Origin of the sequence: Lacrimispora sp. (genome assembly GCF_036758025.1) — a bacterium.
In the GTDB taxonomy this organism is placed as follows: Bacteria; Bacillota; Clostridia; order Lachnospirales; family Lachnospiraceae; genus Lacrimispora.
This window is the reverse complement of the sequence record NZ_DAIOXM010000007.1, coordinates 56,839-114,509: the sequence shown is the minus strand read 5'-3', so window position 1 is coordinate 114,509 and position 57,671 is coordinate 56,839. Positions and strand designations below refer to the sequence as shown.

53 protein-coding genes (2 of these 53 only partly in view) are annotated in these 57,671 nt (G+C 41.2%); 4 read left to right on the top strand and 49 right to left on the bottom strand.

The annotated features are described in order from the left end of the window. The 18 genes from V7M78_RS08345 to V7M78_RS08265 form a co-directional block, all read right to left on the bottom strand. Positions 1-1,026, bottom strand: the 5' portion of a protein-coding gene (locus V7M78_RS08345; RefSeq protein WP_333648350.1) for a glycine-rich domain-containing protein. The gene continues 363 nt to the left of window position 1, outside the view; 1,026 of the gene's 1,389 nt are visible here — the first part of the coding sequence; the start codon lies at positions 1,024-1,026; its stop codon lies off the left edge, out of view. Continuing rightward, positions 1,026-1,646, bottom strand: coding sequence for a hypothetical protein (locus V7M78_RS08340; RefSeq protein ID WP_333648348.1), 621 nt, complete (start codon positions 1,644-1,646; stop codon positions 1,026-1,028). The genes V7M78_RS08345 and V7M78_RS08340 overlap by 1 nt, the downstream gene beginning before the upstream one ends. A gap of 17 nt (positions 1,647-1,663) precedes the next feature. Beyond that, positions 1,664-3,148 carry a DUF5048 domain-containing protein gene (locus tag V7M78_RS08335; protein ID WP_333648346.1) on the bottom strand — a complete coding sequence of 495 codons (1,485 nt, stop codon included), beginning with the start codon at positions 3,146-3,148 and terminating at the stop codon, positions 1,664-1,666. 7 nt (positions 3,149-3,155) lie between these two features. After that, positions 3,156-4,046: a hypothetical protein gene (locus tag V7M78_RS08330; protein ID WP_333648344.1), complete on the bottom strand. Its 891-nt coding sequence runs from the start codon at positions 4,044-4,046 to the stop codon at positions 3,156-3,158. Beyond that, the gene (locus tag V7M78_RS08325) at positions 4,046-5,110 is read right to left on the bottom strand and encodes a hypothetical protein (RefSeq protein ID WP_333648342.1); all 1,065 of its coding nucleotides are present in this window, start codon (positions 5,108-5,110) and stop codon (positions 4,046-4,048) included. Before V7M78_RS08325 ends, V7M78_RS08330 begins: the two co-directional genes overlap by 1 nt. 23 nt (positions 5,111-5,133) lie before the next feature. Beyond that, positions 5,134-5,610 carry a hypothetical protein gene (locus V7M78_RS08320; protein WP_333648340.1) on the bottom strand — a complete coding sequence of 159 codons (477 nt, stop codon included), beginning with the start codon at positions 5,608-5,610 and terminating at the stop codon, positions 5,134-5,136. 50 nt (positions 5,611-5,660) lie between these two features. Further along, positions 5,661-10,754 (bottom strand): hypothetical protein, encoded by a 5,094-nt coding sequence (locus tag V7M78_RS08315; protein ID WP_333648338.1) that lies wholly within the window; start codon positions 10,752-10,754, stop codon positions 5,661-5,663. A 192-nt stretch (positions 10,755-10,946) separates the two neighbouring features. Then, positions 10,947-11,162, bottom strand: coding sequence for a phage antirepressor KilAC domain-containing protein (locus V7M78_RS21615; RefSeq protein WP_442914635.1), 216 nt, complete (start codon positions 11,160-11,162; stop codon positions 10,947-10,949). A 604-nt stretch (positions 11,163-11,766) separates the two neighbouring features. Continuing rightward, the gene (locus V7M78_RS08310) at positions 11,767-13,362 is read right to left on the bottom strand and encodes a phage tail tape measure protein (protein WP_333648336.1); all 1,596 of its coding nucleotides are present in this window, start codon (positions 13,360-13,362) and stop codon (positions 11,767-11,769) included. 18 nt (positions 13,363-13,380) lie between these two features. After that, entirely contained in the window at positions 13,381-13,590 is a 210-nt protein-coding gene (locus tag V7M78_RS08305; RefSeq protein WP_333648334.1) for a hypothetical protein, read from the bottom strand. A gap of 55 nt (positions 13,591-13,645) precedes the next feature. Then, positions 13,646-14,155 (bottom strand): hypothetical protein, encoded by a 510-nt coding sequence (locus V7M78_RS08300; RefSeq protein WP_333648332.1) that lies wholly within the window; start codon positions 14,153-14,155, stop codon positions 13,646-13,648. Positions 14,156-14,176: 21 nt separating this feature from the next. Next, on the bottom strand, positions 14,177-14,566 hold the full coding sequence (locus tag V7M78_RS08295; protein WP_333648330.1) for a hypothetical protein: 390 nt from the start codon (positions 14,564-14,566) through the stop codon (positions 14,177-14,179). Positions 14,567-15,008: 442 nt separating this feature from the next. After that, positions 15,009-15,809, bottom strand: a complete 801-nt coding sequence (locus V7M78_RS08290; RefSeq protein WP_333648329.1) for a hypothetical protein — start codon at positions 15,807-15,809, stop codon at positions 15,009-15,011. 52 nt (positions 15,810-15,861) lie between these two features. Further along, positions 15,862-16,659, bottom strand: a complete 798-nt coding sequence (locus tag V7M78_RS08285; RefSeq protein WP_333648328.1) for a hypothetical protein — start codon at positions 16,657-16,659, stop codon at positions 15,862-15,864. Positions 16,660-17,033: 374 nt separating this feature from the next. Continuing rightward, positions 17,034-17,903, bottom strand: a complete 870-nt coding sequence (locus V7M78_RS08280; RefSeq protein ID WP_333648327.1) for a peptidoglycan recognition protein family protein — start codon at positions 17,901-17,903, stop codon at positions 17,034-17,036. A 212-nt stretch (positions 17,904-18,115) separates the two neighbouring features. After that, positions 18,116-21,076: a hypothetical protein gene (locus V7M78_RS08275; protein ID WP_333648325.1), complete on the bottom strand. Its 2,961-nt coding sequence runs from the start codon at positions 21,074-21,076 to the stop codon at positions 18,116-18,118. Positions 21,077-21,110: 34 nt separating this feature from the next. After that, positions 21,111-21,458, bottom strand: a complete 348-nt coding sequence (locus tag V7M78_RS08270) for a hypothetical protein (RefSeq protein WP_333648323.1) — start codon at positions 21,456-21,458, stop codon at positions 21,111-21,113. Next, the gene (locus V7M78_RS08265; RefSeq protein WP_333648321.1) at positions 21,451-21,669 is read right to left on the bottom strand and encodes a hypothetical protein; all 219 of its coding nucleotides are present in this window, start codon (positions 21,667-21,669) and stop codon (positions 21,451-21,453) included. Before V7M78_RS08265 ends, V7M78_RS08270 begins: the two co-directional genes overlap by 8 nt. A 579-nt stretch (positions 21,670-22,248) precedes the next feature. Between V7M78_RS08265 and V7M78_RS08260 the strand changes: the two genes are divergently transcribed. After that, positions 22,249-24,360: a sigma factor gene (locus tag V7M78_RS08260; RefSeq protein WP_333648319.1), complete on the top strand. Its 2,112-nt coding sequence runs from the start codon at positions 22,249-22,251 to the stop codon at positions 24,358-24,360. 87 nt (positions 24,361-24,447) lie between these two features. Here the strand turns inward: V7M78_RS08260 and V7M78_RS08255 are convergent, their stop codons facing one another. From V7M78_RS08255 to srtB, 30 genes are all read right to left on the bottom strand, one after another. Then, the gene (locus tag V7M78_RS08255) at positions 24,448-24,969 is read right to left on the bottom strand and encodes a nitroreductase family protein (RefSeq protein WP_333648317.1); all 522 of its coding nucleotides are present in this window, start codon (positions 24,967-24,969) and stop codon (positions 24,448-24,450) included. Positions 24,970-24,971: 2 nt separating this feature from the next. Continuing rightward, on the bottom strand, positions 24,972-25,343 hold the full coding sequence (locus V7M78_RS08250) for an MmcQ/YjbR family DNA-binding protein (protein ID WP_333648315.1): 372 nt from the start codon (positions 25,341-25,343) through the stop codon (positions 24,972-24,974). Then, entirely contained in the window at positions 25,340-25,546 is a 207-nt protein-coding gene (locus V7M78_RS08245) for a hypothetical protein (RefSeq protein ID WP_333648313.1), read from the bottom strand. The genes V7M78_RS08250 and V7M78_RS08245 overlap by 4 nt, the downstream gene beginning before the upstream one ends. A gap of 10 nt (positions 25,547-25,556) precedes the next feature. Next, positions 25,557-26,081, bottom strand: coding sequence for a DUF1456 family protein (locus V7M78_RS08240; protein WP_333648311.1), 525 nt, complete (start codon positions 26,079-26,081; stop codon positions 25,557-25,559). A 54-nt stretch (positions 26,082-26,135) separates the two neighbouring features. Further along, a complete protein-coding gene (locus tag V7M78_RS08235; RefSeq protein WP_333648309.1) occupies positions 26,136-27,539 on the bottom strand; it encodes a DEAD/DEAH box helicase in 1,404 nt (467 codons plus the stop codon). Between the two features lie 269 nt (positions 27,540-27,808). Beyond that, entirely contained in the window at positions 27,809-29,140 is a 1,332-nt protein-coding gene (locus V7M78_RS08230) for a 6-phospho-alpha-glucosidase (protein WP_333648307.1), read from the bottom strand. A gap of 23 nt (positions 29,141-29,163) precedes the next feature. After that, positions 29,164-30,759, bottom strand: a complete 1,596-nt coding sequence (locus V7M78_RS08225) for a PTS transporter subunit EIIC (protein WP_333648305.1) — start codon at positions 30,757-30,759, stop codon at positions 29,164-29,166. A gap of 165 nt (positions 30,760-30,924) precedes the next feature. Then, the gene (locus tag V7M78_RS08220) at positions 30,925-31,653 is read right to left on the bottom strand and encodes a MurR/RpiR family transcriptional regulator (protein WP_333648303.1); all 729 of its coding nucleotides are present in this window, start codon (positions 31,651-31,653) and stop codon (positions 30,925-30,927) included. Between the two features lie 209 nt (positions 31,654-31,862). Next, positions 31,863-34,004, bottom strand: a complete 2,142-nt coding sequence (locus tag V7M78_RS08215) for a DUF2339 domain-containing protein (RefSeq protein WP_333648301.1) — start codon at positions 34,002-34,004, stop codon at positions 31,863-31,865. Positions 34,005-34,170: 166 nt separating this feature from the next. Beyond that, the gene (locus V7M78_RS08210; protein ID WP_333648299.1) at positions 34,171-34,710 is read right to left on the bottom strand and encodes a DUF1697 domain-containing protein; all 540 of its coding nucleotides are present in this window, start codon (positions 34,708-34,710) and stop codon (positions 34,171-34,173) included. 89 nt (positions 34,711-34,799) lie between these two features. Next, entirely contained in the window at positions 34,800-35,342 is a 543-nt protein-coding gene (locus V7M78_RS08205; protein WP_333648297.1) for a DUF4256 domain-containing protein, read from the bottom strand. Positions 35,343-35,392: 50 nt separating this feature from the next. Beyond that, positions 35,393-36,271, bottom strand: coding sequence for a VOC family protein (locus V7M78_RS08200; protein ID WP_333648295.1), 879 nt, complete (start codon positions 36,269-36,271; stop codon positions 35,393-35,395). Between the two features lie 140 nt (positions 36,272-36,411). Then, positions 36,412-37,002: an imidazoleglycerol-phosphate dehydratase HisB gene (gene hisB / locus V7M78_RS08195; protein WP_333648293.1), complete on the bottom strand. Its 591-nt coding sequence runs from the start codon at positions 37,000-37,002 to the stop codon at positions 36,412-36,414. 135 nt (positions 37,003-37,137) lie between these two features. Beyond that, a complete protein-coding gene (leuA, locus tag V7M78_RS08190) occupies positions 37,138-38,802 on the bottom strand; it encodes a 2-isopropylmalate synthase (protein WP_333648291.1) in 1,665 nt (554 codons plus the stop codon). Positions 38,803-39,100: 298 nt separating this feature from the next. Continuing rightward, entirely contained in the window at positions 39,101-39,856 is a 756-nt protein-coding gene (locus tag V7M78_RS08185; RefSeq protein WP_333648289.1) for a LamB/YcsF family protein, read from the bottom strand. Positions 39,857-39,866: 10 nt separating this feature from the next. Further along, complete coding sequence (locus V7M78_RS08180) at positions 39,867-40,676, bottom strand: putative hydro-lyase (RefSeq protein ID WP_333648287.1); 810 nt, start codon at positions 40,674-40,676, stop codon at positions 39,867-39,869. Positions 40,677-40,697: 21 nt separating this feature from the next. Continuing rightward, positions 40,698-41,735 (bottom strand): biotin-dependent carboxyltransferase family protein, encoded by a 1,038-nt coding sequence (locus V7M78_RS08175; RefSeq protein ID WP_333648285.1) that lies wholly within the window; start codon positions 41,733-41,735, stop codon positions 40,698-40,700. Between the two features lie 4 nt (positions 41,736-41,739). Further along, the gene (gene pxpB, locus V7M78_RS08170) at positions 41,740-42,429 is read right to left on the bottom strand and encodes a 5-oxoprolinase subunit PxpB (RefSeq protein WP_333648283.1); all 690 of its coding nucleotides are present in this window, start codon (positions 42,427-42,429) and stop codon (positions 41,740-41,742) included. Further along, positions 42,417-43,508: a DUF4392 domain-containing protein gene (locus V7M78_RS08165; protein ID WP_333648281.1), complete on the bottom strand. Its 1,092-nt coding sequence runs from the start codon at positions 43,506-43,508 to the stop codon at positions 42,417-42,419. The genes pxpB and V7M78_RS08165 overlap by 13 nt, the downstream gene beginning before the upstream one ends. Positions 43,509-43,514: 6 nt before the next feature. Continuing rightward, positions 43,515-44,372: an aminotransferase class IV gene (locus V7M78_RS08160; RefSeq protein ID WP_333648279.1), complete on the bottom strand. Its 858-nt coding sequence runs from the start codon at positions 44,370-44,372 to the stop codon at positions 43,515-43,517. Then, positions 44,369-45,031 (bottom strand): cytidylate kinase-like family protein, encoded by a 663-nt coding sequence (locus tag V7M78_RS08155; RefSeq protein WP_333648277.1) that lies wholly within the window; start codon positions 45,029-45,031, stop codon positions 44,369-44,371. The genes V7M78_RS08160 and V7M78_RS08155 overlap by 4 nt, the downstream gene beginning before the upstream one ends. Before the next feature lie 12 nt (positions 45,032-45,043). Then, positions 45,044-45,742 carry an ABC transporter ATP-binding protein gene (locus V7M78_RS08150; protein WP_333648275.1) on the bottom strand — a complete coding sequence of 233 codons (699 nt, stop codon included), beginning with the start codon at positions 45,740-45,742 and terminating at the stop codon, positions 45,044-45,046. After that, positions 45,735-46,520 carry an ABC transporter ATP-binding protein gene (locus V7M78_RS08145; RefSeq protein WP_333648440.1) on the bottom strand — a complete coding sequence of 262 codons (786 nt, stop codon included), beginning with the start codon at positions 46,518-46,520 and terminating at the stop codon, positions 45,735-45,737. Before V7M78_RS08145 ends, V7M78_RS08150 begins: the two co-directional genes overlap by 8 nt. Positions 46,521-46,543: 23 nt before the next feature. Then, positions 46,544-47,560, bottom strand: coding sequence for a branched-chain amino acid ABC transporter permease (locus tag V7M78_RS08140; RefSeq protein WP_333648273.1), 1,017 nt, complete (start codon positions 47,558-47,560; stop codon positions 46,544-46,546). A gap of 11 nt (positions 47,561-47,571) precedes the next feature. Beyond that, positions 47,572-48,462 (bottom strand): branched-chain amino acid ABC transporter permease, encoded by an 891-nt coding sequence (locus V7M78_RS08135; RefSeq protein WP_333648271.1) that lies wholly within the window; start codon positions 48,460-48,462, stop codon positions 47,572-47,574. A 95-nt stretch (positions 48,463-48,557) separates the two neighbouring features. Next, positions 48,558-49,778 (bottom strand): ABC transporter substrate-binding protein, encoded by a 1,221-nt coding sequence (locus tag V7M78_RS08130; RefSeq protein ID WP_333648269.1) that lies wholly within the window; start codon positions 49,776-49,778, stop codon positions 48,558-48,560. A 321-nt stretch (positions 49,779-50,099) separates the two neighbouring features. Then, positions 50,100-51,245 carry a toxic anion resistance protein gene (locus V7M78_RS08125; protein WP_333648267.1) on the bottom strand — a complete coding sequence of 382 codons (1,146 nt, stop codon included), beginning with the start codon at positions 51,243-51,245 and terminating at the stop codon, positions 50,100-50,102. Beyond that, the gene (locus V7M78_RS08120) at positions 51,238-52,434 is read right to left on the bottom strand and encodes a 5-bromo-4-chloroindolyl phosphate hydrolysis family protein (RefSeq protein WP_333648265.1); all 1,197 of its coding nucleotides are present in this window, start codon (positions 52,432-52,434) and stop codon (positions 51,238-51,240) included. Before V7M78_RS08120 ends, V7M78_RS08125 begins: the two co-directional genes overlap by 8 nt. A gap of 145 nt (positions 52,435-52,579) precedes the next feature. Beyond that, a complete protein-coding gene (gene glmM, locus V7M78_RS08115) occupies positions 52,580-53,935 on the bottom strand; it encodes a phosphoglucosamine mutase (protein WP_333648263.1) in 1,356 nt (451 codons plus the stop codon). A 148-nt stretch (positions 53,936-54,083) separates the two neighbouring features. After that, on the bottom strand, positions 54,084-54,863 hold the full coding sequence (gene srtB, locus V7M78_RS08110) for a class B sortase (protein WP_333648261.1): 780 nt from the start codon (positions 54,861-54,863) through the stop codon (positions 54,084-54,086). 146 nt (positions 54,864-55,009) lie between these two features. Between srtB and V7M78_RS08105 the strand changes: the two genes are divergently transcribed. Both V7M78_RS08105 and V7M78_RS08100 read left to right on the top strand, forming a co-directional pair. Beyond that, positions 55,010-56,257, top strand: a complete 1,248-nt coding sequence (locus V7M78_RS08105) for a BTAD domain-containing putative transcriptional regulator (protein ID WP_333648259.1) — start codon at positions 55,010-55,012, stop codon at positions 56,255-56,257. Next, positions 56,244-56,717, top strand: coding sequence for a methylglyoxal synthase (locus V7M78_RS08100; protein ID WP_333648257.1), 474 nt, complete (start codon positions 56,244-56,246; stop codon positions 56,715-56,717). The genes V7M78_RS08105 and V7M78_RS08100 overlap by 14 nt, the downstream gene beginning before the upstream one ends. A 79-nt stretch (positions 56,718-56,796) precedes the next feature. Here the strand turns inward: V7M78_RS08100 and V7M78_RS08095 are convergent, their stop codons facing one another. Then, a complete protein-coding gene (locus V7M78_RS08095; RefSeq protein ID WP_333648255.1) occupies positions 56,797-57,327 on the bottom strand; it encodes an HD domain-containing protein in 531 nt (176 codons plus the stop codon). A 186-nt stretch (positions 57,328-57,513) separates the two neighbouring features. Between V7M78_RS08095 and V7M78_RS08090 the strand changes: the two genes are divergently transcribed. Continuing rightward, positions 57,514-57,671, top strand: partial view of a hypothetical protein gene (locus tag V7M78_RS08090; protein WP_333648253.1) — the start only. 571 nt of this gene lie beyond the right edge of the window; 158 of the gene's 729 nt are visible here — the first part of the coding sequence; it begins with the start codon at positions 57,514-57,516; the stop codon falls past the right edge of the window.

Here is a 57,671-nt window from a genome sequence, read left to right as displayed (position 1 = left end):
AGGATGTCCCCCTCCTGAGCCACCTCTTCCAGCAGCTGATGAATAGGAATCACCTCCACCATAGCCTCCTTGCGCCAAACATTTTTGAGAACCATTAAGCGTAAAATAACTACTGCCCGATTGGCCTGAGTAGCTAGACACACCAGAGGAAGAACCAATAGTTACTTGTAACACGTTACCAGGAATTACACTTACCGCCTTTTCCGTGGTCGTATACCCACCACCGCCACCACCACCTGTATAATGGCTAGTGCCAGACTCGGTTTTTCTACCCCCATTACCTCCAGCACCGACAGCAAATAGGTCAATACTCCTCACATTGGCTGGGACTGTAAATGTGCCAGATGATGTAAATACCTGTTGTCCTTTTGTGGTTGCTGCTGTTGCAGTATAAGTAGTTGCATGTATCCACTCCGCGCCATCTTTAATTGCGTAGGAAAATACCCGAAAATAATAAGTTGTACCTCCTGTAAAGCTCGTCACAGTAGCACTCGAGGTTCCGGAAGTGGCTGTGTTATTTCCAGTTCCTTTGTAGTACCTTGTACTATCTGATATACTCGTCGGATAAGACCCTGTTTTTCCCACAATGATAACTCCGGAAAACGGCCCCTTGGCTGGATTTTGCCAAGTGAACGTAATCGCCGTGGACGAGTACACGGCTGCACTAAAAGACAGGATACTTTGTACTGCCATAGTCCCTGTTCCTTTAATCCCATTTCTCCAGTATGTATCTCCACTCATAACACGATTGTCTGTTGCTGTAGCGGGGGTCTGACTTGCCAAACTATTGGCATTTACATTAAAACTTTGTGCATGGAACCCCTCTTTAACTAAAAAAGAACCACCCGCATTTAAGTTTTGATTTGCTGTGGTCCCGTTATTAATCATTACACCAGCACCTTTTTCATCATCTGTATCAGCTCCAACATATTCCAATCCGCTTAAAACATAATCTTTGGTGACAGTAAGCTCATCAGAACCGATTCCGCCACCGCCACCAATATTAGTAATTCCGCATTTAGCCATTATTTTCTCACCACCTCTACATAATCAATATTCAAATTACTTTTAGGAAGTTTATTTGCTTTTAAGACAAAGTTTCCTTCACCAGTGTTACTCTTGACATAAATAAACGCCTTTGAAGCATTCAGTTTACTATCATCAGCGAAATATATTAAGACTCTGTCATCTCCTAAAATATCACTTGAATGATAAGTAAACTCTAAATTACTGTCCCAGTCTTCCAATGATATTGTAATATTATCCGCAATCGTAACTCCTGTTAAAAATTCTGTTTTTTCAGCAGAATAAGCATTTGTTTTCTTTTCCTCACCAAGAGCAGTATCATCAATTCCAATGGTATGCTGTGCAACTTCAGTGATCATTGCATCAACTCTCTCTTTAAAAAACTTCTGTGTAGCTTTCGTTTCATCTAAAACAACATTAAATTTATCAGCATTAAAAAGAGATTTCTCTAAGTTTGGATAATGAGACTTCAGTTGTGCCATTTTATCAACATCATTATTTAACCATGCCTCGTTATATTGTTCAACAACAGGGCGCAATGTGGCAGAGACATCCTGCATATTTGGAAGCCTACATATTTCCTCTGGAAAATTACTGCGTGGATATTCTGGATAACTCATTTAATTATCTCCCTTCTTTATTTGTTTTTGCGATTATAAACATAAGAAAAACTCTCCAGGAACTTATAGAGAGTTACATTCATAACGCCTTCGCCAGTAGACCAATTTATATTTTTAACAATATATTGTCCCTGTATTTTATTGTATCTGGGTGTATAATCAACTTTTGTATTTACCTCTAACCATGGTACAACCAAGGTGGTTAAATTAATTGTATCCATCATAGCTGTTGACTTATATGTTAAAAATTCAGCCTGGTTATAACAAGCTGCATCATCTGATAAATTATCATAATCAATTGACCTTATAATCTCATAACCTATATTGGTCACTGAAAAAGGACACTCAACAGATTCTTCAACATATCTCCCATAGCATTGGAATTGTCCCAATAAAAAAAGAGCATTTTGCTCTGCATTTATTCGCCTATATCTAAAGATATAGATATTGTTTGCTTTTAAGTTTTCAGGTTGTAATGGATTGCCATTTCCATCACATATAGGGATGGGAGCGAAATTGTTAATCGTAAATTTGGGTGCATTTAAATTATTACTTGATACCTTAAAGGCAATCTGCGTAAGATTATCCACATCCTGCCATGATGTAAAACTATCAAGGGTAATACGATAAGTATTATCGGTGTATGCTGAAGTATCGGCATATCTGTCTGACTGATCTAATTCCAATACTTTCCCCCATACTTCCGTAACATTGTAAATATCAGAGAATTTCATATCAGCATTTTCATCTTTAACGATGCTTTGCATCAAGTTATCATCTAAAGTTACCGGCTCATGTAATCCAGTTGGGACTTGTCTCCAAATAAAAGTGCCGTCTGCATCAAAATAAAACTCCCATGAATCATATAAATCTCTAATTTTCGTCCAAACATCTGAATAAACTGCACCGGTTGAAAAGGTTAAATCATATGGAATTGGTTTGCCTATATCTTCCACAATATACTTATTTATTCCGGCTGCCTTTAAAGTCCCTATAATTGCCAATCTTATATCTTCACCGGCAGGAATTAATAGATTTTTAACTGCGTAATCAGGTGCATTGGGTATGGAACCTTTTCCATGCAGCTGCCCATTTAACGTTCCGTCATAAAGTGACATCAAATCCCCACAAGTCAAAGAGAGAGTACGGTCAGTTCCAGTACTTGTATATTTCATACTTATATAACAAAAAACTCCTAGTTGATACCAAATAATCTTATTTTCCCTAATTGATTTTACTCCATAAAAAACTCTAATTCTTTTGTCAAACCATATTTTTTTATCTTTTCCAATAATAAAAGTTGAATTCATAACTTTTAGATCGCAACTATAGCTTCGTCTTTGTAAAGACTCTGAATCTTGGGAGTATCTGTCGTTTAAAACATAACCTTCCAATGAGTCGAGAATTTTAAAATTTTCATTGAGTAATTCAACTTTTAAATGTATCTCCTGTTCACCCTGGCGCAATATACTTAAATCTGTTTGTGTCACCTCATAAGCCATATTTCACCTACCTGTCTAAATCAGTATCGATAAATCCATTGTCATATAAATCACCAATCGAAGAAGTCTCTCCGCACTCAACTACTGAAAATTTACTTTTTACATGTTCATGGTGGTCCGAATCTTCCGATATTCCACTTGTAATTGCGATCATCCATGAGTTGCCCTCAAAATCTTTCAATATTTTGGGTCTGCCATTTGTTAAAAATTGATATATCTGATTTCGATATTCCCATGAAGAATCTATAAGCCATTGGCAATCACGATTTTCTATAAATGTGCATTCCATATCTCCCGAATAGTAATTAGTAATACCACCCTTAATTACAACCGGTTTTAAACGATTGGGTAACTCCACGACACCTACAAGATGATTAAGCTGTTTCTTGAAAGCGGTGTCTAAAATTATAGGATAGGAAACATCTTTTTCACAAATAAAGTATGATTCAAATTTTGATTCAACTCCATTGCTGATATAATTGCCTTCGCCCCCTGAAATAACGGGAACGTAGGCATATTCTATGTTTCCAATCGGTTCCGTGTAGTCTAATAAAATTATTTCAAAATCTTCATTTTTATTAATAGGTTTTTCATATATTGTTTTAAATGTCGGCTCGTTTTTAAGTCTCCTTTTTATTCTGATAAATTCAACTACATCAGTAGAAAAGCCAACGTTACCCCCATGTAAATCACCCATAAATTCAGCGTGCAAAAGCGTGTTAAAACCCCAGTCTGATGGGATAGAAGCATCAAAATTTGTAATGTCTATTAAATTATTACTCACATATATTTCATCTAAAACAGCTGACTTTACAGCTAATTGTTGTATATTCTTTGCTTCAACGGCAGATGAAATCAATGTTTCTTTTGAAGAAGCAAAACTGTTACCTAGAAACATTAAGGTTCACCCCTTTCTATAATAACCACCTTTAAATCATAGTAAGTTCCTTTACGATTTACACATAGAGCGAATTGCTGGTATTCAGACGGTATGTCCGTATAATTGCTGCAGCATATATAATTAATACCACAAGAATTTACAACCAATTCAAAATACGCTTTTTCACCATTTGAATCCGAATAGTTTCCTATCCGGTAATAGATATTGGCGTCTAAACCGTTTCCATCACTAAATGAAATAATAGAATTATTTCTTTTGGGTTCATAAAAAATAAAGGCTTGTGTAAAGTCACCCTTTACTAAAAAGCCTTCATTATAAGTCACCTTATTGTCCCGTAAATCAACATACTCATTCCCTATATAAATCACATCTTTTTCTGGCACTCCAATAGCAGAAATTATATTGCTTTTAAGTTCAATTGCGCCCGATTCCGGCTTATTATTCAGTTCAAGGGTATTAAAAACTTGTGCAATCGTATACGAAACAGTAATAAGAATAAAACCAGTATCTAATGTTATTCCATGCAGCGTTTTTCCCGTAACCCTAAGATAATATTGTTTTGCATTTTCCAGTCCCGAAATAATATAAGATAAATCTGTTGTATCATAGATATCTCCGGAAGAGGAAATTAATGTTTTTTGGTATGTATACAAAAAAACAGAAAAAGAATTTAATGGTTCGTTTTGGGATTGTAAATAATCTATATCAATTTTACATGCTGAGGTCTGAATGATTCCGCCATCAGAAATGGAGGACTTAAAAATGGGTTTAGAGAAACAGTAAAATGGTGTGCCAATTTCCTGTAAACCGGATTCATTGTTGTTTACATCAAATACTGTAATATAGGCGACATAATATACTCCATTAATTAGTTGGCTGTCAGGCAAAACGGTATAAGACTGCTTCATCGTATTTTCTGTTTGATCATATACAATCGCACCGGTTTCATTATTTTTCACGACACATCTGACCTTGTATATCTGATTACCCCGCCAGGTAAATTTAATTTCTGTGCCCAGAGAAGAGTCAAATGGCTCTATTGGATGAATGATCGCATACATATAAGCACCTCCCTTCGTATTTTTTATTTTATGTATTTGCTGTCAGATACTTCTTCGCCCAAGATAGAATCCTTTTTATTAATTGCCTCTTGCTGCGTCTGAGATACCGGTTTACTATTGTCTGAGGTATGATCAACATTCCCCAATGCAATGTTATCAGGTGAAATGTTTACATAGCCTAATTTGTAAAAAACTTCAGCAGAGCCTTTTACTTCATTGACTGTTGAAATAATATCCTCCGATTGATATGTCTGTTGTATATACAATTCATTCCAATTATTTCTTGGAGCACACACCCAGACCGCATCTCCAATTTTTACGTTCCAGCCACATGATGCCGGATATCCCTTATTTTTATACAAAATTGTATATTTATTTGTGGATATTTGATCTACTATTTTAGCACGAAAAGTTTTATCATAACTCATATTTCTTGTTTTTTCTGTTACCATTCTTTCAATATCTTTATATATCTGGTAACAGGCGTTCATTGCCTTCATTGCTTACCTCCAATCTAATAAGAGGGTTATTTAAAACCCTCTTACAATTATCATCGTCTGCCTAAGCCCTGATTAATAGCCATTGTTAATCCACCATTTAAAATTTCAGATGCTAAATCGTCACTATTATTACATTCCTGTATATTAATTCCTCCATTAAAGGTTATAACAGGAGTTGTTGTCCTATCAGCTATATTAATATTTTTGAGTATACTGCTATAATCAGGAATATTTACATTGGGCACAAATCTCTGAGTGGATGCAAAATTCTCCAGCAGTTTATATTGCTGTTCCCGATTCAATACTGCTTCCCCCTCATGGGCAAGAATCGGGACTTGTCCTGGTTTTAATTCATTTGTAGCCAGGTATCTGATCATTTTCCCCCGTTCATTGTCAGACGAAGAACCAACCAGACCATTTTTAATTCCATCAGCGTATATACCAGGGCCATTATTCACATCACCGGTTAACCAGCCTTTGCCTCTGGATTTATCATATGGCTCGTCATCGTAATCATCGTTATCGTAATCATCTTCTAACGCATCTCTGACTTCTCTTAACACATCCAGCATCTTTTCAACGTTACTTGTAAGTTTCTGCCAGCTAGAGGTGTGTTCAGATATGATTCCAGCGTTCTTATTGTACTGTTCCATTGACTTCAACAGTTCGGTGGCCGTGTCTTTCAGCCCGCTTTGGATTCCTTTTAAAACGGAATCTGCATTTGCTGATGTATCGTTTACAATACCTAAATAATCAAAGAGGTTCTGTAAATTTCCAGTAGCTGACATATTCTGATTAAGTTGAGAAAGAAGGGTGTTGATACCCCTTACAGCTTCGGAATATGTAATCTCACCGGCCTTATAGGAAGCCACATAATCCTCTAATAGAGACTGAATGTTATTAGTGGAGTCTATTTGGTCTTGATACTTTTTAAGCTGTTCAGCGGTGTTTTGATACATTTTGGAGAAAGTATTAAATAAGGCTGTATCATTGCCGGAGAGTACCTGGCCTTTCCAATTATTGCCGAGGATAGAAGAAGTTTTTGCTTCGTTTTGAGCTGTCTGAACCTTTTCAGAAATTTCAGACCAACGATTTGATATGATCTCTAATTTTTCAATTTGGGAATCATATAATTCATTTTGTTTCTCTAAAGCTTCATCGAGTGAATCAATTTGATCCTGAATTGCTCCAGTTTCTAAATCGAATTTTGCATTTGTGACTTGTTCCTGTGCTTCTCTTAACTTATCGGCGTCAACTTCATAAGATTCCTGCCCATTACGAATTACCAGCTCTGTTGCTTGCTGATTGATTTTTTGAAGGTTATATAAACTTTGCTCATAGGCCATCTGACGCTTTAACTGATCATTTTGCTTCTGTAGTAAGTCAAGTTTATTTTGAAGGCCTTTTTTTTGTGATTCGTTGGCTTCTTGATAGGCCGTTTTTTGATTGTTTATAACGTCAATCTGCTTTTGAATGGCTCCAGTAACTGCGGATATAACTTGATCCTGTTCACTCTGAACTTTACTCAACCCATCGGCAACTTTTTGTAATTCAGACGAAAACCCACTAATATTCTCAATAGGCATCTTAAGTAATTCTTCGTTCCATTTCTGAAGATTACCGACCATAGAAGAAACCTCTGAATTTACTGAAGTTAGTTGCTGATATAATTTGTTCCACTGGTCACTGCCAACATTATAATTTTCTTGAACGTCGGCAATTATCCTACTCTGTTCGTGAAGCTGATCAATTACTGTCATACCATTAGAAATCAAATTCTGATAGTAATTAGTATCTAGTTTTTTACCAGAAGCTTCAACTTCATTACCCCAATTTGAGATAGCAGTACCAATATCTTTATACATCGAAACAAGAATAGACATATTTTCAATTGGCAACTGAAGTAATTTGTTATTATATTCTTCCTGTGCTTTCTTTAATGTGTATACGCTGATTTCAGCATCACTTATTTCACCATTGAGTTTTGCATATTCTTCAGATGAACTTGATACACCCTCTGCAATCAAATCCTGTAATTCAGCACGTTTATTAGCAAGTAAGGCTTTGGTATTTGCTACTTGACTTGCCGTATTTTGAATTAGCCTGTTGTAAAATAAGGAATCAACGACAACACCTGCCGACTGATAATACTCAATCTGCCTTTCCAACATAGAGTTTGAATTTTCAAGCTGTTTATTCTCATTTAGAATAGAAGATGAGATGTTATCATATTTAGCCACGATATCGTCAAGATACTGTTTCTGTTTTTCGTATTGTGCCTTTTTGGTTTCATTTAACTTATCGTAATCGGTAATAGCCTTCTGTACTTCTTCGGACTCATCACCAGACAAAGTGTCGATAGATAAATCACCATTTTCAATCTTGGCTCTATATTGTGGTGAGATTTTAGCAACAGATTTGTCATACTCTTCTTGATATTTTTGTACTGCATCAGCATATTTAGCAAGCGCCTCTTTATCTATTTCTAATGCTTGTTCTAAATAACTTTGTCTTGATTCCCCAGAAACTCCGTTAGCAATGAGAGAGTAAAGTTCTGCTATGGTCACACCAGCACTTCGAGCCATATCACCTAATTCATCAAATCCTGATGGTATTGATTCTGGGTCTGAATTAAACAACTCTTGCGCTCGGTTGAATTGTTCTTGGGTAATTCCAAGATAGTCGATGTAGGTGTTACCAGCTTTATTTAATAACTCTGATCGTTTATCATCGAGGAGTTTAAGCTGACGGTCAATCCAATCAATGTCTTTGGAGGGATCTTTTTTATCTTTATTTGAACCATCAGAACCGATAAAATCAATATCCGGTACTTTAACTATTATATTGGCAGCCTCATTAAGTCTGTTTATAAAGTCATTGTGTTTATCTTTTGCTGCAGAAGCGGCGTCTAAAGCATTTCTTTCTGCCTTAGACATTTCGCCGCCAATACCCTCTGGTTTACTACCTGCCACACCCTCGACAGATGCCAAATGTGTAGATTCATCAAACACTATCTTATAATATTTTGACCATGCATCTGATAAATTTCCCATTAGCTGTTGGTCAATTTCAGCTTTAGCTTTCGCCATCGTCTTCCAGTTTTCGACGTCAAGACCATAGGCTTGGCTGAGATCATAAAACAACGATTGATTATTACTTTTAACCTTTTCAAAGAATACTGTATCATCAGATAATCTTTGAGCCATTGAATTTCTATAAGATTCGGCATCCGCCTCATAGGTTGTATGCAACTTTGATATTATATCATCAACACTTATCAGACCCTGGGTATACTCAGTGACTGCTGTTCTTAATTGAGGATATTGTTTAGCAATAGACTCTAATGAGGATAGACCTATTTTTCCAGTCTCTTTATACTGTTTTTCAACATTTTGAAGTAAGTTATACCCACTCTGGATATTAGCGGTTAAATCTGTAGATAACGTATATCCATCAGCATAATCCTTGATTGCTTTTACTGCATCCTCTGCGCTTGTACCAGTCTGAGACATAAGGTCATTCAATTCAGATATTGATGATATATTCTTTTCAGTCATATCCCCAGAATTAAATAATGAAACGTACTCCTCAATTTTACCAACTGGAAGATTTGAAAACATATTCGCAAAGTCGGCTGAAAGTCCTTTGCCAGATCTAGCGATATCCCCTTGTACAATACCCATTCTTACCAATTCATCAATTACTTGGTCTACAGTAAGTTTATATTCATCAGCAGAAGAAATAAGTTTGTCAAAGTTATCAAATTTATCATCATCTTGCATTGCTAACAATTCTTCTTTAGTTTTACCTTGTAAGCTAGGTAGAAAATTAGCTATACCATTCTTATTATCAGCTAATGCGTCTCTAAAATCATATATTCCAGTATTAGCCTCGTTAAATACATTAGAAATTATGGAAGCGTAACGAATCCATTCCTCGCTTGATAAATCAATAGAATTTTTTACTTCTCCAAGGTTATTTCTGGCGTCAAGAATCTTAGTCTCATCACCAGAAATTACAGCTTCATTATATTTAGTTACAGCTTCGTATGCTTTACTGTAACCTTTAGATAATTCATCATCTGCAGCGATATTTGCCATAAGTGAAGCGTTGTAATCAGCTTGGTAATCATCTAATATCGACCTATTATTCTTTAGAGCCTTTGTTGTATAGCTTAAAACACTACCGACAGCATCATGATCCTTAAATTCATTATCAAGATCCTGTATCTTATTTGAGAGTTCACGGATAACCTTTTCTGCTTCCTCGGCGTTTCCATTGAAGGTAATTGTATATGCAGGTAAATCGGTGCCTTCAATCTGAGTTAAACTTACTCCCTGATCTTTATACAGAGATGCTACGTTATATATCTCTCTTGAGTAGTCATCATTTAAGATTCCTGTACTTCCTAACTCATAAGTACGTTCTTTAGCCATTTCCCTGGTCGCAGTTTCGATCCCCTTTTTATTGTCAAGAAGGTGATTTTGTGCAGCCGCCTTATTCATGTCTAGGATAGCTTTAGTTTGATCTCTATAAGCATCTGTTACGAGATTTAATCGTCCATATTCATCCCCATAAGAGTTGTTGAGTTCTTTTTGCAGTGATAGTAAGTCACTTTTGATTTCGTTCTGTCTTTCTTCTGATGTATTGGCATCTAATAATTCCGTATGCAACTCTTTATATCTATCTGCATAGTCTTTAATAGCAGAAGAGGTTGAGTTGAATTCATCAGTTGCTTTATTACTTGCTTGAATAGCTTCTTGTACGGATTGCTTATATACGTTCCACGCTGTCGATACGATAGTTACAGCCATTCCAATTGCAATTAGGGGTTTAGCCATCATTGTGGCCCAAAGTTTCTTTAGGGCTGTACTGAAACCTATTGTTGAAACTGTGGCGGCCTTTTGAGAGGTTGAGAGGGTGGCGGTGGATATGGCTTGATTTAACTGTTCGCCAGTAAGTCCTTTTGCTTTAAATATGGCTTCTGCTTGTTTCTTTGTCAAGTTTGCCTGAGAAGCCGCTAACTTAACTGTTTCTTGTGAATAACCTTTCAATCCATCTTTTAAGTCAGAAACAACTTTATTGAAATTACGTTTTGTTATTTTATCAACACTGTTAAATACTCCATCAAATACCATTGTCACATTATTAAGATTGCCTAGATCTTTTAAACGCTTTTAATTATCTTATAATTGTTATTTATAAAATTATATACTGCAACAACAATATTATGAAAAGCAATGGTTTCTGACAATTCAAGAAACAAATGATATTTTTGATTCTAAGGAAGAAGAGGCTTTCGATAAACTATTAGACTACGTTTTAATAGAAGAAGATCATATCAAAGCAACAAAGAAAGGAGCTAAAATAGCTATATTTGAGGGATACCATCGTGGTACTGGAAATATGTCCATTCTCTGACCTGAGGTAATAACTCTGAGCATTCCATTGTTTGTAAATCTTCCATATGTAATGTTGTAATTGCTCTGCTTCGTTAACACCTTACATCTACGGAGAAACTCGAAGAGTTTGTTGCGTCCAATTTGATACATCCCCCTGTTCTCAGCCTAAATTCTTCACTTATTTTTAACACAAATAATCAAATATTAAAAACTTTTGTTTTATTTCAGATAGTATAAAGCAATTACTATTAACAATTTGGCAATATATTTACCAAAACTGATTTGACGACATAAAACGTGCCGAAAAATTTTACTGGTTGGATAAAACACTATATCCAAACGTATTACTAAAACTTTAGAAAATCGCAATACGTACTATGCCTTATAAGCCAAATACATTATGGCTGCATTTAACTCAGAGGATGGGTATGTCTCTGGGGATACTGCTACAAATTGTAACATTGTCCTGCTCATTACCTATCTTTATTTATCACTTAGAAATCACTATATTTTCATATAGCTTATCATATGAAAGACAACAACTTTTTTTGGTTTCCCTAGCAATTTGCGTGTGCCGTTTCCAGCTCCGATTTAGCATGTTGTCAATAAAGGCTTCAAGCATTTACTCCTCCATGTATAGTTTATACTCCGCTAAAAGTGTTTGCAGAGTCTTATTAAAAACTCCATGTATCCATAGGCTTGTTTATAACGCCATTATGTAATATTCTTACCTATGATTGACCGTCTTAAAAATCTAGGCAATTTTTAAGAAATCCTTCTTACAGGATCTATCAAAGTTTTTAACGAATTCTGTTATACCGATTCCTGCACCTAAAGCACCCAATGGAGTCAGAAAACTTACGATTCCATCCGCCCCTTTTATTAAAGCGGTGCCAAGGTCAAGAAAGAAATTAATCGCACCTGAATCAACCAACGTATTGGACAGTCCAATAAATGCATTGCTTAATCTTTCAGTATGAGCCGCAACAGAGTCCTGATAAGCAGAGAACGTCTCCATTGCCTGCCCAGATGAATTAAGGGATGTTTCGGTATATTTCTGAGCTGTTGAAAAGTTTTCCATTAGAACAATGAAATTTCCCATATGGTCAGTCCCGGCAAAGGCATTTGCAATTGCCTGCTGCTGAACCTCAGAATAGTTGTTCCAGTTAGAAGCTGTCTCAGTTAATACTTCATCAAAATCCCGGAACGAATTCTGCGAGTCTCTTAATGAAATACCAGCACTTTTTAGCACGGTTTCCACATTTGAAATATCTTCTCCCGAATTCTGGTAATCCTTTAATTTACCAAGCTTAATATTTCCCATACGGGAAAATACTGAATCAAGAGACGTTCCTGCTTCACTCATACCAGACTGGGAAACCTCACCTATTGCTGTCAAATATCCAAGTAAAGTATCTATACTGACTCCCGCAAGTTTTGCATTATCTGCAACCTCGCTCATACCTTCAACCAGTCCGCCTATGTCAGCGGAAGAGTTCATATCTACGGCATATAGTTTGTCTACAACACCAAGGGTGTCCCCAATTGAAACTTCATAATCCTTCATAATATTCGTAAGGTATTCAGTCGCATCTGCCGATGACATTTTACCTACTTTGGAAAGTACCATTGAACTGCGAATGAGATCTTCTGTTTCCGCTATCGTTTTCCCTTGCTTTAGCCATTCCGTGCCAGACTTGGCAACATCGATAACTGTGGCACCTAACTCATCGCCAAGTTTTGAATATGATTCTATGTATGATTGTAATTCTTTTTTAGATGCGCCGGTTGCCATGGAAAGACCCGCAACTGTCTCATTTAATTCTATGGAAGCATCTTTTATTTTATTAAATCCATTAATCACCATTGTTATTCCATCTGATTCAAACAGCCAAGAACCAACGCGGCCTGCAGTTTTTTTTAGGGAATCAAATAAATTCACTTTGTTTGTTTTATTAGTAGTAGAATCGATATTTCCACCAAAAGGTTTCAGGGCTCCACTATTATTATCAGCCTGCGGTTTGATGCTGTCAATTGTACTCAATTTTTTGACTTCATCAACGGTCTTTCCTACCTCCTTCTGCAATTTCCGTTGATCTTTTATGGCCTCAGTCACGTCCTTTTTGATATCACCACTATTCATTTTTATATCGATACCAGTGGCTTTCTTTAATTTGGACTTTAATTCAGAAATTACCTGTTTAGCTGCTTCCATTAATTCAGCTTTATTTAAACCCACTGAAAGTTTCAACTGATATTTTTTTAATATATTTTGGACTTTGGCAATAGCAGATTTTCCAATTCCACTTGGATCCAATACTACCTTCAGTAATGCTTTTAAATCTTTCATTTATTTACATTCCTCCTTTTAAAAAGAGCAATAATCATGCACCACACCTGCAAACTCCTTCATGAATTCAACCTTCACTTCTTCAGGCGTCATGTCTTTTGCGCTAATAGCTAATTTTGTAAGCAATTCCATATAGTCATCGCTATGGGAGAATGCTTGAAATAACTCCATTTTCAAACGTGCAAAGAATATCTTTGACTTAATATAGTTACTAATAAATTTAAACATACGTTTTTCCTCCAAATAAAAAAGACGAAATCATTTCCATGAAAGCGCCTTTTTCTTAAAATCCGTTTTTAAGTTTTTCTTTGTATAACTCCCGGATGACCTCCATAGAAGTATTCACTTTCCCATTACTTAAATGATTCTCCTCCAACACCTTCTCATATTTTTCATAGATATTTAACACATGATCATATTGTTCTTTACTATAAGCCCTGCCGGATGATAAAGAAGAGGCGAAGTCTAATATTTCGTAACGCATATCGTCTATTGATTTATCAATAAACATATCAGTTAATTTTTTCAAACCGCTTCGCAGGCTCTCATCATGCTTAATAGATTCTTCAACATCAATTTTCCGTTGTTTCCACAACTCATCCAGGCTCTGAGAGGTTTTCATCAATAAATAATGGTCTTCTTGTTTTTTTCTTACCCATTTTACCGGCTTCCCAATGGTTTCTGAGAATTTACCTATCATCGCAACACTGGCGTTAATGGCAGATAAGATGAGAAATCCCGTAATCAACCATGATAAAAAATCAATTTTTTGTAATTCTGCTATATCATTCACTCCTTATCTCCCCGCCTTTCATCATAATACCTTATTCTTAATGTCAAATAAGGCGGTGCCAATTAAAGAGTCTAAGTAAGCCTCAAAGTCTGAATTGGCTTCTTTTAATGACCTGTAAACGGTAGCTGATAGTGCGAGGATTGTCTTGTTTTTTGCCAATTCCTTTACTTCTATTTGCTTTTCAGGGGTCCAGTCAGCGGTTTTCTTTAAATCCTTTACAAAAACTTCATCCACGGATTTAACTGACTTGACAACTTCCTCATATAAGATGGAAGCATATTTATCTAATCTCTTTGTTTCAGCCCATGCATATATCTGTTTCCACGTATAACGCAAAACCGGAACCAATACAACAGTCCAAATGGTTAATAAAACTTCCATAATATCAATGTTTTGTAATATTTCGTTCATTCCGTTTTTCCCTTTTATTGATTAAGAATAAAAATTTGATAGAGCTCCAAATAATTCTTTCGTTTTTTCGTATTTATATGTGATTAACCCATTTACTTTTTTAACAAACGTATACCTTATGTTATTCTCTGTTAGAAAGTTAACTTCTGCTAAATATTGTGTCTGATATTCTTTGTCAAATTTAGTTTCGTATATATTATTCAGTCCTTTCGTGAGTAAAAAATAGGGATACACAAATAATTGAATAAATGTGTATCCCTATTTACACTATGTAATTCAATCACTATTTTTTATTTTCACTGGTTTTAATCTCTATGACTTTATAAATCCCATTTTCTTTTACTAAGTCAACAAGCTTTCCCTTGTAACGTTTGATATTATCTTTTTTATCAAAAACAATATCAGTTACGTTTTTGCCTTCTGTAATAATGAAAGATGGGCATTATACCCATCTTGTCATCTGAATCATAGTAGAACTATTTGCAGCCTTCATGATTTCACATTCAAAGCTTGTTGGTGTTGGATCACCTTCAGCACTGAAGACAAGATTGAGATTAGAACTCCATTTAAGGTTAGGAATTACAACCTGGAAGGCTTCATCTTTACCGGTTTCTCTATTTCGGATAACCGTGTTTCCAACTAATTTATATGTACCACTAAAATGAGCAGCATCGATTACATAAGACTCAGTGACTTCGGCACTGGTAAATGTGTAATAAACGATAACGTTTTTATTAGATGCCGCTGAAACTGTTAAGGTTTTACCTGTAAGCTGTGCGTCTGTCATCACAATTGGAGTTCCACAGTCATCGTTTACTTCATATACAAGAATCTGGCTGGCAGCTTCCTTTGGTGTATATGCCAATTCAATAACTCCAGAATCATTGGCTTTTAACGGATATGATTCACCTTTATCAACAGGACCGGCACCGGTAGTGTCGTATTCTGTAGCCTGTCTCATATAAACGGTCTGTGCCCCGGTTACTGTTGCTACACCAGAAATCAGCTCAAGTGATTTAGGAGAAAGCAAAGCATCTTCGATCGTGAGCTTTCCTTCTTTATTTAATTCCCATGTAATTAACTTGGCATTTCCCTTACCGCCTCTGGCATATACCTTCTCTGCTGTAACTTCAATAGAAGATGTTTTTAAAGTATCAAAAAAGATGACCGGTTTATCGTTAGACATATCATAAAGAATAACATCCATTACTTCCTTGGCTCCGAACTTAGTATTAGCACCCATTATATTTCCTCCTGTTTTTCAATAAAATAAGCTGATACACAAAGTACCAGCTTTAATCATTTGGTTTCTTTATTTTTGAAAGCCAATGTTGAAGTTTTACATCTTCACTTTTAGCACCGGCTATCAATGCTTGTATATTAACGTGAAAGTCATCCATAATTTTTAAACGATTGAACTGATTGTTAAACTGGTATATATCATAACTTTCATATACTTCCTGTAATGACATGTGCTCTGCCTGTGCAAATATGCTTATTAAATCTGTCATGGTAAGACTATCGTCATCACTGCTGATGCTCTTGGCTTTTTTGACTTTTTCTCGCAATTTCTTTCTTTTTTCCAAGAGCTTTTTAGCCATTTCTCCACTAGGATTTTCACATTCATTCACATCATCTAAATCAACCAAGCAATTTCTTTGTTTTAAAATTTCCCTAAAATTATCATAGTTTAAATGATTTAATACGTATTTTTCGTCATTGTCATCACCTATGATAAAGCCATAGTCCTGATGGAATACAACCTTTTTTCTAAAGAAAAGATTCAAGAATGCTGGTATTAAAATAAACAAAGAATTTGAAACATGATCTGGTTCTATTTCTGTCTTTTTTATCTGGGCATGTTCCTGCAGCATATTTAGCATAATCAGCATAAAGGTATTGGGGTTTTCAACGGCTCCGGTTAACAGCTCATTTGCCTTATCATCATCCATACATAAAATAGATATTATGTTTTGTAATTTCGAAAAACCGGCATCGGCCATTTCTCCCAATGTAATCCTATATGTGGGGATATCATCTAAATACAATACACTGCCTCTAAGTAGTTTGTGTTCTAAATCGTGTTTATTCAAATCATCACCATTTTATAATTTGGTATCTATGTTAAACTCAGAACAAGTATAAATCAATCACCCACCATAATACTCCTTGTTTGCGCAAAATGTGTTGCCGGCTGTAACTTCAGTCTTTTTAAGGTGTTTATGGTGGAATAAATTTGAAGCTGGAAGGAGTGAATTTATAGGTCGTTTATTCACTCATTTTCCGTACCAATAGAAAAATGAACCTTTCAACTTTGAATCTTGGCCAAGATTCTTATTATTATTGATTAACGCCTAACCCTGCTCGTCTGCGTTACTGTATGTCTCCGTATTGTTTCTGCCAAGTCTTTCGTATGTGCACTACTATTACACATGGCAGCTGACATATTCCCAATCTGATTCTACTATTATTTCACAAGTCCCCCATATTTCAACGCCCCGTCATCATCAGGTATCAGTGTCACCGGCTCTGCAACCATTTTTCCATCGCTGTCCAGACAGTAAATCTTATTAGATTCAGCAATTAAAGTGCCTTTTAACATAGCGCCGTCAGGGCCGAGATAATGCCAATTACCATTATATTGATACCAGGTATTTCTGACCATAAGGCCGGCTTCATGAAACCAATACCACTTCCCGTTATCATTAAGCCAGTTGTTCCGGATCGGGAGACCTGTATCTCCGTTGTAAAATCTCCAGCCGCCATCTTCCTGGTGCCAGCCGGATTTCTTCTCCGGAGCTGTCGCCAAAGCCTCTTTAAACATATCCCATGTGTGCTTTGTGTGGTTATAGACATATGGATTCGGACATATCTTCCCTGTCACATCATAGTGACGTATGACCCGGTCAACGGAATTTCCATATAAATTCATTAGATACTTTGTAAGTTCAATGGCTGAATTTATGGTGGCATCTTCAAAGTACCAATCTTTGGAGTCCGATGTCCGGGAACCCTTATTTCGTACACATATTTCAATATTTACACAATTCGCATTTTGGGCAATTCCGTATAATGAGCCGCCGCCAGTGGATTGTTTCGTACCGCCAACAGCCCAGCAATACCTTGTCATTGGATTGGGATTATACTGCCAAATGTCTCCGGAAAACCCTACAAAAAAATCAGCCGATGCATTTGTAACAGTCCGCTGATTGTAATAGTTTATATTTGCTTTGGCATCTCCAGTGGCACCAACGTAATGTATAACTATGTATCCTATTTTACCTGGGCGGACAGATGTATTATGTGTCCAAAAATTTGTATTTTGATTAATTTTCATTTATCCCCTGCCTCTTTTCCTACGGTAATTGCGGAAGTGGGATTTGAACCAATGACAACACCACTGGAAATAGCAGTGCTGCCATTGGTTTCACCCTTCCCCTTTATGTCATTATCTCAGAAAGAGTTTTATATGCTCGATGCTCTAAAAGCTTTGATTTTAGCGGGATTTTTCGTGTTTCACTTACTCTTGAATTTTTTTTAAGGATTATTTTATGCATAATATCTGGTTAATGCATTGGTACGGTTGACTTCCCGATAGCAGTTTTCGCAATACTTTGCTCTGTTATTCGTTACTAAAAATCTATCCTTACACTTCGCACATATTTTAGTTCCGTTTACATTAGCTTCGATATTAGAATAAATTACATCACCAAATAGTCTCCAGAGAGTATCCTTATTGACTTCATTTTGTAACTCTCTTATTAAAACATCTACTATAACAGCAGCGGGCTCCCCAATGATACTCTCAAACATTTTACGCTGTTTACCTGAATCCAATTCAATTTGTAAGAGTGCCCGGTTTTTATCGTCTTTTCCAAGGACTGAAAAATCCATATGGGATAACTTCCTTATATTAATGGTATCCACATCTCGATAAAGCTGTATAATTTTATCTGCTAATTCACTGCATACGTTTATATCAGGATTTTTCATCAGAACTTTATATGAATATTTTCCAAGCAAATCTTTAAAAACAATACGATTGGTTTTTGCAATATCATAGATTCTATCTATATTGCATTTACCAATATCCTCGACCTGACATTTGTTTTTATTTTTAGCATAAATGAAAAAATGGGGGACTTTTTTTCCGCTGTATTTTCTATAATTACTTTTGATATTTGGGGGAATATCCGGTTTATATAAAGTTTTGGCGTAATCTATGGTAAAATTCACATCTACACATCTTAAAGCAATAACATCAATAGCCTGCAACACCTCTTCCTCTGTACTATTGGGATTTAAAGTCATCCATACCTTAGTGATTTCATTGCTTGGTGTACCAATGTTGCCATGGTGATATGCCATAACAATTCCGTTAAAAAGAGAAGCGTTGTCCAAAACAGTGGGGCTGGCCTTTGGCATTTCGTAATAGTTGGGAATCATTCCGTATTTTTTTTGAAACATCTTAGCACATTTTATAATAACCTTATTGTTATGCACCAATAGTTTATCTCCATCATTATCATACATAAGGAGTTTGCTCATTGTATCTTTCATTCCAATATATATACCATTTGACTTTGTCCATTTTTTTATAGTGTCACTTACCTGGTTTTTTCTAATACAGTGTGCATGATCTAAATGGGGAGAGCGAAGACAATCAACTTCTTCTTCATTCCGAAACAAATTACAGGAAACACTCCCTTCTTTCACAAACCCAAAATCTTCAATTTTCTCTTTATCCATATCGGTAAACCACCACTGCAAACAAGCCAGTGGATCAGGGATTACATATGTATATGCCCCATTGATATCAAACTTACCACTTCTAAGTTTTTTGATCATACTGTCTTTTGTGTTTTTCAGAAGGGTTTTTACATGGAAGTCCTTTAACATCTCAGGATAGACAAGCAGAGATTTTTGAAGCCAATTCATATTATCATTTTTAGTTTCGTCTGCCCCAAGTATACTTAGCATGGAATTTACATCTTTCCCAATACCATTTAAATTTGTGATATTATATTGTGCTAAATCGAAAATATCTTTATTTGACATCTCCGTTGTCAGAGTTTGAAGCACTTGGTAATTTGTTTTGCCATTTAATTTTACCCCCCGCTCAACATTACACCTGCAAGCATCACAGTAATACTTTTTGAAATTATCCTTGTAAACTTCCCAGCCCGTTTTTACAAGGTTGCCGGCTTCATCAGTGATATTATTATAATACTTCCACATTTTAAATTGAGATCTTGTAAAGATATAGTCAACATTTGCAATAGAATGAGATTTTCCGTAAATATCAATAATCTTATTTACTGCATATCCATTTTCACCGCACCAGTCTTGAAATGCTCTCTTAGGACAATAGGCTATAAGTCCTTTGATAAAAGGAAGCCGTATCATTGATGTCTGCATCTTCTTTAAGGAGATTCCAAATCCGTCTGTAAATGGGATTGTAACGTCCATATTTTGTATAGTGATTTTATGATATTTTGACTTGATCCTATCAATACGGTCAATCAATTCAATTCTTTCATCTTTTAATTCTTTTTCATGAGCCACTTCATTCTTGGGACGGCGGTATCCTTTTGGGTATGATTCTTTTTTTGTTTTAATCTCTTTTAAAGCGTCTGAGTTGCTTTTTAATAACTCTTGCAGATTTAAAACTTCTGTTTTGTCTTCCGGGCTTTCCGTATATATATATCTAACTTCCTGGTTAGGAATCTTATATTCAATGTCCTCAACTACGATTGCCTTATCTATATTGAAATCAGTCCATATCTCACTATTGGTCTGACATAAGCTTGTATAAGCAAGGTATTTATTTGTATTCATACCACCTTGATTATTAATAGATTCCTTACTCAATCCACAAAATAACCGTTTAAAGTTCTTATCTAACATATCCTCTGAAACAAATGTACTCTTTTTACATCTGGTTTGACCTGCACCGGCAGTAAAGAAAACAAAATGTTTACTTTTGTAATTAAATCCATGATACATAATTGATTCAAATATATCCGTATAATAAGTTACAACGCTGACAATGTCATCACTATGTTCCATATCTTTGCAGTTAAAGCATCTTGTTAAATCACTCTCGGAAATTGCAATATTTCTAAATTGATCTTCATTAGTGAACTCTCTATCGTCATATATATTCCTGATAATTGTTTTGTTTGTTTCTAACTTTTTATGAAATTCATCACCTTTATTCTTTTTAGTTTCCTTTAAAGTATTCACTTTTTGTTCCTGTTGTTCAAGATGTCCTTTTAACCATGAGTAATAACTATCTTCGATATTACAGTACATTATTTTTGATTTAATGAAAGATATCGATATGTTACAAGATTCAATTTGATATTTTAACTCACCTATTGTTTTATAAATTTTATATTCATCTTCAGTGAGCAGTGGTTCAAAACCAATGTTTAAAATTTCAATGATAGCTTTTCCGTTACCATATGTAGAGTATTTTAAACGAGCATCTTTATTTATATTATTCATTCATTTCCTCCAAGCATTATATTATATCTTCCTATTAGCCATTAGCAGATAACCTTTCCTCTTTATATAAGTCGTGTCCGCGTTCAAAACATTTCAGTTCGTATTCATATCTGTCTATGTATTTCTCAAAAAATCCTTCCTTGTGTAACTCTGCAACGTACTGGGCCAAATCACGCTTGATCGTTTTCATATCAGAATAATTTGTTTCTACGTTGGCAGCCGTTTCAAGCATATCCCATTTGTCAACTGTATTTTCATGAAGCAGTAGAGTAGTAAAGTATCTTTTCTTCTCATTATTCCAATTTGCCATTGCCACTACTTTGTATCCATTTTCTAAATCCACCTCTACCACATTATTTGATAAAACTTTGTATCTAAGCATTTTGATCTTTCTCCTTCATCATATTTATATTTTTTCGCCTATCTCGCTCTTCGCTATTCCTTATACACTGACTGTCAAATTTCATATCTGATAAAATCCGTCCTGTAATATCATGCAAGGTTGAAAATCCGCGGTGTTCTGTATTAAAGCTATCGACATTGATTATGCCTCCATATGTATTATATTTTGAGCATGTAGTTGTTTCTGCCATGTAAGCTGTAATTCTCCTTTCATATTCTGTTTTTACTTTCTCTATCTTTATCTGTCTTTCTGATAAGCATCCGGTTGATTTGGTACATGTAATAATTCTCTGTTTGGAAAAAAGATAACTGTATAAATTTTACCTATGCCGTTTTTTTCTATATTTCTTTAAATCTTGGTTTATAGGTGGGTTTTTTCGGATACTTTTAAGATATCTTGATTTTCCTTGTTTAGATATTGGAATAGAATTGTTGAATATGTGGGATATATTAACTTAAATTAGCTCGAAGCAAATAGCTTTAAAGACATAATACAATGTTCGAACATTTGTTCGATAAATGCAATTGACTCGAACACACGTTTGTGTTATAATCTGAAATAGATCTGGTATTTAGGAATCAACAGTATTGGCGTACCTCTCCTAAACAGACTGCAATTTTCGACAATATTTAAATTACATAACTTCATCTCAGTCAAGCTTATGCTAAAAAGAGATGACAGTAATAGGCATAGCAGAAAGCCAGACGGAAATTATTTTCAGGGAATACATAGATAACTCACTGACTGTTTTTTAATAGGAAAGGTTATAATGAACGATGAACAAAGACAGCAATTATTAGAAGAGTATGCTGCTGATGACATGATAAAACTTAAGCAAATTTGCAATCCCATCATACAAAGAAAAGATGTTCCACAAATGGAGCATGATGATTTATATAGCGTAGCCCTGGATACTCTTATGAATAGCGTTGAACGATATGACAGCACCAAGGATTGCTCGTTTAACACATTTCTTACTGGAAATATTAAGAGGAGATTCTATGACTGGACAAGAGATCATACCAGACTTAGAAGATGCAATCTGCAAAGGAATAGGAATGGAAAAATACAGAGAGATGAAAACAATGATGTGATCGTTATTCCAAACATATCCATCGATGCACCTAACGAGGACGGGATTGATTTTTGTGAGAAGGTTGCATCTGACTTCAATATTGAAGACGAGCTGTCAGATGAATTGGGTTTTTCAACTGATGACAAAATCGGAAGATATTTAAAGAAATTATCACCGAAACAAAAAGAAATTGCTAAATTGATTATGGACGGATATCAGTCTTTTGAAATAAGAGAAAAGTTAAAATTAGCAGAGAAACGATATATCGCTTATATCAAAGATATGGGGTGTTTTGAAAAATCTATTGTGCTAAAACAAAGAAAAGATATTCAAATTGAGGAGAAGGGGCCAATGCAAACACAGACATTAGAAAGAAGTAAAGAAAGGCAGTATTCAATATCATCACTTATTAAGAAAATTGAAGGATATACCTTTAGATTTGATCATCCGACTCAGCGCGAATCGGGTAGATGGAGTTCTAAAATGAAGGGGAATTTAATATCAGATATTTTACAAAACAATCCATTACCAAATCTTGTTTTTGCCGAACAGATTATAGATGGTATTGTTATCACTTGGAATCTTGATGGCAAACAGAAATGTACAAATGTACATGGTTTTTATAACGGTCAATTTAAAGTGTGTAAAAATATAAGAAGATGGAATATAAAATATCAGTCGTTGGTGAAAGATAAAGATGGTAATGTTATTCTATCAAGTAATGGATTACCTCAAATTGAGCAAAAGACGTTTGATATAAGAGGAAAAAAGTTTTCTGACTTACCAAATGAATTACAGGAACGGTTTTGTGATTATACGTTTCAGTGTACTCAATATTTGAATTGTTCAGACGAGGATATTGAATATCATATATGCAGATATAATGAAGGAAAACCTTTAAATGGTTCTGAAAAGGGTATGGGGGAAATTGGCACAAAATATGCGGCTATGGTCAAAGAAATTGCAGCAATGCCATTTTTTACAGATCGTGGTGGATATAAGATGGCAGAATTTAAAAACGGTACAGTAAATAGGGTTGTGGTGGAAAGCATAATGGCTATTAACTTCTTGAAAGATTGGAAAAAACAACAGGAAGAAATGTGTTTCTACATGAAAGAACATTCAACAGAAGATAATTTTGATAACTTTACAGATCTGGTTGAACGCATGGAAGCTGTTGTTACAGAAGATGTTTCGGAAATGTTTAATTCCAAAGACTCATTCGTCTACTTTGGATTGTTTGCAAGATTTATCCGCACCGGATTGGAAGATAAAAAATTTATTGAATTTATGGCTGAGCTTTCTCAGTCTTTACATAAAAAAGAAATTAACGGTGTCACATTTGATCAGTTAAGTGACAAGTCTACCAAAGATAAAAATGTGGTTATCAGTAAGATTGAACATCTTGAGAAATTAATGATCGAATTTTTAAACATCAATGAAGAAACGAAAGCTGTGGAAGTTGCTATATCAGAATTATCAGCCAAACCAATACAGGAAATGGTGATGTCTATTTTAGATTTTGTGAAACAAAACGTAAATCCTAATGTTACAGATGATGACATCAAAGATTATGAGGAAGACTTAGAGGTTTTATCACTGGAAGTTGATAATAATAGTAAACTTCTGGAAAGGCCCAATCGCAATTCTTTAATTGCATTAATTGCATATACATATCAAAACGACATCATTGGATTGGAGAAATGGTTTCCGGATTTCTTTGAGAGAAACCGTGTGTTTAAAATAAATCAAGTAGAGAATTATTTATATATGAAACAGGATCTGGAAGAATATGTCAGGGTATAAAACCTTTTAAATTCAGCAGCCTTTAAAACTAAATCAGAAGGATGTTTACAGGGGAGAAAATGGCCTCTTCCATTCCTCCCCTGATTCCTAAAATTTTTCCCTATGAATTTTTTCAGTCAGCAGTTCTCCAAGCTCATGTGCCTTCGCCTCCGCCTCAGGAATACCTAAAGAAAGAATTGCCTCCAGCCGGAAGCTTTCAGGAAACTCCAGTTTCTCCCTCACGTACTCCTCCGTTGTTTTCCCTTCTGCTTCCCGCAGCCTTCCCTGAATCCAGCAGCTCCCCACTCCCAGGCTGTCCGCCATCAAATGCATCTGGGCCATGGCGATGGAGCAGTCTTCAATCCAGACATCTGTTTTTTCCGAATCACCGATGACAACGATGGCGCAGTCTGCACCCTGGAGCATTTTTGCGGCTCCTATCCTGGATTCTGACAGATATTGGAGAGTATCCTTATCCTGGACAACGATAAATTCCCATGGACGTATGGCACGTCCGGAAGCTGACAAAAGCCCGGCCTGTAAAATCGTTTCCAGCTTTTCCTCAGGAATCTTTTCTCCGGTGTACCGCCTGATGCTGCGGCGCTTTCTCATGATTTCAAGTAAATCCATTCTTATCCCATCCTTTCCTGATTCCTTACAACTTTCTTCTTTTCCTTTGGCCTTGTGAGATCGTAGCTTTCCTGGATCATGCGTTTCACATCCACTTCCGGAACTGTGCCATCCAGAATTATGGAATTCCAGTGTTCTTTGTTCATGTGATAAGCGGGAACTACCGACTGAAACGCATTTCTCCAGAAATCACGCCATTCTGTGCTGCATTTTACATTGATCCAGATATGGTCTTGGCGCTGGTAAATACAGGCAAAGGCTTTTGAATTCTTTTTATGACGCATTAAGGTCCAGTTTGGGTCGTGAAAAGGGTAGTCCTCTGTCACACCCTCAAATTTACTGCAAAATGCAATTGCCTCTTTTCTGGTTTTCACGCTTTCACCTGCAATCCGTATATTTCATATATTGCCAGCATGTCCTTATACAGCAGCTTCTTTCCCATCAACTGTCGATAGGTGGCTGATTTTGTTTTATCCTCTGCCTTCAGTTGTTCCATCTTTTTTACCGCATTGTCATATTCGGTCTGAATGGCTGATTGCATCTTTTCGTAAGCCTTCAGTTTTTCTTCTTTTTCCATAGGCTGATTTTTACCTTTCTCTATATCTGGCTGCCAGTCCCTTTAAAAAACATTTCACATATTTGTCTCCGCACACCCTGTAATTGCGTTGTCCTTCCCTTCGCAATAATGCACTTAATTCTCCATTTGATAGATGGGCCTCTCCCGCTTTAAAAATGTCAAGCATATCTTCACTGGTAAGAGATAGTGCAATCTTTATCTTTTTCATAAAAACATTATTTACAGTCTTACTGTCTTTTATTATAAAGGCCTGCTTCTCAGATTCACCTGGCTTTGATTCTTGTTTTCCTCTTTTAAAAATAATAAAACCATTCAGAAAAGATTCCAGAGTGTGAAGATCACATTGGTTGATATTGTCATCACCGGACTTCTCCTGGGCCGAATCAATGATCCCATTGTCCTTGGACTTTATCAGCATTTTTTGCAGTTCTTCCCTGGTTACTGTGACCCCTCCCATTTTAAATATTGTTATCATATCTGCATCTTTAATATCCAAAGCATACCTCAATCTTATTAATATATCGTTGTTCTCCATATGACCTCTTCTTAAATGTATTTTTAAATATTTTATTACAATAATCCTGTTTTATCAATGTTTATCCGCTGCCCTTATCACCTTTAGCTGCTTGCCATTGATCTTAGTATTTTTCATGGCCTCCAGAACCAGAGGGCCTTTGCCGTTTAATATTTCCACATAGGTGAGCGTATCCTGAATGGCTATAATTCCGATATCCTCCGCTTCCATGCCCTCAATATTGGACAGCACTCCCACAAAATTGGCTGCCCTCAGCTTCTTTTTCTTTCCGCCGTTAAAACGCAGTTTCATGATCCCTTTATTTAATTCATCACTTTTCGTTTTTTTAATCCGGGAAGCCCTGTTTAATTTTTCATCAAAGGATGGCTTATGAGCGGATACTTCCTCTCTGTCAGGCTTTACTGATTCCTGAATTTTAAATCCGATCAGTTCTTCAATATCCTGGAGGTACCTGTTTTGGGTCGGAGCCACAAATGAGACAGCTTTCCCTTTCTGCCCCGCACGCCCTGTCCTTCCTGTGCGATGGACATAGGTTTCTCCCTCCAGAGGAATATCGTAATTAATAACCAGAGAAATATCTTCCACATCAATGCCTCTTGCCGCTACGTCTGTGGCAACCAGATACCGGTACTTTCCCCTTTTAAACCCATTCATAGCAGATAACCTCTGCTTCTGTTCCATTCCTCCATGAATTTTATTGCAGGGATATCCCAGGCCAGCCAGACCATCACATACCATATCCACCCGGTCCTTTGTACTGCAAAAGATAAAACAGCTATCCGGATTTTCCATGATCGTAACATCAGTAAGCAGATTGAATTTATCTTTTTCATCGATGATATAAAGAGAATGCTCCGTATCAGCCGTCATAATACCGGATTCGCTGACATTGATACGGACCGGGCTTCTCATATAGTCTGCTGATATTCTTTCAATCTCTTCAGGCATGGTGGCTGAAAACAGCATTGTCATCCGTTCTGCAGGCAGTTCTGCAATGATTTCCCGGACCTGTTCAATGAACCCCATATCCAGCATCCGGTCCGCCTCGTCAATTACCAGGCAGTCGATCTTACTCAGGGGAAATGTACCTTTCCTGATGTGATCCATAACACGCCCCGGAGTACCGACAACTACGTGTGTTTTCTGTTTCAGCTCTGTTTTTTCTATGGAAAACGGGTGTCTTCCATAAATTGCTGCTGCCTTTATTCTTTTAAATCTTCCTATATTGGTAAAATCCTCTTTTACCTGAACAGCCAGCTCCCTTGTTGGAGTCAGAATGAGGGCCTGAGGTTTATTTTCAAGCCACTCCACTGATTCACATATGGGAATGGCATATGCCCCTGTTTTTCCGCTTCCGGTCTGGGCTTTGACAATAAGGTCATTTTTTTCTAATGCTGACGGAATGACACTGGCCTGGACCTGGGTGGGTATATCATATCCCAGGCCCTCCAATGCCATTTGAATTTCCTCACTGATTATAAAATCATGAAAATCTGTATTATTCATTTTATACCTTTCACTTAATTTGGTAACTTCAGCTTCCCCTCTCTTCCCTTTATTGGGATCTGAATGGTTGCTATCATAATTCTACCCGTTTTTCCATCCCTTTGCAAGCCTGGAACCAATATAAAACGCCGCAGAAATATTGAAATTCAATACACTGCGGCGCACTATGTGTTCACTTTTTAAAAACCAAAGCCTGGGAAAACCTGGCAATTTTATTTGTCTTATTTTAATTCCGGCCAGTAATCTTTGTTGGCCTCTATCATTTCATCTAAAATCTTCTTCGCTGTGATTGCTGATGGTATGGTCTTATTTAACGCAAATGCAGCCAAAGCCTTGTCATAGCTTTCCTCTATTGCCGCCTCTACAATCAGCTTTTCGCAGGCCTCCTGCTGTTCAATCATTCCCTTATAAAATGCAGGAATCTCTCCCACTCTGGTGGCTTCCGGTCCCTCGCTGGTAATATAGCAGGGAATCTCCACCATAGCATCGTCCGGCAGATTTTTTACAGCCCCGTTGTTCATGACCATAACCAGATGGCGTTTCCTTAAATTAAAAGCCAGGCTCATAGCCACTTCCACAATAAACTCGCCATGTACACCGGTAAAAAACGGAGTCATATCAATTTCTCCGGTGGCCTCATACTGTTCCGCCGCCTGGAAAATCCGTTTTTCTCTTCCATCCATAACCTCATTGGCTCTTGTATAGTTCTTATCTGAATGCTTTACAACCTCATCTCCCAGAAGATAATACTGCATATAGGTATTTGGAAGATAATCCGGGAACATTTTCATCAAATTCTTTGCATTGTCAAAGGTATGTTTCCAGGAGGCATCATTGTGGCGCACTTCGCTTCTCTCATCTGGAGGCATATAGCCATGCTCCCTCACATAAGCCTTCAGTTCTTCCGTACGGTCCTCTTCTCCGACACGGATTTTTGTAAACCAGCCAAAATGATTGAGTCCAAAATAATCCGGCACGATGTCTTTTCTGTCACAATCCAGAATATTTGCCATATTTCTCATAATTGCTACCGGCATATCGCAGATATTTAAGATTCTGGCATTGGGACGAAGCTTATACGTCGCTTTTGCAACAATGGCTGCCGGGTTGGAATAGTTCACAATCCAGTATTCCTTACTTGCATATTTTTCACAATAATCAATTACTTCCACCATAGGGTAGATGGTTCTCAACCCATATGCAAGACCGCCTGGTCCGCATGTTTCCTGTCCTACTACATCATATTTTAAGGGGATCTTCTCATCAAGCTCTCTCATATGGTATAATCCCACCCGCATCTGGGCGAAAATAAAGTCTGCATCTGCAAAAGCTTCCTGGGGATCAGTGGTAAGAACCAGCTTCACTTCCGGGTCAAACATTTCAATAACCTTTTTTACCAGAACACCTACCTTATCCTGACGTTCTTTAAAGTTGTCATAAAGCCTTAATTCAGAAAGTTTAAACTGATCCCTCTGATCCAGCAGGCTTTTTACAATTCCCGGCGTATACGTGCTGCCGCCGCCTACAATGACTAATTTAAATGCCTTTTTCATAGTTTTTTCTCCTTTTTATATCATTACATCTTTTCCAGTGCATCATCCACTAAGGTTCTCATTTTAGAAACGCTGAGTCCATATACAACCTGAACGTTATTGCCTTTCTTCATAATGCCTGCTGCTCCCGTACTCTTTAAAGCAGCTTCATCAATCTTTGAGATATCTCCCACTTCCACTCTTAACCTGGAAAAACAGTTTTCCAGACTTAAAATATTTTCTTTTCCGCCCAATGCTTCTACGATAACCATACCTTGCTTCAGCTTATCCTCATGGGTTTCTCCGGAACCGGACTGGCCTGCCTTTAATTGTTTTTTAACCGCTGCCACATTGGCATTTAAGTCCAAAACCGCTTCTGTGTCATCCTCCTCACGTCCTGGAGTCTTTAAATCCAACTTTTCAATCATAAACTTAAACACTACGAAGACCACAAGGATTTCCACAAGGCCAACCAGCACATACAAAGGCCATAAGGTTCTGCCGGGTCCCGCAGGGAGATTCAGTACGAGGAAATCCAGAATACCGTTGGTTGCACAGACACGGACACCAATTAAATAAACCACCATCTGAAAAAAACCATCCAGAACGGAATATACTAGCCACAGCAAAGGTGCTGCAAAAATAAAGGTAAATTCTAAAGGTTCTGTAATTCCGGCAATGACTGCAGTCAACGTTGATGGAATCATCTGGGCTTTTAAGTTTGCCCTTTTCACTTTCTTGGCAGTTACATAGAAAGCCAATGCCACACCGATGATACCAAATGTCTTCATTAGTCCATAAGTAAGGAAACGGCAGGTATCTGGCATCATTCCGGCTGCAGGATCGCTTAAGAGAGCCAGGAAAATAGGTTTTGCACCGACTATATTTTCTCCGCTGATCGCTGCCTGTCCGCCGACAGCTGAATAAAGGAAGGGAGACCAGATTAAATGATGGAGACCTGTAGGAATCAGGAACCGATTCAGGAATCCGTATACAAACACACCTGCTGCTCCGGCAGAACTCATAAAACCGGTCAATGCAGAAATCCCGTTTGCAACTCCCGGCCACACATAAGTCACACCGATGCTTAATACTGCAATAACAGGAATCATGACCATGTAAACCAGCTTGCTGTTTCCATAAGGGGCAAATCCTCCCTCAAATTCAGTATCACAATGTTTGTTGTGAACCAAAGCCACCAAAACACCAATGATCATACCCAGAAACACACCCATATCCGTCACATGAAACCCTAACTGAATGGTCTGTCCAGTGCCGTACAACGCACCAGCTGTTGCTCCTTCCACCATCTTCCCGGACAGCTCCAGCCATCTGCTGTTAGCTCCCAAAAACATGATATATGACATCAAAGCCACGAATGATGCGTCTGCTTTTTTCTTTTTCGCCATACCGTTGGCAATTCCTACACAGAATAGGATGCTTAAATTACCCATAACGGAATTCAGCATACTGTTAAAAAACTTTCCAAGGGTCCATACCGCCCCTCCTTCAGAAACAAGTGCGGTATTGGTCATAATCGCGGTCAGGGCAATCATCATACCTATCACTGGTAAAAATAATACTGGTCCGATCATGGCCTTGGAAAAGCTTTGCATGCCTTTTACTGCCTTATCCTTCATCTCGATTCCTCCATACATGTTTGTTTTTGCTTACCGGTAAATATCTTGCAATAGCAATCTTATCACACTTGCACATAGATCAAAACATTTCCAACCGTATTCACAACATGTTAACCATATAGTAAACATATTCACCGCTCTTACTTCAAATAAAAAAGAGCCGGACTAATCCAGCTCTTCCAATACCTGACTCATCAAATATTCAAATACCACAATTACCCTCGCATAAAAATAATTTGACTGCAGGTTCCGGTCATCCAGTGTCTTATCATCCAAAATCGGAATATTTACTGTAGACCTGCGTCCAATATAATTGCTCTGCTCTCCCGTAAATGAAAGAACAGCCATATGATTTTCATTTGCATAGTCTACAAGTTTCACGATGGTATCTGTTTCACCGCTCTTTGAAACCACAATGACCAATGAGGCATCAAGGCAGTTCTTATCATATACTGCGTAAGCATTTGTCCTGATAATCCGAAAACCTGTCACCAAAAGCTTACGCTCCATATATTCCGCCAGAGGAGAAGAAAAGCCTGTGGCCGACACCAGAATAATGTGATTCTTGTGCATCTTCAGATGCTCCATAAAATCTCTTAAAATTTCCACTGGTATATCATTGATAAAACTTGTGATATCTGACATTCTTTCTTTATTTTTCCGGCGGCTTGTCATCATGAAATTAAGGCGGTAAATCATATCCGTATATCCGGTATATCCCATCTTTTTTGATAACTTGATTATGGTTGCAGCAGATACAAAATTAATGTTGGCAACTTCACGTACAGCCATGTGAAGTACCTGCTGATTATTTTCTAAAATATATTTCAATATCTGGGTTTCCGTATTCGTCAGCTTGTACTTATCAGCCAGTTTATAAACATCAAATTTCATGATATCCCCCATTTCATCCAATCTGTCTTTAAGGCAGGAAAAGCCCTGCTTTCGCAGAGCTTCTCTTACATTTTCTTTCAACAGTTTACACTGTTGGGCCGGATTGGCATAATTGCCCATCGATATTATCATATTACACCAAATATAAATACATGTCAATTTTTTAATAATGTTTTCAAGCCCTTAGAACTATAAGAAACATCAAATTATTATGAATAATTCTCGCTCAATTTATTATAAATCAAGCTGATCAAAAAGCACATTCCTCCTCCTGCTATCAGCGCAAGAACTCTGGTAATGGAATTTTCTCCGTTTAAATCCACAACAATAAATTTAGCCACCATAATGATTGTCAGCACGAGTCCATACAGCCTTATACTTCTGTTTCTCAGCTTAAATCCTGCTGATATGCTTCCTATGGCTACCATCAGTCCTATGATGCTGTATGACGCAGAAGTGATGTTCAAATCAAAGAAGGACCAGAGCACCGTCCATGTCAGCATCAGATATTTAAAGACGATCCAGATTCCTGTTAACAGACTGTTCCGCCCGCTGCCGGAAAGAAGTAATTTGCTCTGTACAAGTGCAATTGCAATCACTGCCAGCGCGGCCATCAATTTCAAGTATACTCTGTCCGCATCTCCCATTTCCAGAAGGCCGTAAAGATATAAAACGGTTGAAACAACATAACTGAGCACCTGCATTCCTTTGTCTTCTTCCAGCCCGTCATTTTTTCCAAAGAAACGAAACTGTTCATTTTTCCAGTTCTTAAAATAACCATATCTCAATAAAACAATGGTGGCAATAACAGCGATGAAATAGCCGGTTACATTGTCAGTGTACATACTGGTTCCTGGCAAATTCAACCTGTTGATAAGATTAGAGGGAATGCCAAAGCTGTTGGCCAGTACGACTATCATGCCCATTATTTTCAAACCATTGATCCGGGCATATTGCTTGGAATCCACACATTTCCACAGTACATATCCCATAACTCCAAGCTGTATAAGGCCGTAAACAGAGGAAATCAAAGAATCCGAGTAATTGCTGAGCAGAAAAATGGAATCCAATAAGCTGATGGCTCCGATTAAAAAGAGCTTGCTCTCCCCTTTCCAAATCTTCTCACTTGCAATCAGCAGTAATCCAATTAAAATAATTCCTGTCGGAACTTCATATAACTCTATGTTAATAAACAAAGAAGTAAAAACCAGGATGACCGTATAATATCTGGTCAGTGCCCGTTCCATTCTCTTATAATATACCTGGTTTAGTATAAACTGAATGAAGTGTATTGTAAAAAACAGCATGTAACAAGTTATTGTTCTTAAGTCCAGATAAGCGGAATTTAAATAACCGATGAATAAAACAGTAAGTAGTGTAGTAACTGCGCTGACGATCAGGTAAACGGGAACTGCCTTTGTATTATTGATCACTTTATAAAGCAGGTTCATAAGAACATAGATAATAAAAATCAAGGCAATCTGCACTGCATAACCGTTGAGCAGATATCCTGATCCAAAAAATCCGTCCGCATAGCAGCGAAGCAATATGGCTGTGTAACTCACCATTGATAAAATCAAAGCTGTTATCAGTTCTGTTTTTCCTTTATTCAGCGCTGTATAAATCATGACCCCTGAAATACAGGAGACAAACACAAACAGCAGAAGCAACTCCGTATCCCCCTGCATAAGCACCAGGCCCAGCATCAAGGTGATATAGCTGCCTATATAGGCGATAATTGTTGTAAAAAACAAATTTGTGTACCGGGAAGATATCATAAAAAGCACTGCCCATATCCCGGCCAAAAGTATGGACATATTATTTCCAATTAAATGAAATGCCAGATTAGCTGATAAAATCGCAATAAACAGCAAACCGGCTCCTGTTCCAAGGATTATGGAAGTGATAGGGTTCTTTTTCGTCCTTATAAGCCAAAAACCTAAAGAAGACAGCGCTGTACCTGCTAATGCTATAATAGACAGCTTGATTTCCGGCGTCATCCGGTTCCACACCAGACCGATAAAGGAAATGGCTGCTACAAAAATAAGCACAGTTGCCAAAGCTCCTATAATGTACTTTCCAACCAGCGCTTCCCTGTCTTTGGGTTGGTTTTTCTGAATAATGGGCTGGCGTTTTTCTTCCTTATTTACCTTTACCGCTGCTGCAGGATTTCCTGGTATTACCGGCTTTTGCACCTGGTTCTGCACCGTGTTTTGTATCGGATCGTGTATTGATTTCGGCCTTTCTGTTTCAAATCTGGTTTCAAAGCTGGTTTCAAAGCCCTTTACAAGGCTTTCCAAATGGGCTACTCTTTGTTCCAGTTCGGCGATTCTCTTTTCTGATGATTTCATTTTACACCTCCTGTTCTCCATTGGGCTGAATGGGGTAGTCGGGACTTACTGATAACCATATTTTACCACCGATAGGTTTTAATTACAACATTTTTGATTGTTTACACACCTTTGCACAATTTCTGCTTCTCCCATCAGCTTCACCCTCTTCTTTGCCAGCCATGCATTACTGAGTAAGCTGTAATATCTTTCTCACCGTATTGGCATTTCTGATGGTAACGCTGTCATATACAGAAGAACCTACAATCTTCGACCACCGGGTTCTTGAAAAAGTCTTAACAGGTGCTGACCAGAAAATAACCCTGCCATAATGATCAACTGATTCATATTCCGGCCTGGTTTCTCCCACCTCTTGAAACACCTCATCTGCAGTTACAGGCGGTATTACGAAAATTGCATTATGCTTTGCCCCCTCATCCTCTCCCCACCAGGCCGGAGCATGGTCAATGGCATCCAGTAAGTCGGCCTCAGATATGATTGCAGCCGGAATGTTTAATTGAAACTTATTCAAAATTAAGGCTTCACATTCCTTTTTCAGCTTTTCCTCATCGGTGTTATCACTGGAAAAAATAATATTTCCGCTGTTTATATATGTGATTACATTCTGAAATCCATTTTCCTCAAAGTACTTCTTTAATTGAGCCATGGATACCTTATTCTTTCCTCCCACGTTGATTCCACGCAGCAAAACAATATACTTTTCCACCGGCAGCCGCCTTTCTTTATACGCTCCAATTGATGTAAATAGGCAGCCCTGTCATAATGGCTGCCTTTTCACTGCAAAAATCCCAAAATTCACACTCTCAACGCTCCCCGGAATCCTCTGGAACTGTAAAAAGAGGGGGCACTGTTATGATATACAAAAACATGCCCATAACGGCGGTCCATAAAAAGGGCGCCTCCCAGCTTTCTGATATCAGAAGGGGTCTTCACCCAGGTAGAAGTCTTGATATCAAATTCCCCAAGCTTCTGCAATTCCCGGTATTGTTCCTCTGTCAGAATCTCAATTCCCATGGAAGCTGCCATGCCGACAGCATTTCCTTCGGGATGCACTCCCTTTTTCTCCCTCTGTTCCTGTCCCGCAGGATCATAGCAGGTATTTCTGCGTCCCTGGGGAGTTTCTGCAGAGCAATCATAAAAAATATATTCTCCGGTTTCTCCATCCTGTCCCACCACATCCGGTTCTCCGCCGGTTCTTTCCATCTCACCAATGGAACGCAGCTTTTCCCCATCAGACTCCAGCCGTTTCCTCACGCTCTCCCATTCCAACCCTTTATGGCGGTCCATATGTGTATGAAAACGGTTTTCCAATATATTGAGCAATTCTGAGTTTGACATAAATCTCCTCCTTTGCTTTGGCTTAAACTAAAAGGCTTCTATTTTCTGCCTCACTTCCCCGCCTTCTCAAGGGCAGCTATATCCAGCTTCTTCATCTTTAAAAGCGCATCCATAACCCGCTTTCTTCCGTCTTCCGTTGTTCCCTCCATAATCTCATCCATACATTCAGGCACGATCTGCCATGACAAACCAAACTGGTCTTTCACCCAGCCGCATTGCTCTGACTCAGAAACAAAGGAAAGTTTCTCCCAGAAATAATCAATCTCCTCCTGATCTTTACAGGAAACCATCAAAGAAAAGGCTTCATTAAACGTAAAATCTCCGCCCATTCCGTGATCCATAATAACCACCTGATTTCCCTCCACATTCAGTTCACTGTAATTTATGACTGCCCTTTCCTCCGGAACCTCTCCCTTCTGGTAATAATTCACATACCCTTTCTCAGCCCCTTCAAAAACCGAAGCATAGTAATCCAGGGCCTCTTCCGCTTTTCCACACGCCTCTCCCCCAAACAGCAGGCTCATCCTGATCCGCTGCTGTTCTTTGTCAGAGTCAACCAGCATAAGCTGCCAGCTAAGACCGTACTTGTCCTGAACCCAGGCATACCGCTTGCTGAAGGGATACTCTCCCAAAGGCATAAGCTCTATCCCTCCTTCAGACAAGCTGGAATGGAGCCGGTCAACCTCCTCCGGGCTGGCGCAGGCCACCATAAGGGAAATGGATGGGTTAAGGGAAAAATAAGGTCCGGCGCTGATAGCACAAAACTTCATGCCTGCAAGCTGAAAGTCAACCGTCTGAGCATCGCCTGACGGGGTATCGGAAATAATGCTGGTTTGAATGATTTTGGAATCCTCAAAAAGCACTGTATACCACGTTGCCGCCTCCAATGCTTCTTTGTCATACCATAAATGGGGAATTATTTTCTGCATCCTGTCAACCTCCTGATTTTTTATTATTGTAACCATAAATTTTTCTGCTATTGCAATTGCCTGCATAAAGTGAAGGATAATTACACAACAGCCGCTGATCAAAAACTTTAAATCAACGGCTGCCTTTTTTCATTATCTTATTACAGAACCCCTTTGGTGGACCACACTCCGTCAATCCTGGATTCATACATAGTAGCCATATCCAGAGCCTTGGCAAATGCCTTAAAGCTGCCTTCTGCAATATGGTGATTGTTAAATCCGCTCATCTGCTTTAAATGAAGATTCATTTCCGCGGAATAAGAAACTGCATAGAAGAAGTCCCGGATCATCTCCGTGTCCACATCTCCGATCTTGGGCACAGTAAACGTGACATCCCATTCAAAATACGGCCTTCCGGACAAATCAATGGCGCACAGCATCAGCGTCTCATCCATTGGAAGAAAAAAGTTTCCATAGCGTTTAATTCCCTTCTTTTCTCCAAGTGCCTTCCTGACTGCCGTTCCAAGGACAATGCCCACGTCCTCTATGGTATGATGAGAGTCCACATGCAGATCTCCCTTGCAGACCAAATCAATGTCAAACAGTCCGTGACGGGCCAAGCCATCGATCATATGGTCAAAAAATCCGATTCCTGTATTGGAACTGCAAATGCCTGTCCCATCTAAGTTGAGAGTCAGAGCAATGTCCGTCTCCTTTGTTGTCCTTTTTATATGCGCAATTCTTGGCTCCATTTTTGTTTCCTCCTCATCCTCCCGATGGTTTGCACAGCCGTTTCTTGTTACCAAGCATACCATATTATTGAACTCCAGGCAACGATAAAAATAAGGCCAGCCCTTTCATAAAAGGCTGGCCCTGTAATTTGTATATTAATAGAATAAACGGTTTACTGCGCTGAAAATACCTCTGATAGACGCTCTGGTAATGTTGGAGCTGATACCCACGCCATAAGTGGTACGGCCTGTTTTTACATCCAGCAGGTGGATATAAGAAGCCGCCTGAGCTCCTGAACCGGAAGTGAGTGCGTGCTCGTTGTAATCCAGAACACGGATCTCAATACCAAGTTCTTTCTCCAGTCCCTTCTGCACCGCATCAATAGGTCCGTTTCCGACACCTTCAAAGATCTTCTCTACGCCGTGCTCGGTATAGCGTACCCTGACTGCTGTTGAGAACTCTGTATCGTCTTCTGCTTCCGTAATCTGCGATTTGCGGAAGTGGATAGGCTCTTTCTTTTCTGTGTAATTGTCCTTGAATTCCTGCATGATCTGCTCCGGAGCAACCTCTCCCTGCTTTTCGGAAATGGCCTGAATTACATCAGCAAATTCCTTGTGCATGCCCTTTGGAAGCTTGAAGCCGTAGAAGGTATCCATAACAAAAGCGACACCGCCCTTGCCGGACTGGCTGTTAATCCGTACAACCGGCTCATACTGCCTGCCGATATCTGCCGGGTCGATAGGAAGATAAGGAACCTCCCAGAATTCGTTCTTTCTCTCGTTCATAGCCTGAACGCCCTTGTTGATGGCATCCTGGTGAGAACCGGAGAATGCGGTGAAAACCAGTTTTCCTGCATAAGGATGTCTTGGCCCCACTTCCATCTTAGTGCAGCGCTCGTAAACGTCTACGACCTCCCGCACATTCTCGATGTTCAGTTCCGGATTGATACCCTGAGAAAACATATTATAAGCCAGAACCATTATGTCTACGTTACCGGTACGTTCTCCGTTTCCAAAGAGTGTGCCTTCCACTCTGTCGGCTCCGGCCAGCAATGCCTGTTCTGCGGCTGCAACGCCGGTTCCTCTGTCATTATGAGGATGGATGCTTAAAATAATGCTCTCTCTGTTCTTGAAATGAGTGTGCATCCATTCGATCTGGTCTGCATAAACATTGGGTGTTGTCATCTCAACAGTAGAAGGAAGATTAATAATGATCTTCTTATCCGCTGTAGCGCCCCATGCTTCCTGTACTGCTGTACTGACTTCAAGGGCATATTCCAACTCTGTTCCTGTAAAGCTCTCGGGAGAATACTCCAAAATCACTTCTCCGTCAAAGCCCTGCATATACTGCTTCACCCACTCTGCACCCTGGACAGCGATCTCCTTGATCTCATCCATGTTCTTGTTGAAAACAACATCTCTCTGCAAAGTAGAAGTGGAATTGTAAATGTGTACAATGGCCTTCTTAACTCCCTGAAGAGCCTCAAAAGTCCTTTTGATCAAATGCTCCCGGCACTGAACCAGAACCTGAATCACAACATCATCAGGAATCAGCTTTCTTTCTACAAGCTGCCTTAAGAAATCAAACTCAATCTGGGAAGCCGCCGGAAAACCAACCTCAATCTCCTTAAAGCCCAGCTTCAGCAAAAGGTTGAACATCTCCACCTTTTCCTCCACTACCATAGGCTCTACCAATGCCTGGTTTCCATCTCTCAAATCAACGCTGCACCAAACAGGCGCTTTCTCAATTTCTTTACTTGGCCATTGTCTTTCCGGGTAATTCATCACCGGCACTCTTTTATATCTCTGATAATTCAACATAATCTTATCTCCTCCATCATATAAGTCGTCTGTAAATCCGGCTCACTGCGATCAGCCTTTTTAATTTCCTTCTAAAAACCGTCACAGGCTTTGGAGTCGATAAATCACGCTGTATTTCCAGACAATGAACAACGTGGTTTTTATAGGTCTAACCCCATCTATCATCATTCCTTTTCGTTAAAATCACATACCTAAGCCAAAAAATGGGGCCTCGGTAAAATGTTAAGTTATTATAGCACGAAAAAAAATGACTTACAACCAGAAAATAACTTTTCTTTCAGTATATATTTCAGCCTATTTAAAAGCCCTTCACTTCAATCCCCGCTTCCAAAAGACCTTTTCTTATCTTTTTTACAAATTCCAGGGCCTTCACTCCATCTCCATGAACGCATACAGAGTCCGCCTCAATGGAAACCACACTTTTGTCAATGGCTTCCACTACGCCTTCTTTCGCCATTCGGATCACCCGGTTTACCGCCAATGTCTCATCTTCAATCATGGAACCCTTCCGGCTTCTGGAAACCAGGCTTCCATCTCTTTCATAAGCCCTGTCGGCAAATACTTCACTTGCAGCAGACAGCCCCGTATCCTTCGCCGCCCGAAGCATCTCGCTGTTGCTGAGAGCCAGAAGAACCAGGCTGTCATCCACTTCCTTTATTGCCTGACATATGGCCTTTGCCAGTTCATAATCCTTTGCAGCCATATTGTATAAAGCACCATGAGGCTTTACATGCCAGAGCCTGATTCCGGCCCCTTTGCAAAAGGCGCTTAAAGCACCAATCTGATATATGGTACCGGCCTTTACCTCTGCGGGTGAAAGGCTCATATTTCTCCTTCCAAACCCTGCCAGATCAGGAAACCCCGGATGAGCCCCTGCCCTCACGCCATATTTTTTACACAAAGCCACGGTCTGTTCCATGACCGTAGGATCACCCCCGTGGAAGCCGCAGGCAATATTAGCTGATGTGACATAAGGCAGCACATCTTCATCCAAACCCATTTTATACGCACCAAAACTTTCCCCTAAATCACAGTTTAAATCAATGACCGGCATATTCTCACCTCTAATTTTTTAATTCCGCATTTTTTAAGTCCGTAATAAACATGTACCCCGGAGAATGGGTGATCACAAAGGGCGGCTTGCTGTTCATCACTGCTGCCTGGGGCGTTACCCCACAGGGCCAGAAAACAGGCACTTCTCCGTCATATATGGTCACCGGATCTCCAAAATCCGGTTTGCTGATCTCTTTTATTCCAAGGACTTCCGGATAACCGATGTGAACAGGAGCCCCGTGAACCCTTGGCATGGAAGCGGTAATAGCAACCGCCTCCGAAACCTGGCGGTGGGGGATTGGCCTCATGCTCACTACCATATTTCCTGAAAACACCCCTGCCGGTGTACATGGAATATTGGTATGAAACATGGGAACATTGACCCCTTCCTCAATCTGCCTCACAGGGATTCCCGCTTCCAAAAGTGCTGTTTCAAAAGAAAAGCTGCATCCAATGAGAAAACTTACCAGCTTTCCCCTTGTTTTTTCGTATTCCTCAAATAAGTCTGATACATGGGTGTATTCACCGGTACAAACCCCGTATTCATACACCCGGTATCTGGGGATGTCCTTTGTGATATCGCTTCCCCTTGCTGTCAGAGGAAAGCTCCTGCTTCCTGCATCCGACACCTCCAGAAGAGGGCAGGCCTTGGGATTCCTCTGACAGAACAAAAGAAAATCCCAGGCCAGCTCCTCAGGAAGAATCACCAGATTTCCCTGGGCATAGCCGCCGCACATTCCGGTGGTAGGGCTCTGGATCACGCCTTCCCTGATCAGACGGCGGACTTCCTTTGGTTCTTTATCCATATATTCAAGTCCCATATTCGTTCCTTCTTTCCTGTTCTACAGCGGCTGCCGGTAAACGGTATTCATCAGCCACTCCTTCAGCTTATCCAGCTTATCCGCTTCCTTTCGGCAAATTGCCACGGCCTCACCTGGGGTTACATACTGAAAAGCCACCCATTCTCCCGGCTTTAACTGAGCCAGAGCAGGGATATCCGTGCTGATCACCGTGGCAATTTTTGCGTATCCCCCTGTGGTCTGATGGTCTGCCATCAACACCATGGGAAGCCGGTCAGACGATATCTGAACCGAGCCTTCTGCAATCCCATCAGATATAATATCAGCCCCGTTCTTCATTTCTATGGGCTCCCCCTCCAGCCTGCAGGCCATGCGGTCACAGTCACTGCTCAACCGGAAAGGACTCCGCACCAGAGTTTTAAGTCCCAAAGCTGTAAATGCATCTTCCTGAGGCCCCATAACGGCACGCAGCAACACGATGGGTTCATTTCCGTAAAAGCGGTAAGGCGTTGACGAACGGCGCATCCAAGGTTCAACCTCTCCCGCTGCCGCCTGCTTCTTATTTCCCCTTAATCTTTTTGCTATTTTCTTAAACCGCCGGGTGCCGCCTCCTGATTCCAGATAGTCTCCTTCCATAAGCTGCCTTCCCTCCAGACCGCCTATGCGGCATTTTAAATTGGTGGAACGGCTTCCCATGACAGAAGGCACCTTGATTCCTCCATAAACAGCCATATAAGCCCGGAGGCCGGAAACCGCAAGCTCCATGGTCAGAATATCTCCCTGCCGCACCAGAATAGGAGAAAACATGGGAACCGGGCTTCCGTTTATGGTGGGCTTCATATCTCCCCCTGTGATGGCGATGATCTCATCAGAGGTAAAACGGAGCTCACCGCCCTTTAATGTAAATTCAATAACTGCCGCTGTTTCCGGTTCTTCTAAGTTTCCGGCAAGGAGGTTGGCCAGCTTCATGGAATACTTATCACAAGCCCCGCTTTCCTGGAAGCCCTGGTTTAAAAAGCCTCTTCTCCCTTTATCCTGAACCGTGGATAAGGCTCCCGGACGCAAGATTTCAAATCCCATCCAATCACTCCTTTTTCTGTTTCCTGCTTATTTCTTCAAATTCTTCCTGGCTGATGGGCACAAAACGAATGGAATCACCGGCTTCATAAAGAGGCTTTCCCGCCTCTTCCGGCTCAAAAAGGCGGTAAGGCGTGCGCCCGATCAACTGCCAGCCTCCCGGAGAATCCATGGGATAGATTCCCGTCTGCTCTCCTCCGATTCCTACACTTCCCGCAGGAATCCTGGTTCGTGGCGTTTTTAACCGGGGAGTGAAAATCCGTTCATCCATTCCCCCAAGATAGGGAAATCCCGGAAGAAAGCCCAGCATAAAAATGCGGTAATCCCTGCCGGAGTGAATGCGGATTACCTCTTCCTCCGTAAGGTTTCCATGCTCCGCTACAAAAGAAATATCCGGCCCGAAGCTGCCTCCGTAGCAGACCGGGATTTCCACCAGCCTTCCTCCTGTCGCCGCTCCGGCTTCCAGGGAGTCTGACAGTTGATAAAGAAGCTTTGATACCGCCTCATAATCCGTTTTCAAGGGATCATAGAAAACAAGGACAGAACAAAAGGCAGGCACTGTCTCAAGAACACCTTTCAATGAAAGCCCATTGATTTTCCGGTTTAACTCCATTACCTTCGCATTTACTGCCTCACTGATGGTATTGCCTAATTCCACCAGGGCACCGCAGTCTCCCACTGCCTTTATTTGAACCATGGCTTATCCCCTTCTTCAAAGAACCCTTTTTCCAGTACAGAGCCAAACCAGTGATCGGAATTATGGGAATACCGTACCGCATAAGCCGTGCACTGGCGCATCAGACTGACAATTCCTGTATTCAGCCGGGTGTTAAACCCATCAATTCCAGGGATCAGAGATCCTGTCATGTCAATCAGTCCAGTTCTGGATGCCACTCTCATCAACTCTGCCTCCATTTCCTCCCGGTGAAGAATCTCCATATCACGCTTTAAGTAAGCCAGTGCCGCAATCAAACCGTAGCAACCCCAGTCGGAACACGTTGCCGTAATTACATGATCCGCCCTGCTGGCCGCTAAAATTCCGCCTCCGCAGCCGCACACACATTCCCCGGAACCGGCAAAAGGGATATACTTTTTAATATGGTCTGCAATGGTTCCCATACCGATCTCATTTCCCAGATCACCAATGGCAATATTTAAGATTCCCTTTTCCCGGAGCATTTCCCACAGTACGTCTGTCTTGGCTTCCAGCTCTGTCACATCGTTTCCGACTGCATTGTGATATACCCCCTTTTCATTGGGGCCGGGGGCTTCTACAGAGATTACTGCTCCGGGAGGCGCCTCTTTTATCAGCCATTTTGCTTCAATTTCCGCTCTGGCCGGATTTTTTGTAAAAGCCGTCACTCCCATGCTCAAAGGAAGTGCCTTCACTTCCTCTATATCCTGGTAAACATGAAGGCCTACCACACCGGCACACTTTCTTACAGATTTTACACAATCCTCCGGGCAGATGATGACAGGCTTTGCACCGAAAGCCATGACCAGAGCCCGGGCCAGCAGCAAGGAACTGACCATGCCATCCATCTCCGGCTTTTTATGGGGCAGCAGTACAAATCCCGTCAAAATATAAACCAGATCATTTTCCTTTACCGTTTCACACAGCTTCTCAGCCGCTCTCATGGTAAGAGGCTCTCCCATCTGCTCCCGGCTTCCGGCATAAAGAATCCGGCACACGCCATATCCTCTGGGATCTAAATTCATAAGAGCATCCAGGTTTTCCCCCACATTTCTTTTTTCCAGCTCGCCTCTGTCCATCATCCACTCCTAATCAAATATGCTTTTCCTGCCTGTATACTCCAGGTATTCTTCCAAAACAGCATCCTGAATCTGCTTTAAGGTTTCCGAGTCTTTTCCGCCTACAGGTTTTCCGTCAATATCATCTGCATGAAGACAGAAGTTAGAGGAAGAGGTGACAATGATTTCATCGGCTGTCATCAGCTCTTCCAGGGTAAAGGCCCTCTCCAGCACCTGAATCCCAAGTCTGTAGCAGGCCTGGATCATGTGGGTCTTTGCAATCCCGCGAAGGATCAGGTTGTCATTGGGATGGGAAATGAAGGTTCCGTTTTTTAAGATGGAAACATTGCTGTGGGCACACTCCGTAACCATATCCCCTCTGTGCAGAACTGTTTCCATGGCTCCCGCTTTTAAGGCCTCCTGAGAGGCAATGACAGAGGGAAGCAGATTTAAGGTTTTAATATGGCAGTGAAAAAATCTGGTGTCTTCCCTTGTAATGAGACGGATTGGCACATCGGGGTCCCTCAGCTTATTGGGCCTTATCATAACCCATAGCTTTCCGGCCATTGCTTCGTCATAAACATGGTCTCTGGAAGCCACCCCTCTCGTCACCTGCCAGTACACAAAATGAGTATTCCCTTCCACCATAGAAAGGAGTTTCGTCAGAAGATTTCCAAACTCCTCTTTTTCCATTGGAATCTTAATATCCAGGGCCTTTGCACTGGAGTAAAAACGGTCCAGATGGTCCTTCAGAAGAAATACCTTGTGGTTCCCTCCAACAGTGGCATCGTATACCCCGTCTCCAAAAAAATGCACCCGGTCCTGAAATGGAACCATCAGTTCCTCAGGAGTTCCGATCTTTCCGTCATAATAAGCAAGCTCTTTCATAATGTCTCCTTCACATTTGGGCCAATTCCAAATTTTAACTCCACATATTTCTTGATTAATTCCACACAATTGTCCAGTCCAAGACTTTCTGTATCCAGACAGAGATCATAATTTTCAGGGTTTTTCCACATCCTTCCCGTATGGTACACATAATAGGAACTTCTGTACTTATCCAGTCTGTCTATGTATTTTGCAGCTTCCTGCTCTGATATTCCCTGCCGCTCCATCTCTCTTTTTAAGCGGAATTCCCAGGGAGCATCCAGATATACGGACACCACATTGGGCTCATCCTTTAAGACAAAATCTGCCGCCCGGCCGATGCAGACATAGGATTCGTGACGGAGAAGCTCCTGCAAAACCTTTGCCTGATAATTAAAGAGCCTCTGGTCCGACAGAAAATTTCCGCTTTCCCTTGGAATGGTTTCGCCGTTGTACACTCTTCTTGAGGCGCGGTATAAAAAGGTCTTTTTCGTATTTTCATCTGCATTGGCAAATATGGTTTCGTTGATCCCGCTGTCTTCTGATGCCAGGCTCAAAAGCTTTCTGTCATATACATCAATCCTGTAATCAGCCGCCAGCTTTTTTCCTATATAGCTTCCGCCTCCGCTCCCGCAGGTGCGGGTAATGGCGACGGCAAAATACTTCTTATTCTCCTCCATAATCCCAGCCTCCTATTGTCCAAGATATGCTTTCTTTACCCGGTCATCCTTTAGCAGATCCTTTGCATTGCCTTCAATGGTAATTTTCCCTGTCTCCATAACATATGCCCTGTTTGATACGGATAAGGCCATTTTTGCATTCTGTTCCACCAGTAAAATGGTGATTCCTTTTTTGTTCACTTCCCTGATAATCGAAAATATTTCTTTTACCAGCAATGGAGAAAGTCCCATGGACGGCTCATCCATGAGAATCATTTTAGGCTTTGCCATAAGGGCCCGGCCTACGGCAAGCATCTGCTGCTCTCCGCCGGACAAGGTTCCTGCCAGCTGCTTTTTCCTTTCTTTCAGCCGGGGAAACCGTTCAAACACATCTGCCATATTGGCTGCCATGTCTTTTCCATCGGTAAAGGCGCCCATTTCCAAGTTTTCCTCTACGGTCATCTGGGCAAAAATATGCCGCCCTTCCGGCACATGGGCCAGTTTTAAATTGATGATCTTGCTGGGCTCTGTTTTTATTAAATCAGCTCCGTCAAAGCTGATCTCTCCCTTGTCAGCCTTTTTTAACCCTGAAATAGTTCTTAAGATGGTGGTCTTTCCCGCTCCGTTGGCCCCGATGAGGGAAACGATTTCTCCGTCATGGACCTCTAAGGATACGCCGTGAATGGCTTCAATGGCTCCGTAAGATACCGCCAGATCCGTTACCTTAAGCATCGTCCTCTACCTCCTCATCGTCTTTACCCAAATAGGCTTCAATAACCTTTGGATGATTGGCAATCTCCTCCGGAGTCCCGGCTGCAATGGTGGTTCCGAAATCAAGAACCTGAATCCGCTCACAGATCTTCATGACCAGGCTCATATCATGCTCAATGAGAAGCACAGAAATCTTAAACTCATCCCGGATATAGTTGATAATATCCAACAGCTCTTCCGTTTCCGTAGGGTTCATCCCTGCCGCCGGCTCATCGAGAAGAAGGAGCTTCATATCCGTAGCCAGGGCCCTGGCTATTTCCAGACGTCTCTGTTCCCCATAGGGAAGGTTTCCTGCTTCATAATCTTCTTTACCCTTTAAATGCACGATCTCAAGCAGTTCTTCCGCTCTCTTTGTCAGCTCTCTCTCCTGCTTCCAGTAAGCGGAGGTTCGAAAAACGGCATGGAATAAATTGTAGGAAAGCTTGGCACTCATAGCCGCCTTTACGTTATCGATCACGGTCATTTTCTTAAATAACCGGATATTCTGAAATGTTCTCGCAATTCCTGCATCAACGATCTGATATGTCTTTTTCCCATTCATGCGTTGGCCATTTAAGTAAAAAGACCCTTCTGTGGGCTTATAAACTCCGGTGATCAGATTGAACACAGTTGTCTTTCCCGCACCGTTTGGCCCGATAAGCCCTACCAGCTCCGATTCTCCAATTTCCATATTAAAGCTGTCCACCGCCTTTAAGCCGCCGAATTGGATTCCCAGGTTCTGTGCCCTTAATACAGGCATGGTTCCTTTGGTCCCTGCCATACTTACACACCCCCTTCTGTTTTTTTCCGGTTCTTTTTCCCGCCGCCCTTTTTATCTGCCAGCCAGTCATAAATACGGATGAGGGAAAACTCCCAGGCTCCAAAAATACCGCCCGGCTTAAAGATCATGACCAGTACCAGCACCACTGAGTATGCCAGCATACGGTACTGAGAGAACTGGCGCATCATCTCAGGAAGGGAAGAAAGAAAAGCCGCACCAATGATGGAGCCGGTAATGGAGCCGATTCCTCCGATAATAACCTCTGAAAGAAGCTCCGCAGAGTACATGAAGTTAAAGTTAGTGGGAATCATGGCTGTCATATAATGGGCATAAACACCGCCTCCGATTCCTGCAAAAAAGGCTGCAACGGTAAAGGTGAGCACTTTATAATAAGTCACATTGATTCCTGAAGCCGCCGCCGCTATGTAATCCTCCCGGATAGCCTTCACCGTTCTGCCGAAACGGCTGCGGACATACATGTACATGACAGTAATGCATATGACCATGACCCAAAAGCTCCAGTAAAAATTGGAAAGCTTTAAAATACCGCTCATGGTTTTTCCGCCGCCTGTAATGGCAAGGTTGCAGAAAAGAACCCGGATAATCTCTGCAAAAGCAATGGTCACAATGGCAAGATAATCCCCCCTTAAGCGGAGAGCCGGAATTCCCACCAGAATCCCAGTCATACCGGCTGCAATTCCTCCCGCAAGAAGAGCGGCCAGAAATAAAGCTATATCAGGAAGTCCCTTTCCTGTAAGCCCATTGGATACAATGGCCGAAACATATGCTCCCACCGATACAAAGCCCGCATGGCCCAGAGAAAATTCACCCATGCAGCCTACCACCAGGTTTAAAGAAGCCACCATAATAATGGTATAACAGGCTGTGGTGCTGATTCCCTTAATATACTGGGTGGACTTGCCGAAAATATGGTTTTCAAAAAGCAGGACAAACAGGAAAAAAATTGCCAAAACACCAAGGAAATTTAAAAAATAGGAAACTTTAAACCTCTTTTCCATGATCCGCCCCCTCACACTTTCTCGCCCACATTCTTACCCAGAATGCCGGACGGTTTCACCAAAAGAATTACAATCAGAATAGCATAGGTAATGGCCTCATACCAGCCCGGTGCAAAAAGCTTTACAAAAATTTCAATCAGGCCTACAAGAATTCCTCCAAGCATGGCTCCGGGAATGATTCCGATTCCTCCAAGGACAGCCGCAATAAAGGCCTTAAGTCCCATCATGGAACCCATATCATTGGTAACACGGGGATATTTTGCGCAGTACATAAGGGCTGCAACTGCCGCCAGTCCGGAACCGATGGCAAAGGTCATGGTAATCACCTTATCCACGTTGATTCCGGCCAGAATGGAAGCATCCCGGTCCTGGGGCACTGCCCGCATAGCCTTGCCCATTCTGGTATTCTTGATAAATATCTGAAGTCCTGCCATCATAACGATTCCAATGCCAATGGTTAAAATAACATTTAAGGGAAGAGCCGCTCCCATCAGGTTTACAGAGGGCAGATTAAATATCTTCTGGACGTTTTGAGGCTTTGCCCCAAAGAGGACCATAGCCAGGTTTTCAAGAAACAGACTCATGGCAAGTGCCGTAATAAGAGCCGACATGGCACCTGCCTTGCGTACCGGCTTATAGGCGATCACCTCAACCAGAACTCCCACCGCTGCGCAGATGACTACTGCAAGGAATACGGAAAGCCACGCAGGCATTCCTGTATGTATCATCAAAGGAATGGTGTAAAATAAGGTATAAGCTCCAATCATGATAAAATCACCATGAGCAAAGTTAATCATGCGGATAATTCCGTATACCATGGTATAGCCAAGTGCGATCAAAGCATAGATAGCGCCCTGGTTCAGTCCGTTTATCAGGCTTTGAAAGAATAATGAAAATGTCATAGGTTCTTCCTTTCTCAAAAGGAAAATGTGCACCAAAGGCCTTTTAAGCCTTTATGCACATCTCCTTATCTTTTTTTCAGACCTTCCTGCAAGATTTATTTCTTTGTTCCTTCCGGTGAAAGGGTCATAAGCCATTTCACCTTGCCGCCATCAAAGGTATTGATCGCCACGGATTTCTCCGGATCGCCGTTTCCATCCATGGTAAAGGTTCCTCCCACACCCGTAAAAGTCATTCCGGTCATCCCCTTTACCAGGGAAGCCGTGTCAGAGGCTCCGCCGTTTTTGGCAGCTTCCGCCAGCATGTAAATGGCATCATAGTAAAGAGCTGCGCAGGCATTTAAGCTTTCTGTACCATACTTTTCCGTATACTTAGATACAAAGTTGACTACAGCCGGAGCCGTATCCTCAGAGGAGTAGTGGTTGGTAAAATAGCAGTTCTCAAATTGATCTTCAAAACCTGCCGTATCAGTTCCATCCCAGCCGTCACCGCCCATAACGGCCCCCTCAAAGCCTGCATCCCTTGCCGCACCAATCAGAAGAGGAACCGTATCAAGAAATGCGGGGTAAAACAGGAAATCCGCTCCCTTTGCCACTACCTGGGAGGTCTGGGACGAAAAATCCGTATCCTTTGTGGTACATTCTCCCACATATACAACTTCAATTCCATTAGCCGTTGCATTCTCAATAAATGCATCCTTTAATCCATTGGAATAGTCATCATCCTTGGCATAAATAACAGCAGCTTTTGTCCAGCCCTTTTCCTTTGCAAACTGGGCGGCCATCTTACCCTGATAGGGGTCAATAAAGCAATTTCTGAAAATGGTGGAGCCCTTTAAGGTCACATCTTTATTGGTAGCTCCTGTTGCGAGGAGGAGCATACTGTCTTTGGAAGCCTGTTCAGCAACAGGAAGGGTAACAGAGGAAAAGAAGCTTCCCACTATGGCGCCGGGTTCTTCCTTCATCAGGCTGTTGTAGGCATTGATTGCCTGCTTGGCATCGCCGCCGTCATCCACTATTTTTCCGCCGTTAACAATTTCAACCTTATAGCCCAAGTCCCCGGAGTTGATTTCTTCCACTGCCATGTCAATTGCATTCTGCGCTCCCTCACCATAAACTGCAGAACCTCCTGTAACAGGGCCGAACACACCGATTTTAACGGTTTTTCCGTCCCCTGCCTGTGCAGAAGGCGCTGCACCCTGAGCTGACGGAGCTGTACTTCCTCCCGCTGCGCTCTGCTGTGCAGATGAGCCGCATCCGGCAAGAAGTGCTGCCGCCATTGCTGCGGTAAAAGCTGCGGATAATAACCTTTTTTTCATATTCCCTTCCTCCTCAATCTTTTATCATTCAGACGGGCAGAAAACCAAAACGAGGAGGCTTCCCGCAAAATGCAGGGAAACCTCCTCGTTCTCCATGAAATAAAAAAGAAGCCGCAACCGTACTGTGTACGCTTGAGACTCCTTCGTTCTCTCGTCTGATATGTTGGTGGCATTATAGCATCCTCATTTTCTAAATTCAAGGGATTTTGCCATTTTCACGTTTTTCATGGTCACTGCTTTATTTTCTTAACTTTACAGCTTCAAATTCTTCTGTTTCAAAACCAAAAACCAGACCTCTGCTGCAAACTGTTTTTATGGGCCTTACCGGCTCATCTGCAGAAGCTTTGCCTTTAACTCGCCTTCCAGCCTGCCCAGCTCGCTTTCTGCTTCCCGGCGTCTGGCCCTTCCCTCTTCCTGAATCCGTACTACTTCATCCAGAGTTGTGATCAGGGATTCATTGGTCTTTTTAAGGGTTTCCATGTCCACAATTCCCCGTTCCGACTCCTTGGCAGTCTGAATGGTGGAGGTCTTTAATACCTCTGCATTCTTTTTCAGCAGCTCATTGGTCATATCAGAAACCTCACGCTGGGCTCTGGCTGCCTGCTCGGAATGGTTGATGCCGATGGCAAGAACCATCTGGCTTTTCCACAGAGGGATGGTGTTTACCAGGGTGGACTGGATCTTCTCAGTCATTAAGGTATCATTATTCTGAACCAGACGGATCTGGGGAGCCATCTGAATGGATATCATCCGGGTAAGCTCCAAATCGTGAAGCTTCTTTTCAAACCGTCCGCACATGGAAGCCAGGTCATTAGCTGCCTGGGCATCCTCCGGAAGACCGCTCTTCCCGGCCTTATCCATCAGCACCGGAAGCTCTTCACGGCGCACCTTTTCAAGCTTTCTCTTTCCCGCCAGAATGTACATGGTGAGCTCTTTAAAATAAACCGTATTCAAATCATACATCTTATCCAGCAAGGCTACGTCCTTTAAAAGCTGGATCTGATGGTTCTGTAAAACCTTGCAGATCTGGTTCACGTTGGTTTCCGCCTTGGCGTACTTGGCCTTCATTCCTTCCAGACGGTTTGTCCCCTTTTTAAACAGGCCGAAAAAGCCCTTGTCCTCTTCTTCTATTTCAAAGCCCTTCAGCTCTGTCACCACCTGGGACAGCATCTGCCCCACTTCTCCCAAGTCCTTTGACTTTACATTATCAAGGGCTGACTCGGAGAAATCAGCAATCTTTTTCTGGGCCCCTGCTCCGTATTGAAGAACCAGGTTTGAATCCTTTAAGTCAATTTTTGCCGCAAAATCAGCTACCTGTTTTTCTTCCTCAGGTGTCAGCACTTCCTTGGGCCCTGTTTCCGCCGCCAGCTCTGTGCCCTCAATCTTCAATTCCGGAACAGCCTCATCTAAGGGTTCCAGGGTCAGTTCCGGCCCATTGTTTAACATCGCTTCAATATCCTTACTCATGTTTCTTTCCTCCTGTAAAATCACTTCCTGCCCAGCCATCCTGTTTCAGCATTGTCTGAAGGACGGAGGCATCGGTGGTAATGTCCAGGGCAGCATCCTGATAAAGGTCATCAAGAAGCTGCTCAAATGCCCTGTTAATAGTATCTAAGGTTCCTTCAATCTCCGCCTTGGCAGATGCAATATTAGCCCCCTGGGAACCGGTCTGGTCAAAATCCCGGTATGTGGTCACCAGCTTTGCCGTGGTGGGAAGGTAGTAATCCATAAAACGTTCCATCTCATCTATCTGCTCCGGATGCTGGGAAACAGTCTCAAAAATCCGGCGTATCACATCCTCCAGCCGGGAAATCTTCCTGGAAATCACCTCTCCCGGAATGGCATCGTTGGCCTCCCGCAGAATCCTCAAATAATTCTGCCCTTCCGCCATCATCTGCTCCAGCTCTTCGTTTCTTTTCAGGGTTTTAGCCTCTTTCTTTTTGGCCTGTTCTTCCAGGGCTTGTACCCGTTCCCTTTCCTTAAGGGCCTGCTGGGACTCCAGGTACTGCCGGTAAGAAGCATCGCCAAGAATCAGGCAGGTCTTCTGCTCGTCCAGATAAGCCTTTCCCAAAGTTCCAAGCTTAATCATCTTCTGCAGATCTTTTGCCACATATTCCTTAGACTTTCCAACGGCTGCTGCCAGCTCCTCTATGCCGCAGTACATCCGCTTTCCGGCCTGTCTGATATAAAGCCTGGCTCTCTTTAACCGTCCGCTCATGGATATGCCTGTCCGGAGCATGAGGCCAAATATCCCTGCCATTGCCAGCAGGAAAACAGAAGCACCGGTCACTGCCCAGAAAACAGGCTTTGCCACCAGCGCCAAAATCCACACAACCAAAAGCACCAGAAGCATAATTCCCAGCCCAATGCTGCCGAACACCGTATAAAGGATTCCCGCAACACGGCCTGTCTGATTTACTGACACCAACTCTCCCTTTTGGGGAATGCGAGGCTCATAGCTTGTCTGAAAAGGCTTGTAGCCTGGCCCTTCTGCCTTTGGAGGCTTTTTCACCATGTGGTCTCTGGCCTCCTCCAGGGCAAAATTAACCGTGGCAGATATTGTTTTGTTCAATTGCTTAAAATCCATGGAATCAATGGCATCCTGCACCGAATCCCGGATCTGTTCTCCTAAATTTGAAAAATCTTTATTATCCATTGTCCTGGTCTCCCAAAATCAAACATTGTGCAGCTTTTATCATATCACGAATTGCTCCTGTTTACAAGAAAGTTTGATTTGCCAAACGCCGCCGGAACAAAGGGATGACCCTTCCTTCCGGCGGCGTTTTATGATCTTAAATCGGTCAGGAAAGGACGTGGCCTCTCTGCTTCATGACTTCAATAACCTGATTCACACTTCTTTCGCAGGTTTCCAGCTCAGATGCTTCCACCATGACCCGCACCACCGGCTCTGTACCGGACTGGCGCAGCAGGATTCTTCCGTCCTGTCCCAGGCTCTCGGCAACTTTTTTCACCTCTGCCTGAACCGCCTCATCATCCTGAGCAGCGGTCTTGTCGTGAACACGGACATTTTTAAGGACCTGAGGATAGATTTCAAGCTCAGAAACCAGCTTGGCAAGACTTTCCTTCTTCTCCAAAAGAACCTCCATCACTTTTAAGGAGGTTAGAATGCCGTCTCCTGTGGTGGCATGTTTGCTGAAAATAATATGGCCGGACTGTTCGCCGCCCAGACAGTTTCCGTAAGCCGCCATATTCTCATATACGTACTTATCGCCTACTGCCGTTTTATCATACTCAATGCCCTCTCTTTCAAAGGCCTTGTATAATCCGAAATTAGACATGATGGTAGTGACCACCTTATTGTTCTTTAAGGTTCCCTGCTCCTTCATGTATTTGCCGCAGATGTATAAAATAGCATCTCCATCCACCACTTCTCCGTTTTCATCCACCGCAATGCACCGGTCCGCATCGCCGTCGTAGGCAAAGCCCACGTCAGCCTTCACATCCTTTACCACCTTCTGAAGGTGCTCGATGTGAGTGGAGCCGCAGTCTGTATTGATATTCAAGCCGTTAGGGGAATTGCTGATAACATAAGTCTCGGCTCCCAGGGCGTCAAACACGTTTTTAGCGATGGCAGAAGCACTGCCGTTTGCACAGTCCAAAGCCACCTTTTTATTTTTAAAGGATCTGGTTGCGGTGGAAATCAGATAACCGATGTAGCGGTTCCTTCCGGCGGCAAAATCCACGGTGCGTCCGATTTTATCCCGCTTGGCAAGAGGAAGCTCTCCTTTTTCCCCGTCTAAGTATGCTTCGATCTCTTCGATCACATCCTCTTCCAGCTTTTCTCCCTTCTCATTGATCACCTTGATTCCATTGTCATAATAGGGATTGTGGCTGGCAGAAATCATGATTCCGCAGGAAAAGCCTTCTGTGCGCACCACGTAGGATACGCTGGGGGTGGTGGTAACGTGAAGCAGGTAAACATCAGCTCCGGAAGCCGTAAGGCCTGCAACCAGGGAATATTCAAACATGTAGCTGCTGCGTCTTGTGTCCTTTCCAATTACAACCGTACAGGGCTCCTCAGGATTCTTCTGTCCATAATACCAACCCAAAAAGCGGCCTACCTCATAGGCCGCTTCAACGGTCAGATCCACGTTAGCCTCACCCCGGAAGCCGTCTGTTCCAAAATATTTTCCCATCTTCTATCTCCTCTTTATTTATTCTGCTGCTGTTATAAAAATATATGTACTGCAGCTTATCAGAAATTATCTTTTTTATTTTTTATATTATAGGATGCATGTCCTATGCTGCAAAAAAACAGGCGGCTTTAATATACCACAGGATAGCCTAATTTTCAACCTCCGGCACTTCAACTGCATAGAGAATGGTCCGTGCATCGTTAAACTCATAGCTGCAGGTCACAAAAGACCAAAGCCTTGCAGGCTCCTCCTCCGGCATATCCATGACCAAACCTCCGTCTGTCATGTTCACCACATACTGCTGAAAGCTCTCTTCCGTATTAAACTTGGTCATCCTGCGGATGCCCACCGGAGCCGTATAAAGGACTGCTATAGGCTTTAAGTGTACTTCCTTATCCGGCAGATAGACCGTAATATTCTGATGCTCCTTAAAATATGCTTCTTCCTTGTACTTGACAATGTCCTTGAACATAGTCCCGTTCTTCATATGATGCCCATATAAAATGTTATGCCTGCCGGAAAAATCCGGTTCACTTTCAAAATCCAGGAAAATGGCTCCTGCCACACTGGAATTTCCTTCAAAGTCCGTATCCAGATAAGTTTCATTGTTATCGGTCTGGACGATAGGATAGTCAATGGATGTATTCTCGATCCTGAGCCAGCCCTTTACATCGGGATTGATGGCTGCCAGTTCCTCAAACTGAATAGGAGAAACATAGCTTTCTGTCTCCTCGGTTTCCTCTGTTTCAGGAACCGTCTCTGTCTCTGTTTCCGGGGCAGTGCTTTCCCTGGCTAAGGCTGCCAGGCTCTCGTATTGCTGCTGGGCCCGTTCTCTTCTTAAGTACTCAAAGTAGAGTCCGCCCACTCCGACAGCAAAAAAGAGGATGCCTAATATAAGAACAATGATAGCTATTTTTTTCTTTTTCATGGCCGCTCCCTTCTTTCTTTATAAATTTGAAGCTGCTACCAGTATACATTATTTTTATGATAATCACAATCTTTTCTAAGGCAGCCCTAGACTTTTTCACTATTTTTCTATATACTAAGAGAGAAAATACAACCACGGAGACGTTTATGAATAATCAAGAATCTATCATTTATGTAAATATGCTGGGGGGCTTCTCCATATCGATTGGAGACAAAATAATTATAGATCAAAATAATCAGGCAAAAAAACCATGGAGTCTTCTGGAATATCTCATTATTTTCCGGGACCGGGACATCCCGGTGGAAGAGCTGATGGACTTATTCTGGAAGGACGATGCCAGCAACAATCCGGCAGGGGCGTTAAAGACCCTGATGTTTCGTGTGCGCAAGCTTTTGGAGCCATTGGGGTATCCTACCCATGAGCTGGTTGTCCAAAACCGCAAGACTTATGGCTGGACCAAGGAGTTTACTACAGTCTGTGATACAGACCGCTTTGAAGAATTGTGCCTTCGCACGGAAAACACTCTTCTTGGCGAAGACGATCTTTTATCTGTTTGCCTGGAAGCCTTTGGGCTCTATAAGGGCAATTTCCTTCCCAAATCCGAGTGGGAGTCCTGGGTTATTCCCATTCACACCCATTATCACAATCTTTACCGGAAGCTGGTTCACAGAACCCTCATCCTTTTGGATAAAAGAAAGGACTTTCCTTCCATCATTGATGTATGCCAGAAGGCAATTACTATTGACCCATACGTGGAAGATGCCCATTACTACTTAATCTATGCCTTATTCCAAAGCGGAAACCAGATGAAGGCCATGGAGCATTACCAGCGGGTGACGGACATGTTCTACAACGAATTTTCCATCACCCCCTCCGTCCAGTTTAAGGAGCTTTATAAGGTGATCAGCGACAAGAAGCACGGGATTACCATGGACTTGGGCACCATACAGGAAACCCTGCTGGAAGGAAACTCAGACAGCGGCGCCTTTTTCTGCGAACCTTCCGTATTTAAAGATATTTACCAGTTGGAAACAAGAGGCTCTGAAAGGACCGGAGATTCCGTCTTCCTATGCCTTTTGACCATCAGCAACTTAAAGGGAGAGCTTTTAAAGCCTGCGGTCCAGGCCAGAGCCATGGATGAGTTAGGCGAATCCATCCGCAACTCTCTCCGCCGGGGAGACGTATACACCCGGTACAGCGTAAGCCAGTACTTAATGCTTTTACCTACCGCCACTTATGAAAATGGGGAAATGGTTTTAAAACGGATTGTCCAGACCTTTAAAAAAGAGTATTCCAGAAAGGATCTTTCCATCACCTATTCCCTGCAGAGCATTGCTCCCGTTCCAGCCGGTTCGAAAGCAAAAACAAAGGAGGCATCTGATGTTACAAGATGAATATGTAACGCTCACATTAAAAAAGAAAAAGAACATCGCGCTCATTGCCCATGACAACAAAAAGCAGACCCTCATAGACTGGTGCAAGAAGCATAGGGCGATTTTGGAAAATCACATTCTCTGCGGCACCGGCACAACGGCCCGGATGATTACCGACCACACCGGCCTTTCCGTAAAGGGCTACAACAGCGGCCCCTTAGGCGGAGACCAGCAGATCGGTGCAAAGATCGTGGAAGGCGGAATTGACCTGGTGATCTTTTTTTCCGATCCCCTTACAGCCCAGCCCCATGATCCGGATGTAAAGGCCCTTCTGCGCATTGCCCAGGTTTATGACATTCCCATGGCCTGTTCCAGATCAGCGGCGGATTTCATCATCTCCTCCCCGCTCATGGAATCCACTTACGAGCATCAGGTCATTAATTTTAACAAAAACATTTCAGACAGGGCAAAGACTCTGTAGGAATGTCCTTAACGTAAAAATGAGGCAGCCCCCAACCAATCATCGATCGGAGCTGCCTCATTGCTATTTTTTTAACAATTTATCCAAAAACTTGTCTGCACAGCATTTTATATTCCTCGTAAGCAGGAAGTCCCTCCAGCTCCGCCAGACGCTCTGCAATTCCTTTATAATACCAGGCGTGTTCCGACTTATCCTTTTCATTAAAACGCTGCCAGACCTTTTCCCCTACCAGCAAAAGATCCCTTGCCGTTGTCCGCAGATTGCTCAGCTTGTCCGCCAGAGCCAGCATCTTGGCGTCCTTAGAGGCTGTCTCCAAATGAATCAGAGTGGCACCCTTTCTCTCTTTCCAGCATTTAGTCTTATCTTCTGTTTCCCCCATTACAAATCCTGCCACGCGGGGGCCAAATTCTTCCCTTAATTCTTCCTCCGTAATTCCTGCATCTTCTGCCACATCGTGAAGAAGAGCCGCGCAAATCAGTTCTTCATCTTCTGTCATAAGGGAAACGATCACTGCTGTCTCCAGGGGATGGACGATATAAGGAATATTGGTCCCTTTCCGAAAGGTCCCCTCATGGGCTCTGGTTGCCAATGCAACGGCTTTTTCCACCATACTGCATCTCCTCTTCAGCTTCTTTCTCAGACATACTTCCGGCTTTTCACAACTCATATTATGAAAACAAGTTTTCATAAGTTATCTTATCACAAATTATTACGATTTAACAGTTAATCTTGTAAGAAACCTGATTTTCTGATATGCTTAGAAACGTAAAAACTATCAGGAGGAACGTGAACCAGTATGAGCCACTATAACAACCAATCCAGACCCAACCGCAGGAAAACCAGTCCCGGCAGCAAAAAAGGCAGCGGACGAAGCAGCTTCCTGACGGTTCTCCTGTTTTATGTCCTGCCATTTCTGGCTGTCAACGGCCTGATCTTCTTGCTTGTAACCTCCAG

Bases quoted from the DNA above. Each gene is read 5' to 3' on its own strand.
- pxpB (WP_333648283.1), bottom strand. From the start codon at position 42,429: ATGGTTCAAATAAAGGCAGTGGGAGACTGCGGTGCCCTGGTGGAATTA.
- hisB (WP_333648293.1), bottom strand. From the start codon at position 37,002: ATGGAGCCAAGAATTGCGCATATAAAAAGGACAACAAAGGAGACGGAC.
- V7M78_RS08135 (WP_333648271.1), bottom strand. From the start codon at position 48,462: ATGACATTTTCATTATTCTTTCAAAGCCTGATAAACGGACTGAACCAG.
- V7M78_RS08215 (WP_333648301.1), bottom strand. From the start codon at position 34,004: ATGAAATCATCAGAAAAGAGAATCGCCGAACTGGAACAAAGAGTAGCC.
- V7M78_RS08125 (WP_333648267.1), bottom strand. From the start codon at position 51,245: ATGAGTAAGGATATTGAAGCGATGTTAAACAATGGGCCGGAACTGACC.
- V7M78_RS08225 (WP_333648305.1), bottom strand. From the start codon at position 30,759: ATGAAGGATAAGGCAGTAAAAGGCATGCAAAGCTTTTCCAAGGCCATG.
- V7M78_RS08175 (WP_333648285.1), bottom strand. From the start codon at position 41,735: ATGGGATTTGAAATCTTGCGTCCGGGAGCCTTATCCACGGTTCAGGAT.
- V7M78_RS08120 (WP_333648265.1), bottom strand. From the start codon at position 52,434: ATGGATAATAAAGATTTTTCAAATTTAGGAGAACAGATCCGGGATTCG.
- V7M78_RS08320 (WP_333648340.1), bottom strand. From the start codon at position 5,610: ATGAAGGCAATGAACGCCTGTTACCAGATATATAAAGATATTGAAAGA.
- V7M78_RS08275 (WP_333648325.1), bottom strand. From the start codon at position 21,076: ATGAATAATATAAATAAAGATGCTCGTTTAAAATACTCTACATATGGT.
- glmM (WP_333648263.1), bottom strand. From the start codon at position 53,935: ATGGGAAAATATTTTGGAACAGACGGCTTCCGGGGTGAGGCTAACGTG.
- V7M78_RS08230 (WP_333648307.1), bottom strand. From the start codon at position 29,140: ATGAAAAAGGCATTTAAATTAGTCATTGTAGGCGGCGGCAGCACGTAT.
- V7M78_RS08220 (WP_333648303.1), bottom strand. From the start codon at position 31,653: ATGAAATTTGATGTTTATAAACTGGCTGATAAGTACAAGCTGACGAAT.
- V7M78_RS08290 (WP_333648329.1), bottom strand. From the start codon at position 15,809: ATGGGTGCTAATACTAAGTTCGGAGCCAAGGAAGTAATGGATGTTATT.
- V7M78_RS21615 (WP_442914635.1), bottom strand. From the start codon at position 11,162: ATGTATCAAATTGGACGCAACAAACTCTTCGAGTTTCTCCGTAGATGT.
- V7M78_RS08335 (WP_333648346.1), bottom strand. From the start codon at position 3,148: ATGGCTTATGAGGTGACACAAACAGATTTAAGTATATTGCGCCAGGGT.
- V7M78_RS08235 (WP_333648309.1), bottom strand. From the start codon at position 27,539: ATGGCATTGGAGGGCCTGGGATATGATATACCCACCCAGGTCCAGGCC.
- V7M78_RS08305 (WP_333648334.1), bottom strand. From the start codon at position 13,590: ATGTTTAAATTTATTAGTAACTATATTAAGTCAAAGATATTCTTTGCA.
- leuA (WP_333648291.1), bottom strand. From the start codon at position 38,802: ATGTTGAATTATCAGAGATATAAAAGAGTGCCGGTGATGAATTACCCG.
- V7M78_RS08340 (WP_333648348.1), bottom strand. From the start codon at position 1,646: ATGAGTTATCCAGAATATCCACGCAGTAATTTTCCAGAGGAAATATGT.
- V7M78_RS08255 (WP_333648317.1), bottom strand. From the start codon at position 24,969: ATGGATTTACTTGAAATCATGAGAAAGCGCCGCAGCATCAGGCGGTAC.
- V7M78_RS08145 (WP_333648440.1), bottom strand. From the start codon at position 46,520: ATGCCTGTATTAAGGGCACAGAACCTGGGAATCCAATTCGGCGGCTTA.
- V7M78_RS08105 (WP_333648259.1), top strand. From the start codon at position 55,010: ATGAATAATCAAGAATCTATCATTTATGTAAATATGCTGGGGGGCTTC.
- V7M78_RS08185 (WP_333648289.1), bottom strand. From the start codon at position 39,856: ATGCCGGTCATTGATTTAAACTGTGATTTAGGGGAAAGTTTTGGTGCG.
- V7M78_RS08325 (WP_333648342.1), bottom strand. From the start codon at position 5,110: ATGTATGCGATCATTCATCCAATAGAGCCATTTGACTCTTCTCTGGGC.
- V7M78_RS08200 (WP_333648295.1), bottom strand. From the start codon at position 36,271: ATGCAGAAAATAATTCCCCATTTATGGTATGACAAAGAAGCATTGGAG.
- V7M78_RS08240 (WP_333648311.1), bottom strand. From the start codon at position 26,081: ATGGAGAACAACGATATATTAATAAGATTGAGGTATGCTTTGGATATT.
- V7M78_RS08100 (WP_333648257.1), top strand. From the start codon at position 56,244: ATGTTACAAGATGAATATGTAACGCTCACATTAAAAAAGAAAAAGAAC.
- V7M78_RS08280 (WP_333648327.1), bottom strand. From the start codon at position 17,903: ATGAAAATTAATCAAAATACAAATTTTTGGACACATAATACATCTGTC.
- V7M78_RS08265 (WP_333648321.1), bottom strand. From the start codon at position 21,669: ATGGCAGAAACAACTACATGCTCAAAATATAATACATATGGAGGCATA.
- V7M78_RS08155 (WP_333648277.1), bottom strand. From the start codon at position 45,031: ATGGAGGAGAATAAGAAGTATTTTGCCGTCGCCATTACCCGCACCTGC.
- V7M78_RS08270 (WP_333648323.1), bottom strand. From the start codon at position 21,458: ATGCTTAGATACAAAGTTTTATCAAATAATGTGGTAGAGGTGGATTTA.
- V7M78_RS08245 (WP_333648313.1), bottom strand. From the start codon at position 25,546: ATGGAAAAAGAAGAAAAACTGAAGGCTTACGAAAAGATGCAATCAGCC.
- V7M78_RS08295 (WP_333648330.1), bottom strand. From the start codon at position 14,566: ATGAACGAAATATTACAAAACATTGATATTATGGAAGTTTTATTAACC.
- srtB (WP_333648261.1), bottom strand. From the start codon at position 54,863: ATGAAAAAGAAAAAAATAGCTATCATTGTTCTTATATTAGGCATCCTC.
- V7M78_RS08130 (WP_333648269.1), bottom strand. From the start codon at position 49,778: ATGAAAAAAAGGTTATTATCCGCAGCTTTTACCGCAGCAATGGCGGCA.
- V7M78_RS08160 (WP_333648279.1), bottom strand. From the start codon at position 44,372: ATGAAAGAGCTTGCTTATTATGACGGAAAGATCGGAACTCCTGAGGAA.
- V7M78_RS08260 (WP_333648319.1), top strand. From the start codon at position 22,249: ATGAACGATGAACAAAGACAGCAATTATTAGAAGAGTATGCTGCTGAT.
- V7M78_RS08140 (WP_333648273.1), bottom strand. From the start codon at position 47,560: ATGGAAAAGAGGTTTAAAGTTTCCTATTTTTTAAATTTCCTTGGTGTT.
- V7M78_RS08095 (WP_333648255.1), bottom strand. From the start codon at position 57,327: ATGGTGGAAAAAGCCGTTGCATTGGCAACCAGAGCCCATGAGGGGACC.
- V7M78_RS08330 (WP_333648344.1), bottom strand. From the start codon at position 4,046: ATGTTTCTAGGTAACAGTTTTGCTTCTTCAAAAGAAACATTGATTTCA.
- V7M78_RS08180 (WP_333648287.1), bottom strand. From the start codon at position 40,676: ATGGGACTTGAATATATGGATAAAGAACCAAAGGAAGTCCGCCGTCTG.
- V7M78_RS08310 (WP_333648336.1), bottom strand. From the start codon at position 13,362: ATGAAAGATTTAAAAGCATTACTGAAGGTAGTATTGGATCCAAGTGGA.
- V7M78_RS08205 (WP_333648297.1), bottom strand. From the start codon at position 35,342: ATGTCAAACTCAGAATTGCTCAATATATTGGAAAACCGTTTTCATACA.
- V7M78_RS08165 (WP_333648281.1), bottom strand. From the start codon at position 43,508: ATGATGGACAGAGGCGAGCTGGAAAAAAGAAATGTGGGGGAAAACCTG.
- V7M78_RS08150 (WP_333648275.1), bottom strand. From the start codon at position 45,742: ATGCTTAAGGTAACGGATCTGGCGGTATCTTACGGAGCCATTGAAGCC.